Source organism: Paenibacillus lacisoli (assembly GCF_030580655.1).
Classification (GTDB): Bacteria; Bacillota; Bacilli; order Paenibacillales; family Paenibacillaceae; genus Paenibacillus; species Paenibacillus lacisoli.
This window is the reverse complement of sequence record NZ_JAUQTB010000006.1, coordinates 1-56,331: the sequence shown is the minus strand read 5'-3', so window position 1 is coordinate 56,331 and position 56,331 is coordinate 1. Positions and strand designations below refer to the sequence as shown.

56 protein-coding genes, 8 tRNA genes, 1 pseudogene and 1 riboswitch (1 of these 66 only partly in view) are annotated in these 56,331 nt (G+C 52.0%); of the genes and pseudogenes, 25 read left to right on the top strand and 40 right to left on the bottom strand.

The annotated features are described in order from the left end of the window. The 7 genes from Q5741_RS12205 to Q5741_RS12175 all read left to right on the top strand — a co-directional run. Positions 1-97: the 3' end of an AIM24 family protein gene (locus tag Q5741_RS12205; RefSeq protein WP_305024370.1), read on the top strand. Its footprint begins 608 nt before the window's first position; only the last 97 of its 705 coding nucleotides appear in the window; the start codon falls outside the window, past its left edge; it ends in the stop codon at positions 95-97. Between the two features lie 88 nt (positions 98-185). After that, positions 186-229: riboswitch (PreQ1 riboswitch) on the top strand. Positions 230-339: 110 nt separating this feature from the next. Further along, a complete protein-coding gene (queC, locus tag Q5741_RS12200) occupies positions 340-1,008 on the top strand; it encodes a 7-cyano-7-deazaguanine synthase QueC (protein ID WP_305024369.1) in 669 nt (222 codons plus the stop codon). Beyond that, positions 1,001-1,486 carry a 6-carboxytetrahydropterin synthase QueD gene (gene queD, locus Q5741_RS12195; protein ID WP_305024368.1) on the top strand — a complete coding sequence of 162 codons (486 nt, stop codon included), beginning with the start codon at positions 1,001-1,003 and terminating at the stop codon, positions 1,484-1,486. The genes queC and queD overlap by 8 nt, the downstream gene beginning before the upstream one ends. Then, positions 1,486-2,214 (top strand): 7-carboxy-7-deazaguanine synthase QueE, encoded by a 729-nt coding sequence (gene queE, locus Q5741_RS12190; RefSeq protein WP_305024367.1) that lies wholly within the window; start codon positions 1,486-1,488, stop codon positions 2,212-2,214. Before queD ends, queE begins: the two co-directional genes overlap by 1 nt. 31 nt (positions 2,215-2,245) lie before the next feature. Further along, entirely contained in the window at positions 2,246-2,743 is a 498-nt protein-coding gene (gene queF, locus Q5741_RS12185) for a preQ(1) synthase (protein ID WP_305024366.1), read from the top strand. 167 nt (positions 2,744-2,910) lie between these two features. Continuing rightward, on the top strand, positions 2,911-3,213 hold the full coding sequence (locus Q5741_RS12180; RefSeq protein WP_305024365.1) for an ArsR/SmtB family transcription factor: 303 nt from the start codon (positions 2,911-2,913) through the stop codon (positions 3,211-3,213). 78 nt (positions 3,214-3,291) lie between these two features. After that, complete coding sequence (locus tag Q5741_RS12175; RefSeq protein WP_305024364.1) at positions 3,292-4,524, top strand: MFS transporter; 1,233 nt, start codon at positions 3,292-3,294, stop codon at positions 4,522-4,524. Between the two features lie 63 nt (positions 4,525-4,587). On the opposite strand, the gene Q5741_RS12170 is transcribed toward Q5741_RS12175, so the two are convergent. Next, entirely contained in the window at positions 4,588-5,442 is an 855-nt protein-coding gene (locus Q5741_RS12170) for an EcsC family protein (RefSeq protein ID WP_305024363.1), read from the bottom strand. A 345-nt stretch (positions 5,443-5,787) separates the two neighbouring features. Between Q5741_RS12170 and Q5741_RS12165 the strand changes: the two genes are divergently transcribed. From Q5741_RS12165 to Q5741_RS12155, 3 genes are read left to right on the top strand one after another with little or no spacing between them, the layout of a single operon-like run. After that, a complete protein-coding gene (locus Q5741_RS12165) occupies positions 5,788-7,530 on the top strand; it encodes an ABC transporter ATP-binding protein (protein WP_305024362.1) in 1,743 nt (580 codons plus the stop codon). Beyond that, positions 7,523-9,355 (top strand): ABC transporter ATP-binding protein, encoded by a 1,833-nt coding sequence (locus Q5741_RS12160; RefSeq protein WP_305024361.1) that lies wholly within the window; start codon positions 7,523-7,525, stop codon positions 9,353-9,355. Before Q5741_RS12165 ends, Q5741_RS12160 begins: the two co-directional genes overlap by 8 nt. A gap of 51 nt (positions 9,356-9,406) precedes the next feature. Then, entirely contained in the window at positions 9,407-9,892 is a 486-nt protein-coding gene (locus Q5741_RS12155) for a hypothetical protein (protein ID WP_305024360.1), read from the top strand. Between the two features lie 60 nt (positions 9,893-9,952). Here Q5741_RS12155 and mmsB read toward each other — a convergent pair whose 3' ends face one another. The 11 genes from mmsB to Q5741_RS12100 form a co-directional block, all read right to left on the bottom strand. Further along, on the bottom strand, positions 9,953-11,116 hold the full coding sequence (gene mmsB, locus Q5741_RS12150; protein ID WP_305024359.1) for a multiple monosaccharide ABC transporter permease: 1,164 nt from the start codon (positions 11,114-11,116) through the stop codon (positions 9,953-9,955). Between the two features lie 2 nt (positions 11,117-11,118). Beyond that, positions 11,119-12,651, bottom strand: a complete 1,533-nt coding sequence (gene mmsA / locus Q5741_RS12145; RefSeq protein WP_305024358.1) for a multiple monosaccharide ABC transporter ATP-binding protein — start codon at positions 12,649-12,651, stop codon at positions 11,119-11,121. Between the two features lie 51 nt (positions 12,652-12,702). Next, a complete protein-coding gene (gene chvE / locus Q5741_RS12140; protein WP_305024357.1) occupies positions 12,703-13,788 on the bottom strand; it encodes a multiple monosaccharide ABC transporter substrate-binding protein in 1,086 nt (361 codons plus the stop codon). A 229-nt stretch (positions 13,789-14,017) separates the two neighbouring features. Beyond that, entirely contained in the window at positions 14,018-15,142 is a 1,125-nt protein-coding gene (locus Q5741_RS12135) for a copper amine oxidase N-terminal domain-containing protein (protein ID WP_305024356.1), read from the bottom strand. A gap of 78 nt (positions 15,143-15,220) precedes the next feature. Continuing rightward, entirely contained in the window at positions 15,221-16,444 is a 1,224-nt protein-coding gene (locus Q5741_RS12130; protein WP_305024355.1) for a response regulator transcription factor, read from the bottom strand. Then, a complete protein-coding gene (locus Q5741_RS12125; protein WP_305024354.1) occupies positions 16,441-18,375 on the bottom strand; it encodes a cache domain-containing sensor histidine kinase in 1,935 nt (644 codons plus the stop codon). Before Q5741_RS12125 ends, Q5741_RS12130 begins: the two co-directional genes overlap by 4 nt. Further along, positions 18,365-19,372, bottom strand: a complete 1,008-nt coding sequence (locus Q5741_RS12120; RefSeq protein WP_305024353.1) for a substrate-binding domain-containing protein — start codon at positions 19,370-19,372, stop codon at positions 18,365-18,367. Before Q5741_RS12120 ends, Q5741_RS12125 begins: the two co-directional genes overlap by 11 nt. Before the next feature lie 372 nt (positions 19,373-19,744). Then, positions 19,745-20,656 carry a sugar phosphate isomerase/epimerase gene (locus tag Q5741_RS12115; RefSeq protein ID WP_305024352.1) on the bottom strand — a complete coding sequence of 304 codons (912 nt, stop codon included), beginning with the start codon at positions 20,654-20,656 and terminating at the stop codon, positions 19,745-19,747. Between the two features lie 6 nt (positions 20,657-20,662). After that, positions 20,663-21,223, bottom strand: a complete 561-nt coding sequence (locus Q5741_RS12110) for a GNAT family N-acetyltransferase (RefSeq protein ID WP_305024351.1) — start codon at positions 21,221-21,223, stop codon at positions 20,663-20,665. A gap of 4 nt (positions 21,224-21,227) precedes the next feature. Further along, the gene (locus Q5741_RS12105; protein WP_305024350.1) at positions 21,228-21,875 is read right to left on the bottom strand and encodes an HD domain-containing protein; all 648 of its coding nucleotides are present in this window, start codon (positions 21,873-21,875) and stop codon (positions 21,228-21,230) included. Positions 21,876-22,034: 159 nt separating this feature from the next. Then, complete coding sequence (locus Q5741_RS12100; protein WP_305024349.1) at positions 22,035-22,523, bottom strand: hypothetical protein; 489 nt, start codon at positions 22,521-22,523, stop codon at positions 22,035-22,037. A gap of 249 nt (positions 22,524-22,772) precedes the next feature. Between Q5741_RS12100 and Q5741_RS12095 the strand changes: the two genes are divergently transcribed. Further along, the gene (locus Q5741_RS12095; RefSeq protein ID WP_305024348.1) at positions 22,773-23,717 is read left to right on the top strand and encodes a class 1 isoprenoid biosynthesis enzyme; all 945 of its coding nucleotides are present in this window, start codon (positions 22,773-22,775) and stop codon (positions 23,715-23,717) included. A gap of 86 nt (positions 23,718-23,803) precedes the next feature. Then, complete coding sequence (locus tag Q5741_RS12090; RefSeq protein WP_305024537.1) at positions 23,804-24,043, top strand: NHLP leader peptide family RiPP precursor; 240 nt, start codon at positions 23,804-23,806, stop codon at positions 24,041-24,043. Positions 24,044-24,126: 83 nt separating this feature from the next. On the opposite strand, the gene Q5741_RS12085 is transcribed toward Q5741_RS12090, so the two are convergent. Then, positions 24,127-26,016, bottom strand: coding sequence for an ATP-binding protein (locus tag Q5741_RS12085; protein ID WP_407074356.1), 1,890 nt, complete (start codon positions 26,014-26,016; stop codon positions 24,127-24,129). Between the two features lie 120 nt (positions 26,017-26,136). Beyond that, the gene (locus tag Q5741_RS12080; protein ID WP_305024346.1) at positions 26,137-26,424 is read right to left on the bottom strand and encodes a hypothetical protein; all 288 of its coding nucleotides are present in this window, start codon (positions 26,422-26,424) and stop codon (positions 26,137-26,139) included. Positions 26,425-26,625: 201 nt separating this feature from the next. Here Q5741_RS12080 and Q5741_RS12075 point away from each other — a divergent pair, with 201 nt between their 5' ends. After that, positions 26,626-26,937, top strand: coding sequence for a hypothetical protein (locus Q5741_RS12075; RefSeq protein WP_305024345.1), 312 nt, complete (start codon positions 26,626-26,628; stop codon positions 26,935-26,937). 184 nt (positions 26,938-27,121) lie between these two features. Here the strand turns inward: Q5741_RS12075 and Q5741_RS12070 are convergent, their stop codons facing one another. Next, entirely contained in the window at positions 27,122-27,910 is a 789-nt protein-coding gene (locus Q5741_RS12070; RefSeq protein ID WP_407074352.1) for a general stress protein, read from the bottom strand. A gap of 204 nt (positions 27,911-28,114) precedes the next feature. On the opposite strand from Q5741_RS12070, the gene Q5741_RS12065 reads away from it, so the two are divergent. From Q5741_RS12065 to Q5741_RS12050, 4 genes are all read left to right on the top strand, one after another. After that, positions 28,115-28,399 carry a hypothetical protein gene (locus tag Q5741_RS12065; protein ID WP_305024344.1) on the top strand — a complete coding sequence of 95 codons (285 nt, stop codon included), beginning with the start codon at positions 28,115-28,117 and terminating at the stop codon, positions 28,397-28,399. Next, positions 28,399-28,614, top strand: coding sequence for a hypothetical protein (locus Q5741_RS12060; RefSeq protein WP_305024343.1), 216 nt, complete (start codon positions 28,399-28,401; stop codon positions 28,612-28,614). The genes Q5741_RS12065 and Q5741_RS12060 overlap by 1 nt, the downstream gene beginning before the upstream one ends. Before the next feature lie 194 nt (positions 28,615-28,808). Continuing rightward, positions 28,809-29,588 carry a fructoselysine 6-kinase gene (gene frlD / locus Q5741_RS12055; RefSeq protein ID WP_305024342.1) on the top strand — a complete coding sequence of 260 codons (780 nt, stop codon included), beginning with the start codon at positions 28,809-28,811 and terminating at the stop codon, positions 29,586-29,588. A gap of 274 nt (positions 29,589-29,862) precedes the next feature. Then, positions 29,863-30,591, top strand: a complete 729-nt coding sequence (locus tag Q5741_RS12050; RefSeq protein ID WP_305024341.1) for a UTRA domain-containing protein — start codon at positions 29,863-29,865, stop codon at positions 30,589-30,591. 86 nt (positions 30,592-30,677) lie between these two features. Here the strand turns inward: Q5741_RS12050 and Q5741_RS12045 are convergent. Next, positions 30,678-31,004 (bottom strand): annotated as a pseudogene (locus Q5741_RS12045) (GNAT family N-acetyltransferase); the annotation flags it as partial. A gap of 265 nt (positions 31,005-31,269) precedes the next feature. On the opposite strand from Q5741_RS12045, the gene Q5741_RS12040 reads away from it, so the two are divergent. Continuing rightward, a complete protein-coding gene (locus Q5741_RS12040; RefSeq protein WP_305024340.1) occupies positions 31,270-32,346 on the top strand; it encodes a bifunctional 3-deoxy-7-phosphoheptulonate synthase/chorismate mutase in 1,077 nt (358 codons plus the stop codon). Positions 32,347-32,405: 59 nt separating this feature from the next. Here Q5741_RS12040 and Q5741_RS12035 read toward each other — a convergent pair whose 3' ends face one another. Further along, complete coding sequence (locus tag Q5741_RS12035) at positions 32,406-33,641, bottom strand: MFS transporter (RefSeq protein WP_305024339.1); 1,236 nt, start codon at positions 33,639-33,641, stop codon at positions 32,406-32,408. Between the two features lie 141 nt (positions 33,642-33,782). On the opposite strand from Q5741_RS12035, the gene Q5741_RS12030 reads away from it, so the two are divergent. Together Q5741_RS12030 and Q5741_RS12025 are read left to right on the top strand one after the other, a co-directional pair. Next, the gene (locus Q5741_RS12030) at positions 33,783-34,040 is read left to right on the top strand and encodes a YqkE family protein (protein WP_305024338.1); all 258 of its coding nucleotides are present in this window, start codon (positions 33,783-33,785) and stop codon (positions 34,038-34,040) included. A 60-nt stretch (positions 34,041-34,100) separates the two neighbouring features. Beyond that, a complete protein-coding gene (locus Q5741_RS12025) occupies positions 34,101-34,745 on the top strand; it encodes a peptidylprolyl isomerase (RefSeq protein ID WP_407074355.1) in 645 nt (214 codons plus the stop codon). A gap of 54 nt (positions 34,746-34,799) precedes the next feature. On the opposite strand, the gene Q5741_RS12020 is transcribed toward Q5741_RS12025, so the two are convergent. Next, entirely contained in the window at positions 34,800-35,477 is a 678-nt protein-coding gene (locus Q5741_RS12020) for an MgtC/SapB family protein (protein ID WP_305024336.1), read from the bottom strand. Between the two features lie 141 nt (positions 35,478-35,618). Next, positions 35,619-37,022 (bottom strand): molybdopterin-binding domain-containing protein, encoded by a 1,404-nt coding sequence (locus Q5741_RS12015; protein ID WP_305024335.1) that lies wholly within the window; start codon positions 37,020-37,022, stop codon positions 35,619-35,621. A gap of 225 nt (positions 37,023-37,247) precedes the next feature. On the opposite strand from Q5741_RS12015, the gene Q5741_RS12010 reads away from it, so the two are divergent. Then, a complete protein-coding gene (locus Q5741_RS12010; protein WP_305024334.1) occupies positions 37,248-38,039 on the top strand; it encodes an SDR family oxidoreductase in 792 nt (263 codons plus the stop codon). A gap of 68 nt (positions 38,040-38,107) precedes the next feature. Here Q5741_RS12010 and Q5741_RS12005 read toward each other — a convergent pair whose 3' ends face one another. Together Q5741_RS12005 and Q5741_RS12000 are read right to left on the bottom strand one after the other, a co-directional pair. Then, complete coding sequence (locus Q5741_RS12005; RefSeq protein ID WP_305024333.1) at positions 38,108-38,908, bottom strand: YwaF family protein; 801 nt, start codon at positions 38,906-38,908, stop codon at positions 38,108-38,110. 67 nt (positions 38,909-38,975) lie between these two features. Next, a complete protein-coding gene (locus Q5741_RS12000; RefSeq protein WP_305024332.1) occupies positions 38,976-39,641 on the bottom strand; it encodes a M50 family metallopeptidase in 666 nt (221 codons plus the stop codon). Positions 39,642-39,759: 118 nt separating this feature from the next. On the opposite strand from Q5741_RS12000, the gene Q5741_RS11995 reads away from it, so the two are divergent. Continuing rightward, positions 39,760-39,972: a hypothetical protein gene (locus Q5741_RS11995; RefSeq protein ID WP_305024331.1), complete on the top strand. Its 213-nt coding sequence runs from the start codon at positions 39,760-39,762 to the stop codon at positions 39,970-39,972. 151 nt (positions 39,973-40,123) lie between these two features. On the opposite strand, the gene Q5741_RS11990 is transcribed toward Q5741_RS11995, so the two are convergent. The 4 genes from Q5741_RS11990 to Q5741_RS11975 form a co-directional block, all read right to left on the bottom strand. Then, on the bottom strand, positions 40,124-41,398 hold the full coding sequence (locus tag Q5741_RS11990; RefSeq protein ID WP_305024330.1) for a methyl-accepting chemotaxis protein: 1,275 nt from the start codon (positions 41,396-41,398) through the stop codon (positions 40,124-40,126). A gap of 84 nt (positions 41,399-41,482) precedes the next feature. Next, the gene (locus tag Q5741_RS11985) at positions 41,483-42,835 is read right to left on the bottom strand and encodes a hemolysin family protein (protein WP_305024329.1); all 1,353 of its coding nucleotides are present in this window, start codon (positions 42,833-42,835) and stop codon (positions 41,483-41,485) included. Positions 42,836-42,970: 135 nt separating this feature from the next. Continuing rightward, positions 42,971-43,630, bottom strand: a complete 660-nt coding sequence (locus Q5741_RS11980; protein WP_305024328.1) for an SGNH/GDSL hydrolase family protein — start codon at positions 43,628-43,630, stop codon at positions 42,971-42,973. Between the two features lie 65 nt (positions 43,631-43,695). Continuing rightward, on the bottom strand, positions 43,696-44,613 hold the full coding sequence (locus Q5741_RS11975) for a PD-(D/E)XK nuclease family protein (RefSeq protein WP_305024327.1): 918 nt from the start codon (positions 44,611-44,613) through the stop codon (positions 43,696-43,698). A gap of 197 nt (positions 44,614-44,810) precedes the next feature. Here Q5741_RS11975 and Q5741_RS11970 point away from each other — a divergent pair, with 197 nt between their 5' ends. Continuing rightward, entirely contained in the window at positions 44,811-45,389 is a 579-nt protein-coding gene (locus Q5741_RS11970) for a M15 family metallopeptidase (protein WP_305024326.1), read from the top strand. A 28-nt stretch (positions 45,390-45,417) separates the two neighbouring features. Here Q5741_RS11970 and Q5741_RS11965 read toward each other — a convergent pair whose 3' ends face one another. Continuing rightward, complete coding sequence (locus Q5741_RS11965) at positions 45,418-47,061, bottom strand: PucR family transcriptional regulator (protein ID WP_305024325.1); 1,644 nt, start codon at positions 47,059-47,061, stop codon at positions 45,418-45,420. 250 nt (positions 47,062-47,311) lie between these two features. On the opposite strand from Q5741_RS11965, the gene ald reads away from it, so the two are divergent. Then, entirely contained in the window at positions 47,312-48,442 is a 1,131-nt protein-coding gene (gene ald / locus Q5741_RS11960) for an alanine dehydrogenase (RefSeq protein ID WP_305024324.1), read from the top strand. Between the two features lie 84 nt (positions 48,443-48,526). Here the strand turns inward: ald and Q5741_RS11955 are convergent, their stop codons facing one another. The 6 genes from Q5741_RS11955 to Q5741_RS11930 all read right to left on the bottom strand — a co-directional run bounded on the left by Q5741_RS11955 (position 48,527) and on the right by Q5741_RS11930 (position 54,510). Further along, positions 48,527-49,231: an ABC transporter ATP-binding protein gene (locus tag Q5741_RS11955; protein ID WP_305024323.1), complete on the bottom strand. Its 705-nt coding sequence runs from the start codon at positions 49,229-49,231 to the stop codon at positions 48,527-48,529. After that, the gene (locus Q5741_RS11950; RefSeq protein ID WP_305024322.1) at positions 49,228-50,007 is read right to left on the bottom strand and encodes an ABC transporter ATP-binding protein; all 780 of its coding nucleotides are present in this window, start codon (positions 50,005-50,007) and stop codon (positions 49,228-49,230) included. The genes Q5741_RS11955 and Q5741_RS11950 overlap by 4 nt, the downstream gene beginning before the upstream one ends. Before the next feature lie 50 nt (positions 50,008-50,057). Further along, complete coding sequence (locus Q5741_RS11945; protein WP_305024321.1) at positions 50,058-51,335, bottom strand: branched-chain amino acid ABC transporter permease; 1,278 nt, start codon at positions 51,333-51,335, stop codon at positions 50,058-50,060. 7 nt (positions 51,336-51,342) lie between these two features. After that, a complete protein-coding gene (locus tag Q5741_RS11940; RefSeq protein ID WP_305024320.1) occupies positions 51,343-52,329 on the bottom strand; it encodes a branched-chain amino acid ABC transporter permease in 987 nt (328 codons plus the stop codon). Positions 52,330-52,492: 163 nt separating this feature from the next. Continuing rightward, the gene (locus Q5741_RS11935) at positions 52,493-53,662 is read right to left on the bottom strand and encodes a branched-chain amino acid ABC transporter substrate-binding protein (RefSeq protein WP_305024536.1); all 1,170 of its coding nucleotides are present in this window, start codon (positions 53,660-53,662) and stop codon (positions 52,493-52,495) included. Between the two features lie 341 nt (positions 53,663-54,003). After that, positions 54,004-54,510: a mismatch-specific DNA-glycosylase gene (locus Q5741_RS11930; RefSeq protein WP_305024319.1), complete on the bottom strand. Its 507-nt coding sequence runs from the start codon at positions 54,508-54,510 to the stop codon at positions 54,004-54,006. A 216-nt stretch (positions 54,511-54,726) separates the two neighbouring features. Between Q5741_RS11930 and Q5741_RS11925 the strand changes: the two genes are divergently transcribed. After that, positions 54,727-55,515: an SDR family NAD(P)-dependent oxidoreductase gene (locus Q5741_RS11925; protein ID WP_305024318.1), complete on the top strand. Its 789-nt coding sequence runs from the start codon at positions 54,727-54,729 to the stop codon at positions 55,513-55,515. Positions 55,516-55,561: 46 nt separating this feature from the next. Here Q5741_RS11925 and Q5741_RS11920 read toward each other — a convergent pair. The 8 genes from Q5741_RS11920 to Q5741_RS11885 form a co-directional block, all read right to left on the bottom strand. Next, positions 55,562-55,632: transfer RNA gene (locus Q5741_RS11920), tRNA-Gly, on the bottom strand. Between the two features lie 5 nt (positions 55,633-55,637). Further along, positions 55,638-55,714, bottom strand: a tRNA-Pro gene (locus Q5741_RS11915). Between the two features lie 28 nt (positions 55,715-55,742). Further along, a tRNA-Arg gene (locus Q5741_RS11910) sits at positions 55,743-55,819 on the bottom strand. Positions 55,820-55,822: 3 nt separating this feature from the next. Then, positions 55,823-55,897, bottom strand: a tRNA-Gly gene (locus Q5741_RS11905). Between the two features lie 11 nt (positions 55,898-55,908). Further along, positions 55,909-55,993 (bottom strand) — tRNA-Leu (locus tag Q5741_RS11900). 9 nt (positions 55,994-56,002) lie between these two features. After that, positions 56,003-56,078 (bottom strand) — tRNA-Lys (locus Q5741_RS11895). A gap of 7 nt (positions 56,079-56,085) precedes the next feature. After that, positions 56,086-56,160, bottom strand: a tRNA-Gln gene (locus tag Q5741_RS11890). 8 nt (positions 56,161-56,168) lie between these two features. After that, positions 56,169-56,241 (bottom strand) — tRNA-His (locus Q5741_RS11885). Between the last annotated feature and the right edge of the window lie 90 nt (positions 56,242-56,331).

The following is a 56,331-nucleotide window of genomic DNA, read 5'->3' as shown; positions in this document are numbered from 1 at the left end:
TCAGAATCAACAGCTGGAGGACGAGATCAATGATGACGGACTGATGAAGCGCATTCTGCGTGAGGTGATCCCTTTTGGCAGTGTATTTATCAAGTAAGTTCATCAGATGCCCACAACTTTCTTAATGTGATACAGCAGATTCGTGGTATAATGTTTCAGAATTGAAGAGAAGCCATGCCCTGGGCATGGGAGAGGTTCGCGAACTCCCTCTATAAAAAACTAAGGCTGCTTTACCCTTACCGGGTGAGGTCTGTTTTTTGTTGGTCAGTTCAAGAACTCTCTAATCTTCGGCATCAGGGCACTGCCCTGTACATTCCAGGAAGATAGAGAGGTTTTTTTATGTTTAATAATGAAAAAGCGGTGGTCGTATTCAGCGGCGGCCAGGACAGCACGACCTGCCTATTCTGGGCAAAGGAACGTTTTGCTGAGGTTGAAGCCGTTACTTTTAACTATGGCCAGCGTCATAAGCTGGAGATTGACTGTGCTGCCGATATCGCACGCGAACTGGACGTTCCGCACACGGTACTTGATATGAGCCTGCTGAACCAGCTGGCGCCGAATGCGCTGACACGCAGTGATATTGACATCACTCAGGAGGAAGGCGGACTGCCAAGCACTTTCGTGGACGGGCGTAATTTGCTGTTCCTCAGCTTCGCTGCCGTACTGGCCAAGCAAAAAGGCGCAAAGCATATCATTACCGGTGTCTGTGAGACAGACTTCAGCGGCTACCCGGACTGCCGGGACAGCTTTATTAAATCGCTGAATGTGACCCTGAACCTTTCGATGGACTATCCGTTCGTCATTCACACTCCCCTCATGTGGCTTAATAAGGCCGAGACGTGGGAGCTGGCGGATGAATTGAACGCTTTTGAATATGTACGCAGCAAAACGCTGACCTGCTATAACGGCATCATGGGCGATGGCTGCGGTGAATGCCCGGCATGCAAGCTGCGCAAGGCGGGTCTCGATCAGTATATTGCGAAACGTGACGGTGTAAGTCATGTTTGAACCAGGGACCTTTCGCATCGTAGAGAAGCTGCAGGCTTTCGGTGACGATATCCAGCAGGAGCAGCTTCGTTATCACCGTAAGCGGGTGCTGGTCAGCAAAGAATTTACATTTGACGCGGCCCACCATCTGCACTGCTATGAAGGCAAATGCAAGAACTTGCATGGCCATACGTATAAGGTCATCTTTGGCATCAGTGGCATGCCGGGTGAGACCGGACTGACCGTAGATTTTGGCGATATCAAGGACATCTGGAAGAAGCATATCGAGACGTATCTCGATCACCAGTATCTTAACGAATCTTTGCCTGCTATGAATACGACGGCTGAGAACATGGTCGTCTGGCTCTATGAGCAGATGGAAACGGCGCTTCAGTCTGAGCCGTATGCCAGCCGGGTGGAGGGCGGACGGACCGAATTCGTGCGGCTCTATGAGACGCCAACCAGCTATGCGGAAGCCAGACGGGAGTGGATGGTGTAATGGCGACTATTCCTGTAATGGAGATATTTGGACCTACCGTACAGGGCGAAGGCATGGTTATTGGACAAAAGACGATGTTCGTCCGCACGGCGGGCTGTGATTATCGCTGCTCCTGGTGCGACTCGGCGTTTACGTGGGACGGCAGCGGCAAGGATCTCATCACACCGCTGACCGCAGAACAGATCTGGGAACGTCTGCAGGAAGTCGGCGGCACCCGTTTCTCCCATGTGACCCTCTCCGGCGGCAATCCGGCGCTGCTGGGTTCACTAGGCGAGCTTACAAGGCTTCTGGCCGGCAAAGGGATCCGCATGGCCGTCGAGACGCAAGGGTCCCGCTGGCAGGACTGGCTGCTCGAGATTGACGAAGTGACCGTCTCGCCGAAGCCGCCAAGCTCCGGCATGCATACGGACTGGGGCAAGCTGGATGAGCTCATCAGCCGCCTGTCTCAGCGCACGGATGGCAAATCCGTCAGCCTGAAAATCGTTATTTTTGATGAGAAAGACCTGGCATATGCCATCCATGCACATGCCCGCTACCCGCACATCCCCCTCTATCTGCAGACGGGGAACCCGGATGTGCATACCGGCGAGACGGATAGTCATGCGCTGTCACTGATCCGGCGCTACGAATGGTTGATTGACCAGGTGATGGACAAGGACGAACTGAACGATGTGCGTGTGCTTCCGCAGCTTCATACGCTGGTGTGGGGCAACAAGCGCGGCGTGTAACTATATTTGAATTGAATCTGGAGGAAACAACATGGCAGGAAGACCACGTGAAGAAATGCAGGATATTACCCTTCTGGGCAACCAGGGGACCCAATACACCTTTGAATATGATCCAGGCATTCTGGAGAGCTTTGACAACAAGCACCCGTACCGGGATTACTTTGTCAAATTTAACTGCCCGGAATTCACCAGCCTGTGCCCGATTACAGGTCAGCCGGATTTTGCTACCATCTATATCAGCTATGTTCCGGACATCAAGATGGTGGAAAGCAAATCCTTGAAGCTCTACCTGTTCAGCTTCCGTAATCATGGTGATTTCCATGAAGACTGCGTTAACATTATTATGAATGACCTGATCAAGCTGATGGACCCGCGCTATATTGAGGTCTGGGGTAAATTTACGCCGCGCGGCGGCATCTCCATCGACCCGTATACCAACTACGGCAAACCGGGCACCAAATATGAGCAGATGGCTGAGCATCGCATGATGAATCATGATATGTATCCGGAGACCGTTGACAACCGGTAGGTTGGAAAATAATGAAACGCCTGACTCGCTAGGAGCAGGCGTTTTTTGGTGTGAAGATATTTATTGAGGGGAAGGTATCCCCCTTGAAAATTACGATTACGAACAGTTCCTTATTCTCTTTAAAATGTGCAGTTGTCAAATTCCGCAACTTGTTGTAGATTAGTTCTATGACTATTGAACAACAACTTCAAAGTACTGCTCAGGACGAGCAGCTGGTAAAAATCTTTAGGGCATTGGCCGACATGACCCGAATCGATATTGTACGGACTCTGTATCAGCATAACCGAGAGATGGCCTGTGGGGAGGTCGGGGAAATCTGTGCTGTCTCCAAATCTAATGCATCGTATCATTTCCGGACTCTTCGGGAAGCCGGTTTGACAACTACACGAAAAGAAGCCCAAACTAAATATGTAAAGCTTAACCACGATACCTTTAATAGGCTGATGCCGGGGTTCTTGGACACGCTGTGAACAGCAGCGCCAGGAACCTTTCTTTTTATCAGATAGTTCAATAGTTATTTAACTAAACAACAAAGGTGGAACTGCTTCATGACTGCTGCTGTAAACGTACATAAAACTGGATCTGTCATTACGATGTTATTCCTCATCATGTTCCTGATCGGAACAGATACTTTCATTGTTTCGCCGCTGCTGCCTGCCATACAATCTGAATTTCATATGCATGCAGACCGTTCCGGTTGGCTTGTCGGTGCTTACGCCCTTGGATATTCCGTTTTTGCCCTCATTGCAGGTCCCCTGTCCGACCGGCTTGACCGGCGAAATGTCATGCTCATCGGATTGACGGGCTTCGCTGCTGCTACCTTCCTCTGCGGGTTTACCTGGAGCTTTGGGTCCATGGTGCTCTTCCGTTTAATTGCAGGCATGTGTGCAGCAATGGTAACCCCTCAGGTCTGGGCTGCCGTCCCCATGCTGGTACCCCCGGCACAGCTTCTGCGGACCATGGGCTTCGTAACAGCAGGCCTAGCCGGTTCCCAGGCTCTCGGGGTTCCGCTTGGAGCCTGGCTCGCGGACATCGGTTCGTGGCAGCTGCCGTTCTGGACCCTTGGCATCGCCGGACTCGTCATGGCCGCAGGGATTGCCATTCAAGTTCCACCCCTTCCTTCTGTACGCACGAGCACTACGGGCAGCACACCGTCACGCCATTCCTTCCTATCCGGTTACCGCCAGCTGCTGTCTCTGCCGGCCGCTCGGTATTCCTTTACCGCCTATTTCCTCTTTCAGCTAGGCAATTTCGGCGCCTTCAGCTATATCGGAACATGGCTGCACGATCGATATCAGGCAAGCGTCGGTGAAGCAGGAACCATTATAATGGCGCTTGGTGTCGGCAATCTTATGGGCAGTGTGTTTGGCTCCAGGTGGACCCAGCGTATTGGAATCCGTACTTCGCTTTACAGCGGGATCCTGGTCATAGCCTTTTTGTATGTCGTTCTTTCACAATCTCCGGGCCTCATCACCGCGCGCGTACTTGGGTTCCTTATGTTCACCGCAGCCGGTGCCGTTTTTCCAATCATGATGACCATCCTCCAGAGTTACGTTCCGTCTGCGCGGGGACTGTCGGCTGCACTTAGCAACTCTATTATGTATCTGGGGACGACCGCAGGTTCTGCAATGGCAGGATGGCTCTATGTTCACAGCGGCGGCTTCCTTAGTGTAACAACAGCTGCAGCAGGTTTGTTCGTACTTTCTGTCCTGTTCTGGATGGTTGGCAGCCGTCCTATGCAAAGGCATTCTGATACTTCTCCTTCACAGGGTCTCCTCTAATTCATGTACATAACTAAAAGCGGCTGCAGTCCTCCATTCGGCTGCAGCCGCTTCTGTCCTACCTTATTCCACCGTACCCGGCAAACTCGGCACATCTGCCAAGCGGCTTAAAATCCGGCGCTTCTTATACAGCATCCTCCCTGCTTCCGCCACATCCTCAATCGTTCCCTTGTTCATGAAGGAGCCAATGAACATGCCTGCGATCGGCACCATCTGGAACAGCTTCTTCCAGCCGAAATTGTCACGGTATGAATTCACGACCTCCCGCCATCCCTGCAGCTGCGAGATCACCTGCGCCTGACTGTGCGCTTGATCGAAGACTGCGAGCTCCTCGAGTACCGCCTTTTTACCGACGATATCTGCAGAGGCGAACTGCATACATTTGATAATGAAGACACGCTCCTGCTTGTCCTCCGGGTCATAACCGTAGCAGATGGCCATCTCCTGCAGCACCTTCAGCGACATGCCGAGCACCATAGGAATATCTACAGCCAGTGTGAAAATACCGCCAAACCCCGTAGTCGCCCCTTGTGCAGCTGCAAATTTGGCGCGTTTTCCTGCAAGCTCTTCTGCCGTGTGGTCCATGACAGCGAGCGGCAGACTGGCTGCCTCGTTAATCGTCATCTCGGAACGCCCTGCTCCATGCTCACGCAAATTCACCCAGGTCTGTTCCAGCTCACTCAATACACTTCGCTTCTGAACCAGGTATTTGCCGCCATTTTGAATGAATCCTCCGACCTCGTTCAGTGCTGCTCCAATCTTGTCCTGAATCCATTTTGGGGTCAGCCGGTCCAGCAGCATGAATGGCAGGCGTCCGATTTTCTCCCAGAAAAAAATATCCTTCTGGCTCTTCTCCCATTTCGTTATCGTATTCAACTGACTTTGCAGTTCCTCCCGTGTCTCCCAGGCTGATGTCATGCAGGAGTCCTCCTTGTTTTTGATTCCTGTTTATTCCTTTACTAAAAAGGAAACGTTTCTACATTATACGTCACCGGCATCCTATTGGATGCGCACCTGAATTGGCGTCCTTATGAAATATGATACAATATAAAGGTCAAAAAACGGGCCCAAGCTGGGTATAATAGTTAGACGGATACCATTTATTTGGCCGTTCGGAAACTTCGGAACCATAATGGATCGGGATAAAAGGGTCAGCGCCAACCGGCGTCTGCCCTTTTCTTGCCTGGACCCCTGTCCAGATGATCTACAACGAGAAAGCACCATTCGTTCAGGCATATTACAACAAGGGGAGTGATCCAAAATATGAACAAAACAGGGCTGCTGTCCGGCTACCTCAAGTCGCACTGGCCTGTCTATCTTGCCGCCATTCTGCTGATTATTGTATCCAATATCGACCAGGCCGCTCTCCCCAGGGTACTGGGCCAGTTCACTGATGAGCTGCAGCGCGGAACACTCGACCGGGACAAAGTCGTCCGTTACAGCCTCATCCTGCTCCTGATTGCGGTGTCTTATAACCTGCTGTGGGCCCTTGGACAGTTCATTGTCATGAAGCTCGGACGACGATTCGAATATGTTACCCGTGACCGGCTGTTCGGCAAATTCGCTGAACTCAGCGAACGGTATTTCTCTCAACAGGGGAACGGCAAACTGCTCAGCTATGTCATGAACGATGTTACATATGTACGTGAAGCGATTTCCAATGGCATCAACCAGACGACCAATGCGGTCTTTCTCCTGCTCTCCTGCATCGTCATGATGATCTGGAGCGGCATCCCTTTTCGTCTTATTGCAATCAGCGTAGGGCCTCTGCTGGTCATTCCTTTTCTCGTCGTTTACTTCGGTCCACGAATCCGCAGCCGGGCCCGCAACGTACAGGAGGCTCTTGCCACTATGACGGAATCTGCAGAAGAGCAGCTGGGCGGCATCCGGGTATCCAAAACGTTCGCTATTGAACCGATTGCCCGCGAACGATTCGGCGCGGCCGTCGACGGTATAACTGCCAACCAGCTCCGTCTGGTCCGCATGTCTTCGCTCTTCCAGGCGCTGCTGCCGATGATGGGAGCGATTTCGCTTGCCGTATCACTGCTCGTCGGCGGCTACATGACGATGCAGGGCAGTATCACACTTGGCAGCTTTGTTGCATTAACGCTCTATCTTCGCATCATTATGGGGCCGCTGCAGCAGATCGGCAACGTGATTAACATGATGCAGCGCTCCAGCGCTTCGCTGGACCGTGTCAATCTGCTGCTTGCCGAAACGCCGGATGTCCGGGACAGCGAGGATGCGAAGCCGGTGGAACAGGTCCGGGACATTACAATCCGCCATCTGACCTTCGCCTATCCCGGCAGCCGCAAGCCTGCCCTGCGCGATGTCAATCTGGACATCCGGGCAGGCCGCACGATCGGGATTGTCGGCAAGACCGGCAGCGGCAAGAGTACACTCGTCAAGCTGCTGCTGCGAATCTATGAACCGCCAGAAGGCACCGTGCTGGTCAATGGCATGGATATCGACGATGTGACACTGGAAAGCCTGCGCACCCAGCTGGCTTATGTGCCGCAGGACGGTTTCCTCTTCAGTACAACCATTCGTGATAATATTGCCTTCAGCCGCCGGGATGCCTCGCTCGAAGAGGTAGAAGAAAGCGCCCGACAGGCGATGATCTACGATAACATTATGCGCTTCCCGGAACAGTTCGAGACCCGTCTCGGTGAACGGGGAGTTACGCTGTCTGGCGGGCAGCGCCAGCGGACCAGTCTGGCCCGCGGACTGATGAAGGAAGCGCCCGTACTCATCCTGGATGACAGCATGAGCGCCGTTGACGCGGTGACCGAGACAGGGATCGTGGACAGCCTGCGCAGGGAGCGCAGAAATAAGACGACCCTGATTATCTCCCACCGCATCAGTGCCGTGAAGCACGCCGATGAAATCATCGTGCTGGATGAAGGCCGTGTGGCCCAGCGGGGAACACACCGGGAACTGCTCGCTGCAGGCGGACTGTACGCTTCCCTGCAGCAGCTACAGGAGGAGGGATTGCAGCATGTCTAGTCTTACCCACTCATCCGCATCGGCGGGCGGACCGAAGAACACGCCGCCGGCCCAGCCCGGTGAAGGCAGCAAGCTGAACGCTTTCCGCTCGATTTTGACTTATGCCAGACCGCACCGGCTGACCTTCCTCGGTATCTTCTTCTGTGCGCTGCTGGCCATCTCGGCAGATCTGCTGCAGCCTTATCTCGTCAGTATTGTCATTGACAAGCATCTGGCGGTTGGCAGCAAAGATATGAGCTTCCTTGTCCAGATCGGAATCATTTACTCTGTGCTAGCGATCGTTAGCTTCGCGTTTACGTATCTTCAGAATAACCTGCTGCAATTTGCCGGCCAGCACATTGTCGCCCGTATCCGCAAGGATCTGTTCGGGCATATCTCGAAGCTGTCGATGTCCTTCTTCGACCGCTTCCATATCGGCAGTCTAGTGACGAACGTGTCGAGCGATACAGAGACGATCAGCCAGTTCTTCACACAGGTGCTGCTAAGCCTGATCCGGGACGGGATGATGCTGATCCTGATTCTGTTTTTCATGTTCCAGCTTGACCCGATGCTCGCCTGGTATGCGGTCCTGATCCTGCCGGTCGTCGCTGTGGTCGCCATTACGTTCCGGACCTATCTGCGCAAAACCTATCAGGAAGCCCGTTCACGTCTCTCCCGCCTGATCGCCTTTACAGCCGAGAATCTGTCCGGTATGTTCCTGATCCAGGCTTTTCATCAGGAGAAAGAGCAGGAGCGACGTTTTGCCGAGCAGAACGAGAATTATTTTACAGCCAATGTCCGGCAGATCCGTTCGAACGTTATTTTCAACCGGACCTTCGATATTCTGGGCAACCTTGCGCTGGTGCTGATCGTCTGGCTGGGTGGACGCGCCGCCCTGAACATGGAGCTGCAGGTTGGTGTCCTGTACGCATTCATCAGTTATATCCGGCAGTTCTTCCAGCCGATTAACCAGATTACGTCCCAGTGGAACACTTTTCAGTCAACGACCGTCTCTATGGAACGTCTGTGGCGGATTCTGAACACGCAGCCGGAGGTCAAGGACCCCGATCCAGATCAAGCCAAGCCGCTCAAAACGGAGGAGGTCCAGGGACGAATTGATTTCGAGAACATTACATTTGGCTACGATCCATCCCGTCCGGTCATTCCACATATGGATCTGCATATCCGGCCAGGTGAGATGGTAGGAATTGTGGGTACAACGGGAGCTGGCAAAAGCACCATGATTGCACTGCTGAACCGCTTCTACGATGTGTCCAAAGGAAAGGTGCTGATTGACGGTATCGATATCCGGGAAATCCCGCAGGAACAGCTGCACCGTATCGTTGGTCTGATCCAGCAGGAGCCGTTTCTGTTCTCCGGCAGTATTATTGATAATGTTCGTTTATTCCGGGAGGATGTGTCCCGTGAGCAGGTGATGGAGGCCTGCCGTTTTGTCGGAGCACACCCGATGATTGAACGGCTGTCCGACGGTTATGACACCAAGCTGTCCGAACGCGGCAGCGGTCTCTCAGCCGGGGAGCGGCAGCTGATCTCTTTTGCCCGTATTATGGTATTCCAGCCGCGGATTCTCATCCTCGATGAGGCGACGGCCAACCTGGATTCCCATACGGAACAGCTGGTCCAGGAAGCGCTGCAGTCCGTTTCACGCGGACGCACCACCCTGGTCATTGCACACCGCCTCTCCACCGTCATGCATGCGGACCGTATTCTCGTCATGAAGGACGGGGAGATTGTAGAGGAAGGCAGCCACCACCAGCTGATGGCGGTAGGCGGTTATTACCAGGAGCTTTATCATCATGCCCTGCAGGCCGGCGCGAAGGAATAATTCCGGACGTCCTGCAGCAAACGACAGGCAAAGAAAGGCGGGGCCTTTCAGATGAAAATCCAATACCGCTGGAGCAAACTTCTGATGAACACTGGCAGCTGCGTGCTGTTCATCCTGACCGCCATCGGTCTGGTCGCGTACGGAATATCAGCAATATCTGGATCCTGGCTGCTGGGCATCCCGTCGATCTATCTCGGGGTGACCGTTCTCCTTTTTATCAGCCGACTATCGATCCATTATTTCAAAAGGCTGTTTCACAGTAATCGTACGCTCCTGGCTTATGATGATAATGGATTATACGGAGCCGGAAGATTTGTGCCCTGGTCCTCCATACTGCGTGTACAGGAGCAGGGAACGCAGATCGGGCGCTGGTTTAGTCTTGAATCTACAAGCTGGATATTCTATCTCAAAGACGGTTCGGAATGGAAGGTTACGACGGATGAGCTTCTGTCCCCACAGGAATGGAAGCAGGCACGGAGCGTTGTACGCAACGGTGTCCATGAACGCGGCTGGAAGAGCATACGCAAGCGAGTATAAAAAAGATCCGTATCCCTCCAGGGATACGGATCTTTTACTTTATCCATCTACTCAAATACATTATACCGAACGTTTATTTTTGTTATAAATATCGAATGCTACCGCGAGCAGGAGTACCAGACCTTTGATGCCCTGCTGCCAGTCGATGCCCAGACCAATCAGCGACATCCCGTTATTCAGCACACCCATTACGAGACCACCGATGATCGCTCCAAATACCGTACCAATCCCGCCGGAAGCGGAAGCTCCCCCGATGAAGCAGGCGGCAATGGCATCCAGCTCGAAGTTCGTCCCTGCTCTTGGAGTAGCCGCGTTCAGGCGTGCAGCGAAGATCAGGCCCGAAATGGCAGCCAATACGCCCATGTTCACGAATACCCAGAACGTCACTTTCTTCGTTTTGACCCCGGACAGTCCCGCGGCCTTCTCGTTACCGCCCAAGGCATAAATATGACGGCCCATGACGGTTTTGTTCATCACAAAGGAATAAATAACGATCAGTACAAACAGCAGAATCAGAATGTTCGGGATTCCCGAGTAGCTGGCCAGCATAAAGGTAAATACGTTAATGACTGCAACCAGCAGAATCAGCTTCAGGAGAAACATTCCCTGCGAAATGACCTTGAAATTGTATTTCAGCTGGGCCCGGCGGTCACGGAGCTCATTGATGATGTAAACCACAGACAGGATGATTCCCGCCACAACAGCAACCATATTCGTACCGAAGCTGCCGAAGTCCGGAATGAAGCCGGAGCTGATCTTCTGGAAGCCGGATGGAAACGGCGAGATGGACTGCCCTTCCAGTACAATCATCGTCAGGCCGCGGAATAAAAGCATACCAGCCAGCGTGACGATGAAAGCAGGAATCCGAACATAGGCCACCCAGAAGCCCTGCCAGGCACCAATCAGGCCGCCGACCACCAGGGAAGCCACAACAGCAGCCCAAGTCGGCCATCCCCAGTCCACCATCATAATCGCTGCCGCTGCACCGACAAAAGCAGCGATCGAGCCGACCGACAGATCGATATGGCCGGTGATGATGATCAGCACCATCCCGATCGCAAGCACCAGAATGTAGCTGTTCTGCAGGATCAGGTTTGTAATGTTAATCGGCTTCAGCAGCAGGCCGCCGGTCAAGATTTCGAACAGCAGCATGATGACCACCAGCGCAATGATCATGCCGTACTGCCGGATATTATTTTTGAACAGTTTTGATAATGTATCCATATTTAGGCCCCTCCCGACTTGGTCATATATCTCATCAGCGTTTCCTGTGTAGCCTGATCGCGGCTCACTTCACCTGTGATCCGGCCGGCATTCATCACATAGATCCGATCACACAGCCCGATCACTTCGGGCAGCTCGGAGGAGATGACCAGCACCCCTTTGCCTTGTGCAGCCAGCTCATGAATTATAGAATAAATCTCAAATTTCGCTCCGACATCGATGCCGCGGGTCGGCTCATCCAGAATCAGAATATCCGGTTCGGCATAAATCCACTTGCTCAGCACGACCTTCTGCTGGTTACCACCGCTCAGGTTTCCGGTTTTCTGCAGAATGCTCGGTGCCTTGATGTTCATCCGCTTCCGCATATCCTCCGCGACCAGTACCTCTTCCCGTTCGTTGACCACTGTACCGCGTGCAAGCTTGCCAAGCCCGGTCAGGGAGATGTTGCGCTTGATGTCATCCATGAGGATCAGTCCATATTCCTTGCGGTCCTCGGTGACATAGGCGAATCCGTTATCAATCGCTTCCGTAATCGTATTGTTCCGGATCTCCTTGCCGTCCTTGATCAGCTGACCACTGATATTCCGGCCATAGCTTTTGCCAAAAATACTCATCGCCAGCTCCGTACGCCCGGCTCCCATCAATCCGGCAATTCCCACAATCTCGCCATGCCGGATATACATGTTGATATTATCAAGCGCCTTGCGGTCGGCATGATGCTCGTGATAGACCGTCCAGTTCTTGACCTCCAGTGCCGTACCGCCGATTTTGGCATGACGTTCCGGATAACGGCTCGTCATATCCCGGCCGACCATCCCGTTAATGATCCGGTCTTCGGTCACCTGGTCCCGTTTCATATCGAGCGTTTCAATAGTCTGACCGTCCCGCAGGATCGTTACGGAATCTGATACCTTGGATACCTCATTGAGCTTATGGGAGATCAGAATGCAGGAGATACCCTGCCGTTTGAACTCCAGCATCAGCTGGAGCAGGTTTTCACTGTCATCCTCATTCAGCGCCGCTGTAGGCTCATCGAGAATCAACAGCTTTACCCGCTTGGAGAGTGCCTTGGCAATCTCGACCAGCTGCTGCTTTCCGACCCCGATGTTGGTCACCAGCGTGTTGGGATTTTCGCTCAGCCCCACCTTGTGCAGCAGCTCCTGGGTGCCGACATAGGTCTCATTCCAATCGATGACTCCGCCCTTGGCGCGTTCGTTCCCAAGATAAATGTTCTCGGCAATGGACAAGTACGGTATCAGCGCAAGCTCCTGGTGGATAATGACGATGCCGAGTTCCTCACTCTGTTTAATATCTTTAAACTGGCACTCCTTGCCTTCAAATAAAATCTGACCGTCATAGCTGCCATGCGGGTACACGCCGCTCAGCACCTTCATCAGCGTGGATTTCCCGGCACCATTCTCTCCGCACAGCGAGTGAATTTCGCCTTTGCGCACCTTCAGATTCACATTCTCCAGCGCCTTCACGCCGGGAAATGTCTTCGTAATCCCTCTCATTTCCAGAATAAATTCCGACATGGCTTCGCTCCTTTCCGCGATCCTGCGCAAATCTGCGCAATCCTCGTCAGCCTATTTCAGACCGATCTCTTCCTTCGTGTAATACTCCTGTCCGACAATTTCCTGCTCCACATTGGAAGCGTCTACAGAAACAGGGTCCAGCAGGTAAGCAGGAACGACCATTAGTCCGTTGTTATAAGATTTTGTATCATTGACTTCTGCAGGCTCATTCTTCAAAATACTTTCCGCCATCTTCACCGTCTGGGCCGCCAGCTTGCGTGTATCCTTGAACACGGTCTGGGTCTGCTCACCGGCAACGATCGACTTGATGGAGGCCAGCTCCGCATCCTGTCCGGTAATGACTGGCAGCGGTTTATCCTTCGTGCCATAGCCAATCCCTTTCAGGGAAGAGATAATCCCGATACTGATGCCGTCATACGGAGACAGCACCGCATCCAGATGCTCACTGGAATAGTTGGCGCTCAGCAGGTTATCCATCCGGGACTGGGCCAGTGACCCATCCCAGCGCAGGGTGGCGATTTGGGCCATTGTGGTCTGCTTGCTTCGTACGACCAGCTTGCCGGAATCGATATACGGCTTCAGCACGGACATGGCGCCGTCGTAGAAAAAGTAAGCATTGTTATCATCCGGTGAACCCCCGAACAGCTCCATGTTGAACGGGCCTTTGCCTTCCTTCAGCCCCAGCTTCTTCTCAATATAAGAGGCTTGGAGGACGCCAACCTTGAAGTTATCAAAAGTAGCATAGTAACTCAGGTAAGGTGTATTGCGGATCAGCCGGTCATAAGAGATCACCTTAATTCCGCGGGCATGTGCTTTGGCGATCACATCCGTCAGGGTGTTGCCGTCAATGGAAGCAATGACGATGACATCTACACCTTTGGTTATCATGTTCTCAATCTGGGAGATTTGATTCTCCACTACATCTTCCGCAAATTGCAAATCGACCTTGTACCCCTTCTCCTGGAATAACCGAGCCATGTTTTCTCCATCAGCAACCCACCGCTCTGAAGATTTGGTTGGCATGGCCAGACCGATGTAGCCTTTATCCGCGCTGCCTGTTTTGGTCTCGGCCAGATTGCAGGCCGTCAGGGCGAACAACATGGCAAGCGCCAGGACAAGTATGAATGCTCTTCTCATGCGCTTTCCCCTTCCGCAATATTTTTGTGCAGGAGCACGACAGCATGCTGCAGCCGCCGCAATCCGTTAGCTTATCTTCACGTCATCAGAATAACACCGCTTACATTTCCAGTCTTTGCAGGAAAGCAACCTTTTTTATAAAATTTTAACTTTCGTTGAAACGCATTATTTATTGCACAAAAAAACGGACTGCTGCGCACTAACGCAGAGCCCGTTTGGATAAGATGAATTATTTTACAGCCTGGAACTTTGACATATCCCACTGATATTTAATACCTGTATTCTTGTCCTGGAACCACAACACATGACCTTCCCGCTTCAGATACTTCAGCTCATCGCCATGATAAGGAACATCATTCACTTCGGCATATTCCTGTCCTTCTGCATCCAAAAACTGCTTGTAGAGCTCAATCTTCCTCCCGGTCTTCCTGTCAATCAGGGTCAGAATCCCCTTGGTATTCGGTCTGATCAGGAGGACGTCGTCATCCATGCCTTCGATCAGATACCTGTCATCCACGCCGCCCAGTTTCGTCAGATTCATAGTTTCCGTAACCCTGCCTGTACCGTCTTCGATGACCCGGAGGGTTTTCCCGTCGGTCAGCAGCAGATGATTGCCGTACATTTTGACGTTATCCCCATAACGCTGATAGTAATGCACACCAGCTTGGCGAATGGCAACGCCGTTCTTGATCACTAACGTAAACCACTGATTGTTGATATGCGGCTCCCCGAAGACATCCGTAATCGTCAAATAAGTCAGCCCGCCAGGAGTCTTTTTGAAATCAAAGGAAACATATTCATAGACCTCTGCACCCAGATTGGCCAGCAGCCGTGTATTCCCCTTGCTGTCCGTGGTATACAGCTTACCGCTTGGCTTGTCTATAGTGTATGTAAGGCCTTCATATTGGGCTGAAGCACTGCTGTAACTGTGCATCCCTGCCGCTACCAGCAGTTTATGATTAGCATCCCAGCTTACCATCCTGCCTTCCAGAGACTGTACCAGGAAACGCGCAGGAACATACAACTCCCCGTTAAATTTAAAAGGCGTTCCACCCAGCTTTACGAGCTTGCCGTCAAGCATGCCCTGACCGCTGCCCATGCGCACGGCGACCTTCTTGTTAAAGCCGCGGAATTCTGCCCTCTCCTGTTTCTTGTCCCAAGAGACCTGGAGTCCGAAGCTCTCCCATTGACTCGCCGGGATATATGTAACCCCACCCTTGATCAGAGCCGGACTTTGAGCCTGCCCTCCTCCATCATAAATGATTCTAAATTCAGCGTTTGTTGCCGCACCTGCTGCCGTCGGGAGCAGCAGTGAAGCAGCCAGCACTGCTCCTGTAAGCCAATTGATTTTCATAGGTCTGCATCCTTTCTCTGTATTATTTGCTCGTCCTATAGACGCCGTTAATCACCGGAAAGTTACACAATATGAGAATCAATCCTCAATTTGGAAGGCGGCCCCCTTGCGATACTGATTGGGGGAGACTCCCACGACCTTCTTGAACGCTGTGCTGAAATAATGCTGGCTCTCATACCCCACCTGCTCGGCAATCTCATGAATGCTGCAGCTCGTTGAATTCAGAAGCTGGATAGCCCGGCGGATCCGCGTCTGGGTTACAAAGGTGACAAAGGAAGATCCCAGCTCCTTCTTCAGCACCCGGCTCAAATAAACCGGTGACACCTGCAGCTCTGCAGCAAAAGCCTCCAGGGTCAATTCAGGACTGCTATAGTACTCCAGCAGCAGCTGTCTTGCGCGCCGGGCGAGCGGTGACAGCTGCGACTCCCGGTAGACGTGCTCCCGGCAGGAACGGTAGACCGCAGCGGCAGCAGGCAGCTCTCCCTGAATCGGCTCCAGATATACCTGCACCGTGACCTTGAGATACTGCTGGACATTGCGTTCAATCTCGGCGGCTGCCGCTTCCGGAACAGCGTCCCACAGCACGATGCATACCATGTCCTGCGGATCGCGAAACATGACATGCCGGTAAGGTTGGAGCAGCTCTTCCGCGATATTCTCAATCGCGAACAGAAAGAGCTGCCGGTCTCCCTCCGAGGTCAGAGGCTGAGGCATGGACATCTCCGGCCAGCGGATGACCCCAAACTGCTGTGGGCAGGAGACAGGCAGCTTCAGGAATTCCAGCTGCTCTCCAATCTCTGCGGGGGTCAGCTGCCCCTCAATCCAGTCCTTGCAGAAACGGTCCCGCAGCAGCGGAATATTTCGGTTCAGCTGCACAGACGCCTTCTCCAGGTACTCCTTCTGGAGCTGCATGTTGTCCAGTTCATCCTTCACATGAGACAGCACCTGGCGCAGATGGTCCGCGTTGACCGGCTTCAGAATGTAATCTTCCACCCCCAGCCGGATCGCCTCCTGCGCATAGGCAAATTCATCATGTCCCGTGATGATCACGAACCGGCAGTCCGGGAGCTCAATTCGCAGCCTTTTCATCAGACCAATCCCATCCAGAAACGGCATATTCATATCGACCAGCAGCACATCCATGCCGTCGCGGACGGCAAGCTCCAGCGCTTCCTCCCCATCCTCGGCCTCGTGAATCACCTCCATGCCCAGTTCGGTCCAGTCTACGGCATCTCGGATGCCTTCACGGATAATAGGCTCATCATCAGCAATCATTACCCTGTAGGGTGCCCTGTTTGTCATGATTCCGTCTCCTCTCCCCGCTCCTCTGCCATCTCTTTCAGCAGCGGATGTGTAATCGTTACTTGCGTCCCTTCCCCTTCACGGCTCTTCAATTCAATACCGTAATCATCCCCAAAGGCCAGCCGGATGCGCGCCTGGACATTCAACATGCCGTAACTGCGGCCGTTTTTGTCGATTCCATTCGCCTGCATTTCTATGGCCTGCAGTGGTTCCCGCAGCTTCTCACGCAGCTCCTTCAGCCGTTCCTCCGTCATACCGGCACCGTTATCCCGAACGGTCAGATACAGCCGGTCTTCGGTCTGCCGGACAGAGATCTGGATATGGCCGGGGCCCCGCCTTGCCTTGATGCCATGATAAATTGCGTTCTCCACCACGGGCTGGAGCAGCAGCTTCAGGACAGGCAGCTCCCCCGTACCCGGTTCCTGCTCCAAAGAGAAGACCAATCGGTCTCTGTACCTCGTCTTCTGAATCTGAATATAGCTCTGAATATGCTGAATTTCATCGGCTAGCGGAATGATGTTCTCGCCCTTGCTCAGACCGATCCGGAACAACCGTGACAGCGCCTCCACCATGTCAGATACGTCATCTGCTCCTTTCCTGCGGGCCATCCAATGAATCGTATCCAGTGTGTTATAGAGAAAATGGGGCTTAATATGGGCCTGCAGACTACGCAGCTCGGCTTCACGCTTCTGCTTCTCCCGCAGCTCATTCAGCCGGATCAGCCGGCGGATCTGAATCAGCATCCGGTTGAAGCTGCGCCCCAGCATGCCCACTTCATCGTTCCGTCTGCCGCTGTAGCGGACCGTCAGATCTCCCGATTCTGCTGTCCGCATGAAGGACATCAGCTGGCGGATGGGTCCGGTGATGGACTGTGAGAGGAGCACAGACGCCGTCACCCCGATGAGTCCCACCATAAACAGGAAGCAGATCACGTAAAATTGAATCTGCCGGACCTCAAACGCAGACTCCCGAGTCTGAAAAACACCAACGGTCTGCCAGCCGGTGAAGCTGGATTTGCGGTATACCAGCTGCAGCTCTTTGCCGTCAACCTCACGGACCGCCGTACCGGATTCTGTCTGACCGAACCAGACCGGCGGCAGGCTGGATAGATAAGAACGCTCGGGGTTATAGATGGCATTGCCTTGATCATCTGTGACCATGAGATAACCGGTCTTCCCCAGCTTCACATCACGAGCCGCCTGGGCGATCGTGCGGAGCTTCAGATCAATCAGTACGACACCAAGCACCTTCCGGCTGTCCGGGTCCGTGATCGAACGTACAACGGATATCACTTCCTCATCCGCATAATTTACATGTGTCGTGATATTACGGCCGGAAGGATGGCCCATAATCGTAAATACCCCTTCCCGGGCTGCTGCTCTGCGATACCAGCTCTCCTTCGTCAGATTCTCATTCGTCCGCGCGTACATTTCATTACTGATGTAATCCCCGTTAGGATTAACCACTATAATCCCTGCAATCTCGGGATACAGGGTCGTAAACTCCTGCAGAAACTGCTTGATCCCATACAGCTGGTCATCCGCAGAAGAAGCTGAACCCGGCGGATACGCTGCTGCCTCACCGCGGCTGTCCCTGGAAGGTCCTCCGTCTGCATGGGTGCGCCCGGCAAGGAATTCGCGTATATTGTGGTCGAAACCAATCAGATAGGTCGTATTCTGGAGATTCTCCATATCGTTATCAAGGCTCTGGTTTACCTTCCCGATCAGCTGCAGTGTATTGGCGACGACCTGCTGGTCAACGACACGCTCCACTGTCCAGTTCACGAGCGATCCCAGAATGATGGAGGGCAGGATACCAATCAGCAGGAATAGAATCACCAGTTGATAACGCAGCTCCAGGCTGCCGGGACGGAGCCACTGGAGATGGCGCAGCCAGTCCGGCTTGCGGACCCGCTCGTACTTATTTTGCATAATAATCCGCCACATTTTCCCTGGTTACCACCGATATTCCAGTATCCACCCTCACCGGAAGAGGAGATACTTCGCCTGCACTCGTTGGAGCGGGGACGGTCAAACCATGATGTAGATGAAAGAGATACTGCAGCGACCAGTAGCCCATATTCCATGTGCCCTGCGCCATCGTTGCCGAGATCGTTCCATCACCGATCATATCGAGCGTTCCCTTGTTTGTATCAAAGCTGATAATCTTGAGCGGATTGCTGCGCGGTACTGCCTTGGCGGCTTCGCCGACGCCGGTTCCGCCGGTTGCCTCCGTCACGAAAATGCCGGCCAGATCCGGATAGGCCTTCAGCAGCTTCTCCACTTCATGCCGCGACACCCTCGCATCCCCTTTACCGTCTGCCACCTTAACTACCTTCATAGCCGGGTACCGTTCATGGACCGTATCTTCAAACCCCTTGGTTCGCTCATCATGATTCTGCATTCCGGGCAGCGTAATAATCGCCACCTGGCCTTCCCTGCTGGTGAGCTGTGCCATCTTCTCCGCAGCTGTTACACCAGCGTTGTAATTATTCGTACCGAGGAAGGAATAAGCCCGGCTGCCCGGTGCATCCGCATCAAAGAGTACAACCGGAATACCGGCAGCCACCGCCTTATCAATCATCGGCGTCAGGGCTGCCGGGTCAATCGCCGATAGGGCAATACCGGCCGGTTTCTTCGCAATAATCTGCTCCAGCACGGTCATCTGTTCCTGTACGTCATACTGGGTTGCGCCGCGGTATTCCACCGAGACCCCTAACTTTTCAGCCCCATCCTCAAAGCCTTTCAGACAGCTCTTCCAGTATTCCAGGCCGGATTGGAAGGTAACCATGACATAGTTCTCGGCAATATCCCCCTGCAGTCCGCGGCTGTCCCATGCGTTCACTTCCGATTGCTGGGAATAGTAGCGGAAGACATAAATCATAAAAATACTGATGATGACGATATAAATAAGCAGCATCTTTTTCATGGAGTCCCGTTTCCCCTCTTCAGATCAGATCTTTATATGTAACCGGATTCATATTTGGACTGAATATAGTTTATACAAAAACAAGAACTTGTGAAACACCTGATGGTAAAAGCCGTTATGCCCTTGACCTGCAACCTTCTTAGCGGAATACCGTCTAGTGGACATACAAGGAGGGAGAGGCATGTAACTACTCGTCCCCTGATGCTGGTGCTTCTCGTCTGTACGGCTGTTAGCGTCTGCTCGAGCACACAAGAAATTCCGCACCTCATTCAATTTATCTATTCATCTCCTTTTGGTCCTTATTGCCCTTTGTAGCCCGAAATGCTATTAGGAAGAAAAACGAGCTGACAGCAGCCAAAAAAGACCACTGCATCAGCGGTCCTCCGTCATCACTCGTTCCCATATTTCCTGAATCCAGGTATAGCATATTTCCAGTTCGTCATCCGTAATCCGGTCGGAGCGGTGCTCATACAACACACGCACAGCCGGATTGACCTTGAAGATCATACGCAGATACTCCTCAACCGGGGCCCAGCCCTCTTCAGGGGACAGCTGCGGAAGTGCCGGATGGTGTCTGTACTCCTGACTCTCCTGTATCCGCACATTCGCCAAATGAACTACCTCTGCGTAAGAGGCATAATTCCTTATAAAGCTGATAGCATCAAAATTCGGATCTACTCGTGCCTGCAAATAAATCCGCGATATATCGAGGCAAATCCGAATCCTCGGATAATGATCCAGCAGCTCCCTCACCCAGTCTGAAGCATACACATACCGGTTAACAGCATCAAACTCCAGTACAGGTATAAAATGATATTGTTCGCTCTGCCGGGATAACCAGTTGAAGAGAAATTCACTGCGCTCCTTAAAGTCAGTTAAGGACATCTCCCCCTCCCTGATGTATTCCCGTTCATCACTAAAGCTCCAGATCCCCCAATTCACCCGCTCATCAAGGATAACCGGCTTGGGATAATGGAACAGGACATAGTCTGGAGCGAGCCTTTGCATATACTCCAGTTCCCGCCGGACGAGTGCGTAGGCCTCTTCACGCACATGAAGATCAGCAGCAAGGAATAGTGCATCTCTCATATCAGACATTCCGGCTCGCAGCGGAAAATGGACCCCAACATGAATGCCCCGCTGCTCCTTTTCCATGATCAGCCGTTCCACATCTTCTTCCCCTGCGAGCAGACAGGCCTCAATTCCATGAAAATCCGGCCGGAAATCCCTTCGGTACTTCTCTTCATCAAAAAAGCCATATTGTCCGATCATCCATCTGGCCACTCGGTATCACTCCCGGTCTTTCAGATACAGCTCCTCCCATTCAGGCAGAAGGATGCCCATATTAATACGATCTACCCTCTCACCGTCACGGTGCACAGCAGCCCGTGATCTTCCTTCATGCTTGAAGCCCGCTTTCTCGTACGCACGGATGCCTTTATCGTTGTATTCAATGACATCCAGTCCGACCCGGTACAGATTCATCTCCTGAAAAGCATAACGCAGCATCAGCCTTACCGCCTCTGTCCCGTATCCCTTGCCCCGGTTGCAAGCTTCGCCGATCCCAATGGCCAGCATTCCGCAGCGATTATTCCATTCAATGCTGTGAATAGCCACAAAGCCGATCAGCTCATCTGCATCCAGTGTTCGGAGTCGGAAGTAAACCTCCTTGCTCCCCACACTCATTCCTTCTTCTTCCAGCTGCTTAAGAGAAAGGGGCACAGCCAGGTCCGTATCTACATTGCGCAAATACTCTGAATCCTCCTGCCACCGGGCCATCACCTCAGCGTCTTCTTCACGGGGAACACTCATCTTCAGATTACTGCCAACAAAGAGATTCGTTAAAGCCATCCCATCAACTCCTTAAGTTCTCGCCATTCCACTCCGCATAAAATTGTGTCAAAAACTGTTCCATAAACTGATGACGCTGCTCGGCCAAGTCCCGGCCAAAGTCCGTATTCATCTTGTCCTTCAGCAGCAGCAGCTTTTCATAAAAATGATAAATGGTCGATTTGCTGCCGGCACGGTAATCCAGCTCCGAGAAGTCCTGATCCGGTACATGCAGCGGACGTGCCTTTGCTCCGCCGTATGCAAACGCTCTTGCGATGCCTACTGCACCAATCGCATCCAGCCGATCCGCATCCTGAACGATCTGTCCTTCAATTGTATCCATTGGCGGATTTTTGCCACCGTTGAAAGACATCGTAGAGATAATAGTCATCATATGCTCCATTGCCTGTTCTTCAACTTGGTGGGTGTTCAGCCAACCCCTTACCTTTGCCAAGCCTTCCTCCTTGGAGGGATTCAGCTTCTCATCGGCTACATCATGCAGCAGTGCCGCCAGCTCAACAATAAAGGCATCCGCATCAGGATAACGGGACGCCAACAGCATGGCTGTGTTCCTTACACGGACAATGTGCCACCAGTCATGCCCTGTAGTATCCCTGCCCAGCTCCTCCTGGACGAATAACTCTGCCTGTTGAATGATCTCATATGTATTCATTGCGTTCCCCCTCTGTATATGCTGCTTCTGTTATTGCCTGCGCCTGCACTTTCAGCATAGCCCGATATCTGCTGCTCTGCAATGACCCGGATTGAGATGGCAGCCTATTTGCATCCAAAAAAAGGCAGGACCATTCAATATGGTCCTGCCTCCCCGTTATTACTGCCCCGCGGAACCCGTTGAGGCCTTCCCCGGCTGATTGTGCCATACTCCAGGATGGGCTGGAGCTTTGCGGTTCACGAACCTCCGCAGATCCTCTGTCATCTTGTCCTTGATCTCGTTAATCAGCGCCTGCTCACTGATCCCCTTCGCTTTGGCGATTTCCGCCAGGGACTTGCCGGAATGCAGTTCACTCCGCAGCTGATCCGGTGTCATTTTAAGATACGCTGAAATCTGGTCCAGACTGAAGAATGCCCGCCCTCGGCGACGGCGTTGGTCTGAACGGGTTCCTCTGGTTTCATCCCCATCACGGCGCTGAAGTTCAGTAGACTCCTTCTCCAAAGCTGGATTGGACAAGTGAGGTGCAAGTACCACAGCCGCAGACTCTTCATACGATGCCGAAGCCGCGGCTTGAACCGTTCCGCATGCAAGTGACAGAGACATCATACCTAAGCCAAGCGCCGCAGGGATTATTTTACTTTTTTTCATTCATAGACAGCTCCTTACTCATGATTGTATGCCGGTATTTTCATCGCTCCTTAGGTTTAGCCAGTTTTGGTCGATTTATGCATCTCTCTTGCAACGATTCGACAGCCTTTAACAACTGGTTGTCGTAAACTATATTTATATTTAATGCTCATCCCAGCCAGCCCATATACCTTTCAGCCCTCTGGTTCTCCCTCTTCCTAAGAGCAGGCATGGCATGAGCCCATCTTATTAGAATGGTGAGTGATGCACATGAAATGGTTTACACCCTATCAGACAGAACTGGCAGGGATTTATGCGGAAGCCGGGCAGCGAATCTCCCTCTTTCCGTCCCCATTGAATGACCTGGGAATCAGGTATCTGGATCGGTTCAATCCGCTGCTGGAGGACAGCATTAACAATTATATTTGTTACCTGCTCCCGTTATGGATGCAAGATGCCTCCTCTTCGGATTCCATTCCCCCCGATACCTACCGCCAATTGTCCATCGGCAACGTATTTCTCATGCTTCATTATTTCATTCTGGATGATCTGATGGACACCCGTCCCGAAGCTTGGCGGGAGCAAATTGGGCTGGGAACCATGATGTATGACGAATGTCTCGCCATCTATCGTGCCAGGTTCCCTGACAACCCGCTGGTGTGGGAATATCTGCGCGAATACACACGGGATTGGGCTGAAGCCATCGTCAGGGAGACGCAGGCAGATCCCTTTATGTCAGAGCCTTTTAATGTGGCCTGCAAGGCAGCGCCAATTAAGATCGCGTCTACCTCCGTCCTTTTGCTGCGTGGACAGCGGGAAGAAATTGCTTCCTTCTCTTCCTATGTAGATGCTGTGCTGCTCGCCCTGCAGATGGCGGATGACTGGTCAGACTGGGAAGAAGACCTCGTCCACAACAGCTATAACTGCCTGCTCTCATTCATCAGGCATGAGTACGGAATGGCTCACCAGGAGCAGCTGACCCGGCAGCAGGTGGAAGAAGCGATCTATACAACCTGTATCCTCAACCGATATGTGGAGCGCGGCAGGGATTTGATTCGTACGGTACCTGTTCCCTTGACCTTTGCACCCCATCTTGCTGATTTCGGTGAAGCTATTTTCCAGGGTCTCCAGCAGGACGCTGATCTGATTCTGGAAGAGAGGCAGCGGCTGCTGCGGGCAGGCGGACTTCAATATTTTATAGAAAAGAATGTATAAATTGGATAGATAATACGGGTTGTCCATGCTATATTTGATACGTAACGTATCCTAATAAAACAAGGGTAAGGTGATCGTGGATGGCTATGACTGCAGAAGGAGTATTACAAACGCAATTGATCCAAAAGGCTTGGGAAGATCCGACATTCCGGCAAAAACTGATTGAAGATCCCAAATCGGCAATCAAGGAAGTGCTGGGTGTCATCATTCCCGACCATATCAAACTGCGTACCGTTGAGGAGTCCCCGGACGAATTTTATCTGGTCATTCCCCCGAGTCCTGCCAGCATGATCGTCACTACCGAGAAATCCAAATTAATGTGGTAAGCACTTGATTCGGTAATTCAAGCCCCAAGGAGTGGGACAAGGCCCCTTTCTCTGCAGCCCGGCAGCACAAAAAAGCCGGATTTTCATCCGGCTGCAGGGAAACGGACAACGGCCTCGGTTCCCACTCCTTTTGCACTTGTGTAGCTGATCCGTCCCTTCATCGCTTCGATAATGCGGAAGGTAACCATCATTCCCAGGCCCGTACCCTTGGTTTTGTTAGAGAAATAAGGCTCGCCGAGATGAGACAGTTCACTGGCGCTCATGCCCTCCCCGTTATCCTGGATATGGATTACAATCTGCTCATTCTCCGCATAGGCCCAGATCCGGATTTCCCCTTCACGCTCCGGTCCAAACGCTTCAATGCTGTTCTTGATCATATTAATGAATGCCTGCTTGAACTTCGATGAATTGCCCTGTACCCGCAGTCCGTCCGGAATATTAAGGTAGATACGTCCACCCTCCAGACTGGCCATAGGGTTCAGGATTCCCTCAATATGCCGGAATTCATCGATGATGTTCAGAATAGACACCTGCTCGAACTCCGGCTTGGCAAAGGTCAGAAAATCGGTAATAATCTCGGACGCCCTATCCAGCTCCTCCAGTGCATATTTCAGATACCCTTTACCGTTATCGCTGTTCTGCTCATTCATCAGCTGCAGGAAACCGCGCGTCACCTGAAGCGGATTACGTACTTCATGGGCAACCGATGCAGCGAGATCGCTGATAATCTCCATTTTCTCTGAACGCTGAAGCTCGTTGTTGAACATCTCCAGTTCCTTGGAGTATTTCACAACCTGCTCATGCTTGTGTGCAAGCCGCCGTCCGAGAATAACAATCAAAGAAATCACGAACCCCACCATTCCCCATTTCCACAGTACAAAATGATAATGATCCTGAACGTAGAAGATCAGAAGCTCAATCATGCAGGCAAGTGCGAACAGGATAAATCCGAAAGTAAGAATCAGACCTTCTTTATTACCTTTGACCGCACTCCGAATGGTTCCTGAGACAATAATCAGCAGCATGAGTACAATCAGGATGCCGAGCGCTTTGACGCTGTACAGATAATAGGCATGATAATAGCGGTTCCCAGACAATGTATTAACAATCATGAACAGAATACCTGCCAGGGAATAGATCACCAGCATGTGACGGTACCATGTCAGGAGACGGAAAATCCCGATAATTTTCTCGAAAAATATCGTGAGCGACGGAAGCAGCACGAATAGGGAAACATCAAAAAGCGTGAGATAAATCTGGCCGTAATCTTTGTAGAATGTGAACAGAAATGGTGAATACGTCACAATCAGAATACCGATCGTTAAAATAACCAGGCTGAGAGACAACCAGATCGATAGGTTATCCCGGTTCAGAAAGATGGAGCAGAACAGCATAACGACAGCCGTAAGTATGAACGTACTCCCCATAATAATATCAGAGAGGTCCTGCCCCATGTATTGACTCAAGAGCGCCCCGTAGGTTCCGGCCTGAACAGAGCCTGTAATGCCAACCTCGCTGACATTGCTTTGCAGCCAGATCAGCAGTTCTGAGCCCTCCTCTTCCGGCTGCAGCGGCAGCAGAACCCGGTTCTGATCATAGTTATACGTCCGGTAAGACTCATAGACACTGCTCTTATCCTTGTAGATAATAATGCGTTTAGCCGTAATGTTGTTAAACAGCAGCGCCGGAGATGCCTCCCGCAGAACCGGGATCTTTACCCGGACCCAGGCGGAATCGACGTCCGCCGGCTTCGTCTTGTAGAACTCCTCGTGACTGCCGTCCACAGCCATCCAGGAGGTGCCGGGCATCCTCCCCAGCAAGCCGTCATCCTGTGGTACTCCCCACTTCATCTCCCAGGATGTTACCTGATGCTCCTGGGGGCCTGTGTCTGCTGAAGCCGGAAACGGGAACAGAACAAAGATACACATCAAGAACAGAATGAACGTTTTGACAGCCTTAGGCAGTCCGCTCATGTTTAGCACCCCGGAATAAGTGAAAATAGGTATTGGTTTCATACCGTTCTATATTCTAGACGCAAAGCGCTGTACCCTTCCAAATCGCATATGTTAGCTTTATACATGCACAGAAACACTTTATTTACGCAGTCTTTCATCCATAAACTGATTCTCAATCATTTCACGTTCCTTATGTTCAAGTTCTTCCCGGAAAGGGATCCATTCCGCACTCTCTTCATCTTCATAAATGGTCCATATATCCGAGAACAGATAGTCACGTATTTCTACCGGCTTGCCGTCGAGGATTCCCCCGATCCAGAACAGACCGTCCGGCCTGCGGACAGCTGTTCGTGAATGTCCGGCGGTGGAAGCCTTCTGGCCGATACGAATCGTCTGGAGCATGCCTCCAAGTGTCAGCCATTCCATGGCTTCAGCTCACTCCTTTTGTTGATGTGTACAAGCTGTCTTTTCATCCTTTTCCATTTTATAGTGCTCGGCGCTCTCCTACAATCCTTAATAATGCATTTATTGTACACCTTGGGCAAACAATACAATCGTTTAGCATGCTCCCGGTTTGGGTAAGGTCGAAGTAAGAGATGATTTTCATTGTATAAGGAGATGATCTGTATGGCTATTCAACCTAATCAAAATGAACTGCAAGCCTTCCCTTCCGATACAGCTTCCACCCCAGTGACAGACAGCACGCTGAACAATCCGGCGATCGACTTTGAGCCTTCCCTGGAGAATGCTGAGATCAATTGGGAAAATCTGACCGAAGGGCCCGATACACCATTTGAGGATGTCCCCGATGCAGATGCTATTGCGGTCAACTCGCCGGTAGACCCGTCAGCGCCTGCTGAACTTCTGCATGGAACAGATCTCCTCAATGGCTCGGATGGGGATGACGAATCCGTAGATAGTGATGACATTCTGGATTGATGAAGCTCCTTCCTCATCCACATGATTAACATGGCAGGGATTAAGGCAGGTCCTTTCGGGATCTGTCTTTTTTCATTACGCTCCAGCATCACCAAAAGCATGAGAAAAGAGCTGCTCTCTCTGCCCACAGGCAGGAAGAACAGCTCTTATTCAGCAGCCAGCGCTGCGGCCGCTGTTTCCCGGGTTATCGGCGGGTCTCATGGTCACTGCGTACACCGTACAGCCCCTCACCAGTCTGATTCGGATCCTTGGTATCCGGTGTGATTTCCTCATCCGTACGATCAGAAGGGTAGCGGATCGGAGCGATATTCGCTTCGCCGCTGCGGCTGGCGGAAGACTCCCTGTCCTGCGGCAGACGGCCGTCCAGTGCACGGGTGTCCAGCGTACGATCCTCGTTCAGCGGAGCATCCGCCGGAAGCCCCTGCTCTGCAGGCATCGCCGTTCCGTAATTCTGACCCTCTTCCACCAGATTATCCCGGTAGAACTGGGTATTCATCGCACCGTTGGTGCGGAACAGGTTCTGAACCTGGGTGCTGAGACCTTCATCTGCATCTACCAAGACCAGAATTTTGCCTTCACTCACATTCGTATCATACACCGAAGCCTCATCCTCAGGGATGCCAAGACCTACCAGTCCGCCTACCAAACCGCCGGCTCCGGCACCAACGGCTGCACCTGTCAGTACAGCTGCAATCGGACCGGCTGCCAGAATAGGCCCAATTCCCGGTATGGCCAATGCGCCAATTCCTGCGAGCAAGCCTGCGACTCCGCCGACTACACCGCCGGTTGCAGCTCCGGAGGCAACGCCTTCCGGGGCTTTCGTCCCTGTCTCTTCACTGAGATCAGCGACCTCTTGGCGATCCTTGGCAATGACAGAAATATCTTCAGTATGGAAGCCGTTCGTCTTCAAATCCTCAATGGCCCGGCTTGCCGCTTGTTCTGTATCAAAAACACCTACAATTTTCCGGTTCATATCCATCAGCCTCCTCTATTTAGTGAATCCTTATGTTGATATGACTTACTCGTTGTTTACCCGGGAACCCGAGAGCTCAAACGGTCACCCGGCTTCTCCTAAGACGTAACCTCCTGCCGTATTGAAAGGGATTGACATTTCTCATAACGGGTAAAAAGGAAGTAGAAAACGATTCACAGACTCATGGCAAAGGAGAGATGCAGCATGATGAAGGATCCAATGAGCGAAGCAGATAAAGCCTTTGAACGATATCAGAAAATGGGGATCAGTGAACCGGACGTCCAGATTCCTGATCATGATATGGAGAATGTCAGTACGGTGACCACTCAGGGAGTAAGTGAGGATGTCTCTGAAGAACGCTATATTGCCGAACGTCCGGTAAAATCAGCCCTGTCCGAGACGGTAAACAGCAGCGGAATCGGGGAGAACGCTGTGCCTGGGCCAGGCTCGCCGGAACCTGAGGAGCGGAAGAAAGGGAGGGATGATTAATGGGAACCCGTCCGACAGAACCCAATCCGAAGAACAGCGCGAAGTACGGTCATGGTGACGAGGAAGTGCAGGATCTTGTGACCGAGCGGGATACAGATCCGGAGTTTGGTCTTTTTAAAGAAGAATCATTTCCTCAGGCGCTGAAAGACAAAGACCAGAAGGCTGCGATGGAGCACGCCATTCCCAGGGAAAATCAACTGCATAAACCCTCATAATCTCCATAGGCCAGCATAAAGCCGGAAACCGTCACAAGGCGGTTTCCGGCTTTTATCTGCTTGCCATATCCATAACAAAAATGACCAACTGTTCAGCACAACTTTTTTATTGTACAATGCGGGAAGAATGCCGAATTATGTCGGCTCTCACTATCATATCTTTACCGAAATACCAAGTTTCCGAGGTGACACCCATGGTTATAGCATCAGTTGGTGATAATTGTATGGATCTCTATGAGAACGGCAGCCGGTTTCCCGGCGGGAATGCTGTTAACGTGGCCGTCTGGCTGTCCCGTCTGGGCAGCAGGGTCTCTTATACCGGTTGGATCGGCAGTGACGAAGAAGGTCAGGAACTTCTTAGACGTCTGTCAGGGAGCGGTATCGACCTTTCCCATATGTATACCGTAGAAGGCCGTACAGCTACCACTCAAGTGAACCTTATTCAAGGGGAACGGACAATGGGTGAATATCATCAAGGCGTCATGAGCCGGTTTAAACTAACGGAGGAGGACCTGTCTTTTTTATCCTCCCACCGGTGCATCCACTCTGTCGTCTGGGGACATTGTCATACTCACTTCCCCTATTGGAAGGAACGCGGACTGGATACCTCGTTTGACTTTTCTGACCGTTTTACTGACCCCTTGGTCAAGGAACTGGCTCCAGTTCTTGATTACGCCTTCTTTTCTTACAGCAAGGATGACAGTTACATTCGGAACTTTATGACTGAGATGTGCAATCATGGGACCCGAAATGTAATCGTCACTCTCGGGGCTAACGGCAGCATGGTGTACAATGGAAGACGCTTTATCAAACGGTCTGCGATTCAGACCGTCGTCGTGGACACCCTGGGGGCAGGTGACTCCTTTATCGCTGGCTACCTGCACGTCATGATGGCTGGAGGGTCTATCCGGATGGGGCTGGAGAAAGGCAGCCGCTGTGCAGCTGCAACGATCGGAAAATTAGGTGCCTGGTAGGGATGATGACGATCCCGGGTACCCGTGTGTCCTTTATTCAAACGCTCAAAATTCAATTTGGACCCAGAATACTGCAATACAAATAAATACGTGATAAAATAGCTCATATTTATTTGCAGTTTGCAACTCGATCAAGCCGCTCGCGTTTTGTGCAACTGCTTGCTTTTGAAGCTATGATGATAGTTCAAGTAACGGAATTGCTAAAATGCTGGTGTGAGCAAGTGCAGACTTCATGATGTATACTCATTACTTAATCGCACGAAGGAGGAACTTTATGTCCCCTAAATCTGCTCTCAAGCAGCCGTTATATGGCCAAATTCGCCAGAAAATTATTAATGATATCCATAACGGAACTTATGCCACCAATCAGAAAATTCCTACGGAGGCCGAGCTGTGCAAGCAGTATCAGGTAAGCCGGATCACGATTCGCAAAGCCGTAGAAGACCTCGTCAAGGACGGAAGACTGACGCCGATCCCCGGCAAAGGAACGTTCGTGACCGCCCCCAAGGTACATAACGAACTCGTGTCGGTCAGCGGCTTCGCTGAATTCAGCAGTCATCTCGGTGCCAAAAGCGATTCCCGAATCATCCGCAGCGCAGTCATCTCGGCTCCGCCTTCGATAGCAGAGCGCTTGGGCATTGAAGAAGGTGCCCCGGTATTCGAGCTGGAGCGTGTCATGTCGGTCAACGAACGGCCGCTGTTCCATGATGTGGCTCATTATTCGCTTGACCGTTTCCCCGGACTGGAGCTCAAAATTCAACCAGAAACGTCTACTTATTCCGTTCTCAAGCAGGACTACCATACTTTGATCACGAGCAATGACAAGCTGATTGACGTCGTTAGCGCAGATACCGTCATCGCATCCCATCTGGAATGTGACCCTGGCGCCATTCTGTTCCGCATTCAGAAGACCGCCTATGGCGAAGACAAAAGGCCTGTGCATCTCTCCACATTTATGTGCGAGACAAGCAAGGTCAGCCTGACGGTGCACAGTGATTCCTGATCGGTCCGGCAATTACAATAGATGCATTTGAATCATGAACAGCAATAAGCCCAACCGGTTACGGTTGGGCTTATTAGGCCATTGAACTACAGCGGCAGCAGATTTACATCCTTCTGGCTGTCCAGCTGCGCCACCATCTCGTTCCATGCCGCAGGCTTATTCGGCAGTACGGTATAATAGCGGCGCAGAAAAGCCGTGACAAGGGAGGAATCCAGCTGCTTCAGATTCTCATCTCCGGGCAGAAAGCACAGATTCAGGCCTTCGACAGCTTCTCCATCATTATTCCAGGACAGATGAACATACTCCAGATCCAGGCGTTTATATCCCATATGAGACAGTACTTCACGCCGCACATAAGGATCCATTGGCTTTACACCGCCAAACGGATGATCCAGAGAACGGTACGGGTCATAATGAGGACAAGAGCGGGCCGTGCGGACAGCTGCAGCATCATGATCATACAGACTAGAGTCCGCTAACGCGTCAAAGCTTTACTTGATAATTATAACTGCTCACCTTACAATATAGGTAAGCTAGTCGGTCGTATACATACAGCTTAAGTGCACCCTGCCAGGGTCATCAGCGCGGCATTCGTCTACCCAGGCGGATGCCTTTTGGCTGTTGCTGATCGAGCATGCATGACTCATGCCATAAACATATCGGGAAGGACTGAAGAACATGACGGAGAATCAATTGGATCAGCTGCGCGGTCAGCTGGATCAGGTCAATCTGCAGCTGCTTCACTTGCTGTCAGAACGTGCCCAAATCGTAGAAGAAATCGGCAAAATCAAGGAGCAGCAGGGTGTACCGAAGTTTGACCCGGTTCGCGAACAAGAGATGCTGAACAAGCTCGTTGCGAACAACCCGGGACCTTTTAACGATGCAACGATCCTGCAGCTGTTCAAGGACATTTTCAAAGCTTCGCTCAGCCTGCAGGAAGAAGAACACAAGAAGCACCTGCTTGTCAGCCGCAAGAACAGTCCGGAAGATACGGTAGTCCAGGTGAAAAATACGTTCATCGGGGGCGGCTCATCCGTAATGGTTGCAGGCCCCTGCTCGGTCGAGAGCTACGAGCAGACCCGTGAGGTGGCGGCAGCGATGAAGAAGGCCGGGGTTCCCGTCCTGCGCGGCGGCGCCTTCAAGCCGCGGACGTCACCGTATGACTTTCAAGGACTCGGCGTAGAAGGTCTCAAAATTCTGAAGCAGGTTGGCGATGAATTCGGACTTGCGACGATCAGTGAGATTGTAACTCCGGCCGATATCGAAACAGCAGCCCAATACATCGATATTATCCAGATCGGTGCCCGTAATATGCAGAATTTTGAACTGCTCAAAGCGGCTGGAGATCTGCGCATGCCGATCGTGCTGAAACGCGGTCTGGCCGCTACGCTGGAAGAGTTCCTTCATGCTGCCGAGTATATCGTATCCCGCGGCAACAATCAGGTTATCCTGATCGAGCGCGGAATCCGGACCTATGAGAAATGGACCCGCAACACGCTCGACATTTCTGCGGTGCCGATTCTGAAGCAGGAGAGCCATTTGCCGGTGCTGGTGGACGTGACTCATTCCACGGGCCGCAAGGACATTCTTGCCCCGTGCGCAAGAGCAGCACTGGCTGCAGGTGCGGATGGAATTATGGTCGAGGTGCATCCGAATCCGGCTGTCGCCCTTTCCGATGCACAGCAGCAGCTGAACATCCCGCAGTTCTTCGACTTCCTCGACAACGTGAAGGGCTCGGGCTTATTCAACGGTTAATCATATGACGAAAGCCATGGTGCCGAATGAACGGTCTCCATGGCTTTTTTTGGTATGCTTCAAGAACGTGCCTGTGTCCGCTGCTCCACCAATTTCCTGGATGCAGCCGGCTTGAACATCAGATTCATCCCTTTCACCTTGAACAGCAGGGCCACGGCCAGCAGCAGGATTCCGTTGATCACGAATACCCAGCGGATGGCTATCACGTCACCCAGAATCCCTCCGATGATCGGTCCAGCCATCGTCGCGATCTGGGATGAAGATTGATTCAGGCTGAAGGCGCGGCCGCGAAACTCCGGCTCAGTCATCTGAACGATCAAGGCGTTAATGGCCGGATAGACCCCTGCAAAAAATAACCCGTAACCAAAACGCAGTATTCCGAACCCGACGTAACCGGTTACGAAGAACTGCAGAATATTTCCGATTCCTCCGCCAATAAGGCCGATCATCAGCACTTTGCCATAACCTTTAGCGGCTCCAAATTTCCCCCAGCGCGGAGCCATCAGAATCGTCGCAATTCCGACCGCGGAGAAAATAATCCCTGAGGTCAACGATGCATCATTTTTATCCACGCCCATTCCAATGACATACACCGTCAGCAGCGGCTCCAGCAGCATGACCGAAAAAGTGCTCACAGCCATGAGCAGCAGCAGGGTCACAAACGGCCGGTTGGCAAAAGCATGCTTTACATCATCCATGACATGGGAACGCGGCGCTGAACGGTTAAAATTATGCTCCTTCGCCCCGTAAGTGGCAACGAGCGCAGCAATTAGGACGATCGCCGCAGAGAACAGAAAGGCGTTACGGCTCCCGTAATAATGAGAGATCAGTCCCCCAAGAAGCGGGCCTAGAATACTTCCCGTTGCACCTGAGGTGGACATAATCCCCATAGCATAACCGGACTTCTCCTCCGGTGTATTCGTGCCAACCAGGGCAATCGCAGCAGGAACGAACCCTGCCAGCAGCCCCTGAAGCACCCGGATGCCCACGAACAGATAAGGGTCATATACAAAATAATTAAGCAAATACAGCACTGCCAGGCTGAAGCCCGACCGGATCAGCATCGGCTTGCGGCCGTACTTATCCGCTAAAGATCCCCAATAAGGTGAAATCAGGGCACTGGTCAGGAAGGTAATCCCGAATGCAATTCCGGACCATGTGGTCAGATTCTTATCAACGCCAAGCTCTGTATTCAGGAAAATAGGTAGAAAAGGAATCGAAATGGAATACGCCGAGCTGCAAAAAAATACGCCAATCCAGAGCACAACCAAATTCCGTTTCCACGAGTAATCCATTATGCATCACGCCCTCTCTGCTGCCTTCCATTTTACTCCAGTAACCGGTAATGTCCACCTTTAAACCTCATATAAGTAAACATGACAACTGGTACAGGAGACATGAAACTGCTATAATTTACGAAAAACGGAGATGATGATATGGCGAAGAGAAAGCAGCCGACGCCCCCTTCCCGTACGGTGGAGGACAAGCCTGCCACTTTAAAGGACCTTCTCAGCCGTGATGTTCTCGACAAGCTCAAGGCCCAGGCAGACGAGGCCCGGGCACAGCAGGAACAGAAGCTGGAGGAAGAGCGCAGCCGCAAAGAAGAAGCACGCCGCGCCGAGCAGAAACGGCTGGACAATGACTTTGAACACCTGCTGAACAACAGCCAAATGGATTGGCACAAATTCAAATAACGCCAGGCCCTTCCCAGGGCCTGTTCTTGTGATTAATTAGGAGGAAAGATCATCATGAAGTTGAACAAAATCGCTCCCCGCAGCAGCTACCGGCTCCTGCTCAGTCTGACCCTGGTTCTGCTGCTGCTCGCTGGATGCGGGACCAAGCCGGTACCCAAGGAGGTTACCAGCGCCAAGGGCGATCATCCTAATCCGGTTGTCACGATTGAGATGGACAGCGGCAAGACCATTAAGCTGGAGCTGTATCCGGATATAGCTCCCAATACCGTGAACAACTTCATTTCTCTGGTTAACAAAGGCTTCTACGACGGCACAATCTTCCATCGTGTCATTCCTGGCTTTATGATCCAGGGCGGCGATCCGAAGGGTGACGGCACCGGGGGTCCGGATTACAGCATCCCGGGTGATTTCTCCCAGAACGGCTTCGAGAATAACCTCAAACATACCCGCGGCGTGCTGTCGATGGCCCGCAGCGCGGATCCGAATTCCGCCGGCTCACAATTTTTTATCATGGTTGCGGATGCTCCGAGCCTTGACGGTTCCTATGCGGCTTTTGGCAAGGTGACCGAGGGAATGGACACGGTAGATGAGATCGTAAATCTGCCCCGCAATGAGAATGACCGTCCGAATACGCCTCCGGTGATGAAAAAGGTGACCGTTGATACGTTCGGTGTCAACTATCCGGAGCCGCAGAAGACCAAATAGTCAAAGCAGCAGAACAGCAAAGGCCGTACGCATTAGCGCGTACGGCCTTTGCTGTTATTTGGCCTCAACCGATTCAACAGCCCCCAGCTGTTGAATGAATGGAAGGAGCTCCTCCACCCCTTCCGCACCTCCGGCCAGTTTTACTCCGGCATTAACCGTGATCAGATCACGGTCTTCCTTACTGCGTTCCGTGCGGAATCCGCTCACACGGACTCTGTTCTCCTTCAGCATCTGCAGAACGCTTTCGATCGCCCCCGGCTCATTCCGCACCTGCATTTCGAGCCTGTGGGTCGACGGGATGGTCTTCCGGTAAATGCGGCTGTGCATCAGGGACTGAGCCAGAACCAGCATAATGGTACAGCCCACGCCGACAGCATACAATCCGGCGCCAATGCCCAGACCAATTCCGGCCGTCGTCCAGATTCCCGCAGCGGTCGTCAGCCCCTTAATCATATTCCGCTGGGTGAAGATCATGCCTGCACCCAGAAAACCGACCCCGCTGACCACCTGTGCAGCTACACGCGAAGGATCAAGCGATACATTTTGCCAGTTTCCGAGATCTTCGAAGCCATATTTCGAGACGACCATCATCAGAGAGGCGCCAATCGCTACTACGAAATGGGTTCGGACGCCCGCCTCTTTCATCCGGCTCTTACGCTCATAACCGATCACAGCCCCGCATACACCAGCCAGAAGCACTCTAAGCTGAAATTCCCATTGTATCCATTCCATTCCCTGCATCACCTCCGTTACGAAGCCGTTGTGCAAGTATTGCTGTCTTGGTTTAACGGTTATTTAACCGCATCGGACGGGACTTTAAAACATCGTCAACTTTTACATAACCTATTCTTGCATTCTCAATTAACACATCATTTATTCCTCGACGGGTTCCTTAACCGGAACTACCCGGTCTCCGGGCGTGTGATGGGCACGCCTGTCCTTGAACAGCCACAGTTCCGGCGTATCGGTTATCCCTTCCAGCTGGATACCCAGCGGACCCGCAGGCAGTCCGGGAATACGTAACAGAAGCCGATTGCCATCCGTACGCACAGCGGCAGCCTCTATTTTCTGCGGACTGCCCTGATCGAAACCTGTTATGAGCAGGTTCAAGCTGGCCGGTTCCTTCACCGGGGCAATCCGCTTGCTGAAGGACAGCACCAGTTCTTCCTCCCCTATCCGGCGGGCGGTGAGCAGGAACGGAGGTTCATCATACATGTAACCGCCGATATGATATTCGTAGGCGGTCCATCCGTTGAACCCCTGTACCTGAACTGACCTGGCAAATTTCTGCAGCCAGGTTCCGCTCTTCACCATGCGGCGGCTGGAGCCGATATCAGCCTGAATGGCGATAGGCAGATCCGGGCTTATCCGCTGGATCGGAGCCGCCAGCTTCCGGTAATGCTTCACATAATCCGGGCGCAGCCACCGGCGCTGCCAATCCGGCCAATGGGTCTGCAGCACATGCATATCCGGCTGCACCTTGGCGATCATGGAAGCAGCATCCATACCCTGCCACTCCCGCAGGCGAGCTTGCGCATGACGGCCTGTTACCGCAAGTGACCAGGTGGCTGCCAGAAGATCCGGCCGCATGGATCGTGCGCCTTCCGGTCCGTTAATAATACGGTGCACCAGCTCATTGACCGCATCCACCCTCATCTCCACCCATTCCTGATACAGCTCCGGCACCTTGCGGTAATAGTTATCGGCCTGTCTGTCACGGAATTCGGGCAGCGGCGCACCGCAGCGCTTACGGAAAGCTTCTGCCGCGTGGCGGCTGAGGTCACCGTATGTTCCTGTACGCAATCCCTTCCATTCCGGAAAATACGGCTCCGCCACCTCAATTCCGTCGAAGGGGTAACGTGCGACGAGTTCGCCGGTACGGCGGCTTTTCCACGCCACATACTCTTCGGCAAAATGAGACAGCCGCTGAAACCCGTCCTTCGTCTCCTTCAGCAGCTCCATCTTCCAGCTCTCCCATCCCGGCGGCAGCTGCGCTGTGCCAAAAGAGCCATTACCCAGCACCATCGCCCATACCGCTATTCCTCTTCGCTGACAGGCTTCAATCAGAGGGCCGTTAATTTTACGTTCGTCCACGACAAAATACCTCACCGTCCGGTACCCGGCCAGCTCCAGCTCCTCAGCTATACTGTCTGCAGATCGGTCAGCATAATAAGGAAACAACGGATCAATCTGAATGCTTGCTCCTCCCAAAGCCCACGGCTTCACTCGGGATATGCGCTCACGGCATCTGCGCTGCGGCTCCAGTTTAATTTTCACAGATTTCCCCTCCCTTCACGTTCTTGCTCGTTCCAATTTTCAGAACGCTCTTGATTCTTTTTTACCCTTTTTGTCATGTTTGAATGGTTTGCCTTCACCTTTTTGATGTCAGTCTGTCTATGACCTTTGATTTCAAGTCCTGTCCAGCTTCCCTCCATCTGATTCATTGCCTGAGGTGCGGGTATTCTTATACAGACTATATCCATTTATCGGGAGGTATGCAGAATGGCAGATTTAAGACTTCAGGGTAAAGTAGCTGTTGTAACGGGCGGGGGCTCAGGCATCGGACAAGCTTCGGCGATCAGGTTCGCACAGGAGGGAGCCCGGGTAGCCCTGCTGGACCGCACCGTCGAGCACGCCGAGGAGACCCGGCAGCAGATTGAGCAGAACGGCGGCGAGTGCCTCATCATAGAATGCGATGTGTCCAAGCCGGACAAGATTGAAGAAGCCTTCCGCCAAGTTGCTGAGCAGTGGGGACAGCTTGATGTTGTGTTCGCGAATGCAGGGGTGAACGGAACCATGTCGCCCATCGAGACGATGGAGATCGAGAACTGGAATTCCACCATGGACATTAATCTGCGCGGAACTTTTGCTACTGTTAAGTATGCCATCCCTCATCTGAAGGAAAAGGGCGGCAGCATTGTGATCACCAGTTCCATTAACGGCAACCGTACCTTCTCGGGCATCGGTTTCTCTGCTTATGCCTCCACTAAGGCAGCACAGGTTGCTTTTATGAAAATGGCTGCATTGGAGCTCGCTCAATACAAGATTCGGGTGAACGCCATCTGTCCGGGTGCGATTGATACAAAAATCAATGAGAAAACCGGCAAAACGGATGATCTGGAAGAAGTGAAAATTCCGGTTGAATTCCCTGAAGGCGATCATCCGCTCAAAGGAAAACCGGGCACCTCTGATCAGGTAGCCAACCTCGTTCTCTTCCTCGCTTCTGATGAAGCCTCCCATGTAACGGGGACGGAAGTATATGTGGACGGTGCCGAATCCCTGCTGCGGGGATAAGCATCTCCCTTTTTATAGTAAAACCCCCTGTCCCAACGGACAGGGGGTTTTAGATTGATACACTGTAATTACCCCGGCGGATCCGGAATCAGCTCCGGGGCTGGCGAATTTAGGCTCTGTTCGGAGGCTTCGGCCGGTTCTGTCTCTTTTTTCACCTCGCGCTTCCTGACAAAAAACAATCCATACATCAGGCTGAACAGGCCGAACGCCAGCACTTCCTCTGCTGCAATGTAGTACGGATAGGGACCAAACCAATCCAGTACGGACGGTGTCGACGGCTTACCCATCAGGAACATATAGTTGGCACCGATCAGGGCATCCACCATTCCTACTGCCAAAGCCAGGAGGTTCAAAAACACCATTGCAATACCAACCGACCGCCAGGTTGGCCTGAACCCCTCCACCCATGTCATATAGAGCGGCGTCAAAATAATAGCACCATGCGCAGCGAAGAACTGCAGAAATCGGTAATGCGGAAACGCATAACTGAGGTTCGGTGTAAGTACAGCCTGCAGCGCCCCCATAAAGCCGGCGAAAAGCACAATCTGATAGAGCAGTCGGCTGCGGGTCAGCAAAAGCACAGCCGCCAGCACCAGCGAGACGCTGCAGAGCTCCAGCGGGAGTGTCGTCCTCGCATCCCAGACACCGCCGTGTACGTACCAGACATCAAGCGTTACCTCGCTGACGACCAGCAGGACCAGCAGTCCATAACGAACAGTCAGTCTGGCCCTGTGATGGTGGGCCAGCTGCTTTCGGCCCAGGTAAAGCAGCATAGCAGTCAGGAGAACTATAGCTGCTGCTGTCCAGTGTGATGCCGAGAAAGCCGTAAACACAGCAGGATCGAACGGATCCAGCCAGGAAGGTGACATGGTACAGCCTCCCTTCATTTCCCTTTTTCATCCATTATAGTAATAACGAGTGTAAAAGGGAATGCGGTTATCGCCTTCGTCTGCGTAGGAACATTCCAAGTGCCCAGCGGGCACACAACAGAGCAAAGATAAGAAAGACCGCTGCCCAGAAGATGGCAGGGATTCCTGTCATCCTCGCCAGATTGGCTGCATCCCCCGCACTGCCTGGTGCGGACAGGGAGCGTGTAAGGAGGTATACCGGACCTACAACGGACTCTTCCAGAGTCAGAAAAGCCAGCAGCCCATAATAGAAAACCCGAAGCCAGGCCGGACCATATTGAATCAGTGCGGTAAGGATAATAAAGCCGATCAGCCAGAATAAGCCGTAACCTTCACGTACATAGAACATCAGCAGCAATGCCGCAATACCCAGCAGCAGCCACAGCCCACGCTCATATCTTTTCCGGCTCATCCAGTAGAAGAGCAGCAGTGCGCAGAGCGAGGCCAGCATGTAACCTGCCAATCCGGTCAGGACACTGCTCCAGGTTGAATACATCGTCGAGTAGGTCACTCCGCTGTGGTCAGCGTTCAGCACAATCCGCTGCACATGTCCTGATGTCAGCAGGGTCACCAGCGCATGCCCCGCTTCATGGATCATCGTATCGACCGTACGGAACAGATAGCTAAATGGAATGAAGCGGGTCAGTACAGCTGATCCGACCAGAAATAGAATGGTTTTCAGCCACTTGTTCATTCATGTCCCCCTTTAACGTTGCCCTAATCCTGATAAGGATTTATCATGATATTGATGCACCATTGATTTTTGAATATTTGTCATCCATCATACACTATCTTCAAAGGAGACTGAAATCATGCCGACCACCCGGGTTCTTTTGACCGATTCCGACTTCCAGGAGGCTCTAGATCGGGAACTATCCATTCGTGTATTTGAGGATGATCATCTGGTCAGCAGCGGCGGGACGATTATCCGCTTTGACGATCAGATAGTTGCTATCCAGTCCAGCGTTAGCGATCTGCAGTATCATTCCCGCAGCACCTGCGAGTTCTTCGAGATCCGCTCCTGATTCCCGATCATCCATTGCTTGTTGAAGGTCCGGCTCTACAGCCGGGCTTTTTTGCAACTTGAACATGTACATTTAAAAAGGATGCTCCAGGCCGGTGAGCCTGAAGCATCCTTAGTTATCGATATGAGGCTTTGAATACGTATAGCTGGGATCAGGACACTTTGAAAAACTTCGTCTTCACCAGCAGCTTCTCTGTCAGCGTCTTCAACTCTTCCGATGAGGAAGTAATCTCCTGCATAATCGCGGTCTCTTCATGGGCTGCCGTGTTGATCTGCTTGGCCTGTTCTGCGAAGAGACCGGCCATATCCTGAATTTGATTCATATGGCGGTAAGTCAGCTCAACACGGTCGGTCTGCTTGGAGACCGTGGATTCCATCAACCGGATTCCATCGATAAAATGAGCAACCGTCGCCGTGAGATGCTGCAGCGTCTGCTCCACAGAGCGTGTCCGGCTAGCTTCTTCGGACACGAGACTGCTCTGGTCCTGAACCAGCTGAACGGTAGAACGGATCTGCTGCTGAACGCGGTCGATCAGCTCGCTGATCTGCTGTACAGACTCGGCGCTTTGCCCGGCTAGGGTGCGGATCTGCTGGGCTACGACCGCGAAGCCGCTGCCCTCCTCACCGGCTCGCGCAGCCTCTATAGATGCATTCAGTGCCAGCAGGTGCGTCTGTTCAGCAATGTCTTTCACCGTGAAGGTGATTTTCTCAATATGAGATGCTTCCTTCTCCAGACTGCGAATCATGTTCTGGGAACGCTCATGAGATTGTGTAAGGTCTTCCATGCCGTCCAGAAGCGAGCTGAAGATCGACTGGGTATCCGACACGGACTCTTCCATGCTCCCGGTCAGGCGGCGCATCTCTTCAGACTTGTTACGCATGGACTGAAAGTCATGCAGCATATGATCTGCTGTCTCCAGGGATTCTTCAGATGCCAGCCGCTGCCGGTCCGCCCCCTCAACAATCCCGTCGACTACGTTCGTCATCGCTTCAATCTGGGAGGTAGCATGCGTAATCGCCTGACTCAGTGTATCTGCATTCTGGGAAGTAGTATTTGTACTATAAGAAATATCGTCAATCATATCCTTGATGTTATCCACCATGCTGCGGAAGGAATCGTACAGTATCTTGATCTCGTCCTCCGAACTTCGCTCCGGCACCGTAATACCGAGATGACCGGAAGAAGCCTCCTGAGCAATACTGGCCAGCTTCACAATAGGCTTGGTTAAGAGCCGCGAGGTCAGCCATCCCAAAATACCGCTCCATAACACCCCAAGCAGCAAAATTATGCTGACATAGAGCCAATCTGACATATGCGGGGCAAGCCATGGCTTAAGTGTAAAAATAAAAAACGCGCTGGTCCCGTACGTTATCGCAGATATAAGGACAAATCCTGCTACCATTTTCATGCCTAAATTCAATTTCACACCGTCACCCCAACCCCCAAATTTAAGGACAGTCTACCAGAAAAATGGGTCTGTATTTGTGACCAATTTAACAGACAAGCCACATTACTGATTCTTATCGGCTGGGTCGCCCGTTTTTTTTAGGCGTTCACCTTCATTAACGCGCACCGCTTCGATCCGCCCCAGGCGGTGGCCCTGCTTCTCCAGTGCTGTTAGGGTCCATTCGTCCACCTGCATGCGCTCTCCTTCACGAAGATCAAATTTGCGGGACAGCATCCAGCCCCCTAAAGTGAACACCTCACTGTTCTCCATATCAGTTCCCAAGAGACGATTGACATCATGAATCAGAACCTGGGAGCTAAACAGATACCGGTTGTCGCTTTCCTTGCTAATCAAAGGTGTTGCTTCCGACTTCGGATCCGAATAGGACGGAATGTCCCCGACAATTTCTTCCATAATATCCTCCAGTGTCACCATCCCCGATGTTCCGCCATATTCATCGAGCAGGACTGCTACCGGGATACGCCGCTTCTGCATTTGCGCCAGCAGGTCCCGGGCTTGAATAGTCTCAATCACCTGCAAAATGGGCTGGATATAAGGCGCGATCGGCTGTTCCGGCCCCTGCTGCCTGCGGGCAATCTGGTGCAGCGTCTCTTTCACATGGAGCAGACCGACGATCTGATCCCGGTCCCCTTCCATCGCAACAGGCAGGAAGTCGTAGGCTTTGGCGTCAATCTCTGTGAGAAAATCAGCGGCCGTCGCGTCATGGGCAATGGCGACAATGCCGGTCCGCGGTACCATGATCTCCCGGGCCGCACGGTCATCAAAGTCAAACACATTATTCAGATAACGGTATTCTGTCGGTGTAATTTCACCGCTCCGGTAGCCTTCTGACAAAGCAATCCGCAGTTCGGCTTCACTTAGTGCAGCATCCTCTTCAGAGACCGGCTTGATCCCGAACACGCCTGTAATCAGGCGGGAAGAACGGCTGAGAATCCAGTTGAACGGATATGTAATTTTATAGAATACCGTCAAAGGGCGCGCGAAGAATAAAGCCATCGGTTCCGCCACCTGAATGGCGAAGGTCTTCGGAACCAGTTCACCGATCACAACCTCCAGGTACGTCAGAATGAGGAATGCGATCAGGAAAGACAAGATGCTTTCGATCGAACCCGGGAGATGGAACAGGGAGAATACAGGATGCAGAAGCTCCTCAACGGTCGATTCCCCGAGCCAGCCCAAGGCCATGGACGTTAAAGTCGTCCCCAGTTGGCAGGCAGACAGAAATTCATCCAACCGGGAAATAATGTTCTTCACCGCAGCTGCGTTTTTGTTGCCTTCGGCCACCAGCTGGTTAATCCGCGAGACACGGACACGGATAATGGAATATTCAGAAGCAACAAAAAATGCAGTACAGGCAATTAAAAGAATAACCAGAATAATATTTACAGTTTCCACGGCTGACTCTTATCCCGCTTTAACGGAATAAGACGCACCTCCTCGGTTTATGACATGATATATATAATCTGTCATTACCCATTTTCGATGCGTCCTACTAGATCGTGTTTATTTCATTGCTACCATACGAATGAGCTACGAGCGGATGGCCAGCGGGCTGCCCTGTACCACCTCCAGCCAGCGCCCGGCAATAAGCTCGTGTCCTGCAGCCGTCGGATGGACTCCATCCCACAGCCAATAAGCCGCTTCAGCCCGTTCCTCCGCCTGATTCAGGGCATCCTGCAGCGGGACGAAGACAGCCCCGAATTCTGCAGCCAGCGCCTTGGTCGCTTCCTGATATTGGCCGACCCGCTCCTGCCACTGCTCCCATTTCTCCTCGGTTGCGCCCGTGCGCAGAATGAACGGCTCACACAGCACCAGGCCCGTTTCCGGCAGTACTTCACGTGTCTCCTGCAAAAGATGGCGGTAGGCCCGTTCAAAACGGTCGGTCACACCGCTCGGCTCTCCATTCATACTGCGCCACGCGTCATTCACTCCAACCAGGATGCTGAGCAGATCCGGACGATGGCTGATGCAGTCCTCGTTCCAGCGCGCATACAGGTCTGAAGCCCGGTCCCCGCTGACTCCGCGATTCAGGAATACCGGCTGCTGATCGGCCAGCTCCTGCCCCAGTCGTGCTGCTATGATATAGGCATAACCATGACCGAGAAAATGATTAGGATCATCGTTGCGGGAACGTCCCCCGTCGGTGATGGAATCCCCCTGGAATAAAATTGTTGTACCCTTTGCTGACATGGTCTCACTCCCTCTTCAAGAATCGAGATTATTTTATCATGATTGCAAATAGGTTGGATACGTTTTCACACTTCCCTGTATGCACAAATCTCCCGGTAATTGCACTCTCCGCATACTCTTCTTGAAGGCATTGGTGTAAAAAAGGATATCTCCTTCGGACGGTTATAGTAATTATCTGCGAGGCAGACCTTCATCTCTTCAATCTCATAACGGACACGGTTCTCAACCGCTTCAATGTCCTCGCGGGTCACGGTATAATCCTGATGCTCCCCGCTCACGAGATACTCTACCCGAAGTTCGATCTGTTCGAGCGGAACATTATATTTATCCTGCACATAGGCGGCATACAGATACAGTTGATCTGTAAAGTCGTCCTCCCGTCCCGTTTTCCAATCCACGATAACCAGGTTCCCGCCGCTCCGCCGGTACAGCAAGTCCATCTTGATATAGACCTTAGTGTCGTACAGCGTCATCGTATCCCATTTCTCGATCTCCAAAATGCTGCAGTCCCTGCTGGTGACATCCTTCCAAGACTGTGATGTATACAGATGTTCCACACAAGCCTGCTGACGTTCCCGAATCAGGGCAATGCGGTCATCCAGACGTTCGTCTTCATAGTAAATTTCGGACAGCATCACGCGTTCACGGGGATGCTCCTGCCAAGCCTCCCGCTGCATGGACTGTTGGTACGCCTCATTCAGCTGCTTCTTCATGGCAGCGGCGAGAAATTCGAGCCGCGGTACACTCTGATGCTCGTCCCACTGCCGGATGGATGACTCACACATCCGATGTGCCAGATCACCGAATACCAGGTAGAGATTGCTCATCTGCTTTAACCGATAGATATGCACCTGCTCCGGCGTCCCCTTGTCAGCGCTCCAGCCGTTATGAGCCCCGTAATAATGATAATAATATTTACGCAGGCATTCATTGAACATGTTGGCTCTGGACTGCGAATAGGACCACTGCGGATACATTGCCATGTCGCATCCCTGCCTTTCAAGCTTAATTTTCCGAATTCTATTTTACCATATGGCCGAAAATGAATGATCAGATATTCCCAGTTTATATCCATTATTACTTCTTAAGGCCTGCCTGCAAGGAGGGCTTTTGTTTTGTGTGCCATTCACGGTACAATATCAGTTGATGCACTTATCCATACCAACAACAGGAGTGACTTATGCAACGCAAAATGTATCGCAAACGCACCAGCCGGCTGCCCTGGTTACTGATATTTGCCGGATTGGCTTTTATATGGATCTGGACCGACGGCCTATCCTGGCTTGAAGATCACACACAGAAAAAAAGAATAGACACGACTCCCGTTAGCGGGCTTGATCCAGCCGTCCTCCGTGCCAAAAATGAACTGGTACAGCAGGTACGCGCCAAAGGCATTCATATGATGATTACTGAAGGTTTCCGCAGCCCGGCCGAGCAGGATAAGCTCTACAATCAGGGACGGACCACGGCTGGCAAAGTGGTTACCCAAGCCCGCGGCGGCGAATCTTACCACAACTACGGCCTTGCAATCGATTTTGCCATCCGGACACCGGACGGCGGAGTTGTCTGGGATATGAAGTATGACGGCAACGGCAATGGCATCCCCGACTGGTCAGAGATCGTCACGGCCGCCAAAGCCCTCGGTTTTACATGGGGTGGAGATTGGGCGGATTTCCCCGACTATCCTCATCTACAGATGGATTTTGGCCTCAGCATCCGGGATTTGCAGCGCGGTAGAAGGCCGCCTCACATGGAATAGGCCGCTAACCGTGCTATTTTTCATATTCTCAGGGCTGCATCTGCAGCATTCGGTAGGCCAGCAGCGCCATCTCCAGACACTGCCGGGTTTCGGACTCGAGCAGATTGCCTCCGATCAGTTCTCCGATTTTATCCAGCCGGTTATATAGCGTCTGCCTGTGAATGAACAGCCGCTCCGCCGTTTCCCGCTTCGAACCGAAACATTGGTAATACATCTCAAGGGTCTGCACCAGCTGCAGCTGGTGTTCCCTGTCATAGTTGATCAATACCCCCAGATGATCCTCCACAAACGTTGTCAGCATGGACTTCGCAGGTACAGCCTTCAGCAGCTGGTATATACCCAGCCGGTCATAGAACAGCTGTCCTTTCATTGCCGGCACACTGCGCGTTACCTCTATAACCTGATAACCCTCTTCAAAGCTGGCCCCCGACAAGATCATCCGGTTCCGGTAACGGCCAAAGCCTGCATGAATGCGTATCCCTTTTCCCTGCTCCTCCGCGTACCTTTTCAATTGACTTACAATGCTGTACAGGGCCTCAGTCACTCTTCCCATGGATTGCTGATGGACAGCTTCCTTGGCACACAATATATAAATCTGGTTTCCTTTGGGCATCACCAGATTGTGCAGACCATTCTTCTTGAGCAGCGAGCGGAGCAGAATCAATATATCCTGATGGACGGCTTCGCGGCTCTCCTGGACTAGCCCGCCTGTCAGAGCTTCAATCTCCAAGACACCTCCGGCAAACCGGTATTCCCCCTTCATCAGCACTCTTAATCCCATCCGGCTCTGTGCCTGTTCCTCGCTGGCCAGGCTGCCGCTCAGCAGATCCTGTATGAGCTCGTTCTGGCTGCGCTGCAGCTTCTCCTCTAGAAACTGGGTGCGAAGCACCAGGGTCGCTGCCGCCTTCGCTGTATAGTCCAGCAGCAGCGGCATCGCTTCGGTTGGTGTCTGATGGAGAACCATGCCTACCGCTGAGAAAATCTGGCCGAAACAGACGACTGGCTGGAACAGCACCGAGCTCCCATCCTCCATTCCAAAGAGCAGCAGCTCATCACCGGCTGCCGCAGGCTTGTTCTCCACCTCCTGCTGGTATAGCGTGACAATCGCTTCACTTTGCCGGGAAGACATGGCAGGCACATAACGGTTCGTCTCCAGAGAAGAGATATAAACCACGGGTCTGGAGACCGTCTCATGAAGCTGACGCAGCAGAGCTGTCACATCACTGCTGCGCTGTGTCTGCTGCTGCAGCCTCCGTGAAAAGTTCTCCAGATCCCTGAGCAGCTGATGCTGACGATTAATCAGAAGCGAGTGAATATCCTGCGTAATCTCCACAAAGCGGACAGGCTGTTCAAAAATAATCAAGGGGAAATCATGCTGGTCGGCGAGCTCCATCACTTCCTGGGGGACCTGGTCAATGCTGGTGCCGAATTCCACACACAGACCCGCTGCATCCTGCATCATCAACTGCTCCATATACTCCAGGCGTTCGGCCGTGTCCCTCTTCAGCCACAGGCCTGTGGAGAGAATCAAATCATTCGGATTGACGAAGGGCTGAACGCGGGTAATCTCCAGCACATGCACCCAGCCAACCCTGCGTTCAATTCCTCCTGCTCCTGCCGCCAAACGTGCACGCTGGAAGATTGGACGCTTCAGCATGTCCCGAATCGTCAACGTTTGATGTACTGCGATAAGGATCACCCTTTCCTGAATCTAGCTACATCTACGTTATATTTGGTAACACGTATTCTCGATTGTAAATATAGATTACAGCCCTGTTCACCATAATGTCGACTATCAAATTAATAATCTTATACATTTTGTATGATGCAAGTCCTTCTTATCGTCAGTACACTGGAATCAAAGTTAACATAACCACTCAGCTCCTACTAGCTTGACCCATTCCCTGAAGAGGTGATTCCCAATGATGATCGGTATCCCCAAAGAAATCAAAAATAACGAAAACCGTGTCGCTGCAACACCTACAGGCGTCGCACAGCTGATTCAGCATGGACATTCCGTACTGGTGGAACATCACGCCGGTGCAGAGAGCGGCTTCCCGGATGAAGCTTATGCTGCAGTTGGAGCCTCCATCGTTGGTCAGGCATCTGAGGTGTGGGGGCAGGCCGATATGATTATGAAAGTAAAAGAACCGCTCCCTGCCGAGTATGGTTTTTTCCGCAAAGGACTGATTCTGTTCACCTACCTGCACCTGGCGGCCGAGTCTGCTCTGGCTCAAGCCCTGGTGGAGAGCGGGGTTACAGCGATTGCCTACGAGACGATTGAAGTCAACGGGACCCTGCCGCTGCTGACACCAATGAGTGAGGTAGCCGGCCGGATGGCCGTACAGATTGGGGCTCAGCTGCTGGAGAGACCGAAGGGCGGCAAAGGTATTCTGCTCGCAGGTGTACCTGGTGTACAACGCGGGAAGGTGGCTATTATCGGCGGCGGTGTTGTTGGCACCAATGCAGCCAAGCTGGCTGTCGGCCTTGGGGCAAGCGTGACCCTGCTGGACCTGAGCTTAAGCCGCCTGCGGCAGCTGGACGACATCTTCGGAAGCCAAATCACTACCCTCGTCTCCAATCCGCATAACCTAGCACAAGCGGTAGTAGATGCCGATTTGCTGATCGGAGCTGTATTGATCCCAGGTGCAAAAGCACCGAAGCTTGTGACCGGAACCATGGTCCAGGCTATGAAGCCAGGTTCTGTTATCGTTGATGTCGCCATCGATCAGGGCGGGATCGTCGAGACTATTGACCATATTACGACTCACGATAACCCAACCTATATTCGGCATGGTGTGGTACATTATGCTGTAGCAAATATGCCGGGCGCCGTACCGCAGACTTCCACAATCGCCTTGACCAATGCAACGATGCCATTCGTACTTCAATTAGCGGACCTGGGCGCCGCGCAGGCTATCCTCGGCAGCCGGGCTCTTCAGAGTGGAGTGAACGTCATGAACGGTCATGTTACGTTCCAAGCTGTCGCCAAGGACTTGGGTTATACCTACGTGCCTGTAGAAGAGGTGCTCCGTTCAGCAGTTGCCCGCTAGACCCCCGAAATTCACAAAACCTCTCGCCCGTGATATGAACGGAGGAGAGGTTTTGTGGTATGCATATTTTCATATGGGCTTTCTTCAGGCCAGATAAGCCTCCTGGATCTGATCGTTGGCCAGCAGCCGCGCTGCATCATCCTGCAGAATGATCTCTCCCGTCTGAATGACATAACCGCGGTGTGCTACCTGGAGCGCCTGATATGCATTCTGTTCAACCAGCAGGATGGTCATGCCATCCTCGTTCAGCTCATGGATAATGTCAAAAATTTGGTCCACTAGTACGGGTGCCAATCCCATCGACGGTTCATCCAGCAGTAGAATTTCCGGATTCATCATCAGTGCCCGCGCGATCGCCAGCATCTGCTGTTCACCTCCGCTCATCGTGCCACCCGCCTGGTGGTACCGTTCCTTGAGCCTTGGGAAATATGCGAATGCCTGCTCAATGCGCGTTTTGATCAGCTTCTTATCCTTTACGGAGAATGCGCCCATCTCCAGATTCTCCTTCACCGTCAGCTTCGGGAAAATTTTTCGTCCTTCCGGCACATGGGCAATACCTGACCCCGCGATCCGGTGCGGCTGCCAGGAGGAGATCTCCTTGCCTGCGAACCAGACCTCTCCCGTCATCTTCGCCTGTCCGCAAATGGCCTTCAATGTGGTCGATTTCCCCGCGCCGTTCGAACCGATCAGCGTTACGATCTCACCCGGATTCACGGTCAGAGTAATGCCGTGCAAAGCATGAATAGCTCCATAGTACGCATGGACTTTCTTCAATTCGAGCATGCTCATGGGTGCACACCTTCCTCTACAGCACTTTTCCCAAGATAAGCTTCAATAACCTTCGGGTTGGTGCGAATATCCGCGGGTCCCCCTTCGGCAATCTTCTCTCCGTGATCCAGAACGAGAATGTGATCTGACAACTCCATCACCAGCCGCATATCATGCTCAATCAGAATGATAGAGATTCCCTGCTCGGTCTGAATACGGCGAATCAGTCCGGTCAGCTCTGCTGTCTCACGCGGATTCATGCCTGCTGCAGGCTCATCAAGGAGCAGAACTGTGGGACGGGCGGCCAGAGCCCGCGCAATCTCCAGGCGGCGCTGCGCGCCGTAGGACAGGCTCCCAGCCTCATCGTTGAACCACTGTTCCAGTCCAACATAGTGCAGCAGACGGTAAGCTTCTTCCCGGGCCTCTTCCTCCTCTCTGCGAACCCGCGGCAGATTCAGCAGGGTGCCCATGATGCCCGAATGAAGCCGGGTGTGCATGCCGACCATTACATTTTCCAGGACCGTCATACTGCCAAACAACCGGATATTCTGAAAAGTACGTGCGATGCCGCGGCTCGTGATCTGATCCGGCTTCACCTTCACGATAGACGTTCCATCCAGTTCAATCTCGCCTCCATCCGGCACATAGATCCCTGTGATCATGTTGAAGAACGTCGTTTTCCCTGCGCCATTAGGTCCGATGACCGCCGATATTTTACCATCCGGAAAATCAAACGTCACTCCATTCACAGCTACGAGACCGCCAAATGTCTTCTTCAGCTGACTCACGCTCAGCATGAAATCCTCCTCCTCTTCTGTACCTGATCACAGCAGCACCTGTCTTATCGTCACAGTTTTCTATTGACCGTCTTGACTGCAGAAGTGCCGGCAGCAAGCCTTCTGTCCTCCTGCTTCATCCGGATCTTCCGGTTCTTCGAAGCAATTAATCCATTCGGCCGGAACACCGCGACAAGAATCAGAATAGCCCCGAAGATGAGGCGCTGCATTTTGGATGGGGAGAGCGCATTCGGCACGTTGATGACCCCTCTCATTGTCAGCTGATTCAACCAGTTGGTGAATTCGGTGAGGACCTGCAAATTCAGAATGGTAACCAGACTCGCTCCCAAGATAACACCTGGTACGCTGCCCATCCCACCCAGAACAACCATCACGAGAATCGTTGTAGATTCGATCAGTGTGAAGCTGGTCGGATCAATGAATGTCTGCTTCGCTGCGAACACGACGCCCATCATACCGGAAAAGGATGCCCCCACCGCAAACGCCGTCAGCTTGGTCCGGATGAGCGGGATGCCCATCGATTGAGCGGCAATTTCATTCTCTCGTACTGCTTTCCAGGAACGTCCCAGACGGGAATGCTCCAGCCGCCGAACAGCGAAGATGACGACCGCCAGAATAACCAGTACGATAAAATAAAACTGATGCGGAAATGTAAACTGCAGTCCGAACAAGTCGGGAGGCTGAATAGAGGAGAGCCCCATTGCCCCGTTCGTAATATTCACCGGCTTCTCCAGATTGTTGAAGATAATCCGTATGATTTCTCCAAATCCGAGCGTGACAATTGCCAGATAGTCCCCTTTGACCCGCAGCACCGGAAGACCGAGCAGAATGCCGAAGATTCCGGCGAGAAAGCCTCCGATCAGGATGAATAGCCAGAAATAACCGCCGGACAGCGGGAAAATATCCCCCGAGATCAGGTTATTGGCCTGCCCTGTGGCAAAGATACCATACGTATAGGCACCAACCGCGAAAAAGGCGACAAACCCCATATCCAGCAACCCTGCAAATCCAACGACAATGTTGAGGCCCAGTGCCATAGCCACATAAATTCCGCATTGGGCAGCCACTTCCATATACGATTCATAAGAAGGTCCTCCGGAAGTGGCAAAAGGAATAATGACCGCCAGCAGAACTGCCGCGGCTGCCCATTTCACCGTATTGCTGAACGATGTGTAATACAGCAGCAGCAAGGAGGCGAGCAGGAGCAGAAAAGCAATGACAGACTTATCCGTCAGATACACGGCCGCCGAGGTGACGAGGACGAACAGGATCAGCAGCACCGCCTGTGCTGTTCGATTGCTTTGCAGCATCTGTTGCAGTTTATCCATCCTCCACCTACACTTTCTCTTTCAGAGCCTTGCCGAACAGCCCTTCCGGTTTGAAGATCAGAACCACAATCAGAATCAGGAAAGCAAACACATCCTTATACTCGGCACCAAAGTTGCCATTTGTCAGCAGACCCAGATTGGACGAAGCAAACATTTCGAGCAGCCCGATGACCAGACCGCCGAACATTGCGCCGCGGATGTTGCCGATGCCTCCCAGTACAGCAGCCGTAAATGCTTTTAAACCGAGAATAAAACCGATATATGGATCAATCGTGCCATACTGCTGGGCAAAGAGCACCCCGGTAGCTCCTCCGAGAGCTGAACCGATGAAGAAGGTCAGCATAATGACCTTGTTGACATTGATAGACATTAACGAAGCTGTCTCGCGGTCCTGTGCTACCGCGCGCATAGCAACGCCCCATTTGGTCCGGTTCACGAACAGATCAAGGCCGACCATCAGCAGTACGGTGATGAGCAGGATAATTACGGTGTTCATTTTGAGCGAAGCATCCCCAAACGCTCCACTGATGGAAGATGTGGGAACCGTAATTCGCTCGCTGTACAGGGAGCTGCTGTTTATAATGTAATTGCCGGTCTTCAGCTCGGTGATAAAACGCACCACATCCTGAAGCACAAAGGATACCCCGAATGCGGCAATGAGTGATATCAGTTTGGGCGCCTTACGCAGCGGCCGATAGGCGGCACGTTCGATCCCGACGCCAAGCAGTCCGGTAAACATCATGGCCGCGAGTATAATGATGGGGTACAGCAGCCAGGCAGGCATCGCCCCTCCCCACCCCATCTGCTGGGACAGGAACAGCACCGAGGTTCCGATAAAGGCACCTGTCATAAAAATTTCCCCGTGAGCAAAGTTTATCAATTCCAGAATGCCGTAAACCATGGTGTAACCTAGTGCAACGACAGCATAGATAGCCCCCAGGGCAAGACCATCGATCAGGACCTGGGGAAGTGTCTGCAGGATACTTGATAGCATAGAACTGCTCCTTATTTTGAAGAGTCATATTTTCACGAGCAGCCGTCCGGTTTACTCACCCTAGGGATTTAAAAACAGAGCCAAAAGGAGGCCCCATCAAGGATGCCTTCCTCCTGGCTGATGAACCATACTACCTATAAAACAGTCTGGATTTCTCTTCTGCTCATTTCTTGCTGATCTCCGATTCCAGCTTACCCGGATAGGCTGCCGTTTCGAATTTATAGATGAACACTTTGGCATAGGAGTTGTCACCGATATCATCAAAGCTTACCTTAGTGGCTACACCTTCAAAATCCTTGGTGGCTCTTACAGCATCCCGCACCTTATCTCTTGCCGGCAGCTTGCCGCCGTTGTCCTCAATGCTCTTCTTGATGGCTTCCAGCATGACGGACATAGAATCATAGGCGTAGACGGAATAGCCTTCCTGCTTCTTATTGAACTTCTGTTCATACTTGTCAGCCCATTGTTTGCCGACGTCAGACTTCGTAATATCCCCTGCAACAGAGCTGTAAAGCGAACCTACCACATCATCGCCAGCCACTTCCACCATACCTGATGAATCGAGCGCATCTCCGCCCATGAATGGGGCTGTTATGCCTTTGTCCCTTGCCTGCTTCACCAACAGACCGCCCTCTGCATACAAACCTCCGAAGAAGACAAAATCCGGGTTCTTGCTCTGCACGATGTTTAGCACCCCGTTGAAATCTTTTTCTCCAACTGTAATGCCTTCATAACCCGAGATGGTCGCTCCAAGCTCCTTCGCCGAGTCCCTGAAGGCCTCTGCAAGACCCTGTCCGTAGGCCGTTTTATCCTGAATGACAAATATGTTTTTTGCGCTGAGTGTCTTTACCGCATATTCCGCTGCTGCCGGACCCTGAAAATCATCTCGTGCCACGACGCGGTTGGCTACTTTGAGTTTGCGGTCTGTGAAGTCGGTAGCCGTACTGGCCGGGGAAATCATGGGGATGTTGTACTTCTCGTAAACGACAGAGGAAGGAATGGACACACCTGAATTCAAATGACCGATAACGCCAAGGACAGCCTGATCGGCACCGATCTGTTCGGCATTGGCTACCCCCTTCTTGGGATCACCCTGATCATCATAAGGCACCAGCTCCAGACTGAAGCCCAGCTTCGAGAACTCCTCCTTATGATCTTCCAGCGATAACTGTGCGCCCAGTTTGATGGCCTCTCCTTGGATAGAGCTGCCTCCGGAGAGTGGCGATTGGGTAGCAATCTTAATGACCGTTCCCTTGCTGTCCCCTCCCGATGAGCCAGAACTCGCTGCGTTCGTTCCACTACTGCTATTACTGCTGCAGCCTGCCATGACCATTCCCACAATCAACGTTAGTACCGCCAGACTTTTTCTCTTTGACTTCACTCAAAGACCACCATCGCTTTCTTAATGTTAGTTTTATTAACATAATATGGTACGTAGTCTACAATTAGTATACACAGGAAGCAAAGGGCTGGCAATTCATTTTTTATGTTTTTTGCAGCTGTATTTCGTTATTCACTTATATTTTCTGCATGAAGTCACAAGATAGATCAGATTTTGTAAATTAAACATTGTAATATTTATGTCATTTTAGAGCAGTCATGCGGAAAAGGATAAAATTTATGTCAAAATAGATAACACAAAAATCTCTGCGGCGGTGAAGCACCACAGAGATTTTATTTTTGTATGAAATCATTCAACTGTTTATAGATACTTATAATTTCATCGATGGGCATACGCACCAGACCGCTGGAAGACGGGGCTACAAACTCCTGCATTTCCTTGATAACCGGTTCAGATTGGAATCCCCACGGAGACTGGCTTCGTCCGCTGTATTCCTTGTAAACCCCTTTTCCGACAAAGCAGGCGATCTGCGGTTTATAGGTTTCCAGCTTCTTTCGCAAAATTTGTCTGCCTTGCTTGTACTCCTCACGAGATATATCATCAATTCCCTTGGTTGGACGAGCTACAATATTCGTAAATCCGTATCCCAACCGCAGCAAATCCTGATCTTCGGAAGGGTCATACAATCTGGGCGTTAACCCGGAGCGGTGCAGGATTCTCCAAAAGTTATTCCGGGGATTGGCATAGTGATGGCCAACTTCTCCTGACCTTATGCTGGGATTAAAACCGATGAAAACAACAGACAGTCCGTGATCCAAATGGTCGTTCACCTGGGGCATCCTGGTTCACCTCTCCTGTTTTGAAGCCCGCTGCTTCTCTCTCGTACAATTGTATACACACCACTAACATAACCGATTTCTACCTTTAACAATCATAGCTGCTGTAAGCATCTCTGTTTCAAGGTGAATTGGCCGGGTAATATAATTACCGGTTCATATGGAAATCCAGATATAAACGCCAAGCTTAAGTTATGGCAGAATGGAGTGTGGAGAATCATGACAGAACGAATGCATCACAAAATCGCCCTAGTCACCGGAGCTGGCTCCGGCATCGGAAAAGCAGCAGCCTTACGCCTTGCTGCTGAGGGTGCCAAAGTAGCCGTTGTCGATCTTCATATCGATACGGCCATGGAGACCAAGACAGAGATTGAACAGCAGGCCGGCCAAGCCATTGCGATTCAGGCGAATGTATCCGATCCTGAACAGATACAAGCTGCTTTTCAACAGGTGATCGATCAATGGGGACAGTTGGACGTCGTCTTTGCCAATGCGGGCATTCTAGGTGCTGTAGCCCCTATTGAGGTCTTGCCTGTCGAGGAATGGGATCATACTATAACGAATAACGTCAGAGGTGCTTTTGCGACAGTGCAGGCAGCCATACCTCATCTCAAGGCGAAAGGCGGCAGTATCGTTCTTACCAGTTCAGTCAGCGGCAGCCGTCAATTTGCTCAACCAGGATTTGCCGCGTACAGTACTTCCAAAGCAGCGATCAGAACCTTTACCAAAATGGCCGCACTGGAGCTGGCCCAATATCATATCCGTGTAAACACCGTCTGTCCGGGACAGATTTCGACGAATATTTTTGAGTCCGAAAAGGAGTATACTGAGATCGATCAGATTCACATTGACGCAGAGTACCCTGAAGGGGACATACCCCTTTCCAAGAAACCCGGATCCCCTGAAGAGGTTGCCAGCACTGTTCTATTTCTGGCGTCCGATGAAGCCTCGCATGTTACGGGGACCGAGATTTATATTGATGGAGCGGAAACCCTTCTTGTCGGTTAAAATACAAAAAAGAGCTGCAAATATGCAGCTCTTTCTTTTATTCAGAAGCGGGTGATGGGAATCGAACCCACGCTACCAGCTTGGAAGGCTGGAGTTCTACCATTGAACTACACCCGCATATATGGTCGGGATGACACGATTTGAACATGCGACCCCCTGGTCCCAAACCAGGTGCTCTACCAAGCTGAGCTACATCCCGACAATATTAAATCCATCCAGAATAAGAATGGCGTCCCCTGAGAGATTCGAACTCCCGGCCTTTTGATTCGTAGTCAAACGCTCTATCCAGCTGAGCTAAGGGGACTTATGGAGCGGACGACGGGAATCGAACCCGCGACCCTCGCCTTGGCAAGGCGATGCTCTACCGCTGAGCCACGTCCGCGAAATATAGGATGCGGTCGAGAGGACTCGAACCTCCACGGGGGGTTAGCCCACACGGACCTGAACCGTGCGCGTCTGCCAATTCCGCCACGACCGCATAATATAATGGTGAGCCATGAAGGACTCGAACCTTCGACACCCTGATTAAAAGTCAGGTGCTCTACCAACTGAGCTAATGGCTCATAAAAATGGCTGGGGATATAGGATTCGAACCTATGCATGACGGAGTCAAAGTCCGTTGCCTTACCGCTTGGCTAATCCCCAACATAAAGGGCGATCGATGGGACTTGAACCCACGAGTGCCGGAGCCACAATCCGGTGCGTTAACCCCTTCGCCACGACCGCCATATTTATGAGGTAAAACTGGTGGAGGCTGATGGATTCGAACCACCGAACTCGTAGAGAGCAGATTTACAGTCTGCCGTGTTTAGCCAC

What these genes read in the sequence shown, in the direction of transcription:
- queC (WP_305024369.1), top strand. Translation starts at nt 340, where the DNA reads ATGTTTAATAATGAAAAAGCGGTGGTCGTATTCAGCGGCGGCCAGGAC.
- queD (WP_305024368.1), top strand. Translation starts at nt 1,001, where the DNA reads ATGTTTGAACCAGGGACCTTTCGCATCGTAGAGAAGCTGCAGGCTTTC.
- queE (WP_305024367.1), top strand. Translation starts at nt 1,486, where the DNA reads ATGGCGACTATTCCTGTAATGGAGATATTTGGACCTACCGTACAGGGC.
- queF (WP_305024366.1), top strand. Translation starts at nt 2,246, where the DNA reads ATGGCAGGAAGACCACGTGAAGAAATGCAGGATATTACCCTTCTGGGC.
- Q5741_RS12180 (WP_305024365.1), top strand. Translation starts at nt 2,911, where the DNA reads ATGACTATTGAACAACAACTTCAAAGTACTGCTCAGGACGAGCAGCTG.
- Q5741_RS12175 (WP_305024364.1), top strand. Translation starts at nt 3,292, where the DNA reads ATGACTGCTGCTGTAAACGTACATAAAACTGGATCTGTCATTACGATG.
- Q5741_RS12170 (WP_305024363.1), bottom strand. Translation starts at nt 5,442, where the DNA reads ATGACATCAGCCTGGGAGACACGGGAGGAACTGCAAAGTCAGTTGAAT.
- Q5741_RS12165 (WP_305024362.1), top strand. Translation starts at nt 5,788, where the DNA reads ATGAACAAAACAGGGCTGCTGTCCGGCTACCTCAAGTCGCACTGGCCT.
- Q5741_RS12160 (WP_305024361.1), top strand. Translation starts at nt 7,523, where the DNA reads ATGTCTAGTCTTACCCACTCATCCGCATCGGCGGGCGGACCGAAGAAC.
- Q5741_RS12155 (WP_305024360.1), top strand. Translation starts at nt 9,407, where the DNA reads ATGAAAATCCAATACCGCTGGAGCAAACTTCTGATGAACACTGGCAGC.
- mmsB (WP_305024359.1), bottom strand. Translation starts at nt 11,116, where the DNA reads ATGGATACATTATCAAAACTGTTCAAAAATAATATCCGGCAGTACGGC.
- mmsA (WP_305024358.1), bottom strand. Translation starts at nt 12,651, where the DNA reads ATGTCGGAATTTATTCTGGAAATGAGAGGGATTACGAAGACATTTCCC.
- chvE (WP_305024357.1), bottom strand. Translation starts at nt 13,788, where the DNA reads ATGAGAAGAGCATTCATACTTGTCCTGGCGCTTGCCATGTTGTTCGCC.
- Q5741_RS12135 (WP_305024356.1), bottom strand. Translation starts at nt 15,142, where the DNA reads ATGAAAATCAATTGGCTTACAGGAGCAGTGCTGGCTGCTTCACTGCTG.
- Q5741_RS12130 (WP_305024355.1), bottom strand. Translation starts at nt 16,444, where the DNA reads ATGACAAACAGGGCACCCTACAGGGTAATGATTGCTGATGATGAGCCT.
- Q5741_RS12125 (WP_305024354.1), bottom strand. Translation starts at nt 18,375, where the DNA reads ATGCAAAATAAGTACGAGCGGGTCCGCAAGCCGGACTGGCTGCGCCAT.
- Q5741_RS12120 (WP_305024353.1), bottom strand. Translation starts at nt 19,372, where the DNA reads ATGAAAAAGATGCTGCTTATTTATATCGTCATCATCAGTATTTTTATG.
- Q5741_RS12110 (WP_305024351.1), bottom strand. Translation starts at nt 21,223, where the DNA reads ATGGCTTTAACGAATCTCTTTGTTGGCAGTAATCTGAAGATGAGTGTT.
- Q5741_RS12105 (WP_305024350.1), bottom strand. Translation starts at nt 21,875, where the DNA reads ATGAATACATATGAGATCATTCAACAGGCAGAGTTATTCGTCCAGGAG.
- Q5741_RS12100 (WP_305024349.1), bottom strand. Translation starts at nt 22,523, where the DNA reads ATGAAAAAAAGTAAAATAATCCCTGCGGCGCTTGGCTTAGGTATGATG.
- Q5741_RS12095 (WP_305024348.1), top strand. Translation starts at nt 22,773, where the DNA reads ATGAAATGGTTTACACCCTATCAGACAGAACTGGCAGGGATTTATGCG.
- Q5741_RS12090 (WP_305024537.1), top strand. Translation starts at nt 23,804, where the DNA reads ATGACTGCAGAAGGAGTATTACAAACGCAATTGATCCAAAAGGCTTGG.
- Q5741_RS12085 (WP_407074356.1), bottom strand. Translation starts at nt 26,016, where the DNA reads ATGAGCGGACTGCCTAAGGCTGTCAAAACGTTCATTCTGTTCTTGATG.
- Q5741_RS12080 (WP_305024346.1), bottom strand. Translation starts at nt 26,424, where the DNA reads ATGGAATGGCTGACACTTGGAGGCATGCTCCAGACGATTCGTATCGGC.
- Q5741_RS12075 (WP_305024345.1), top strand. Translation starts at nt 26,626, where the DNA reads ATGGCTATTCAACCTAATCAAAATGAACTGCAAGCCTTCCCTTCCGAT.
- Q5741_RS12070 (WP_407074352.1), bottom strand. Translation starts at nt 27,910, where the DNA reads ATGAACCGGAAAATTGTAGGTGTTTTTGATACAGAACAAGCGGCAAGC.
- Q5741_RS12065 (WP_305024344.1), top strand. Translation starts at nt 28,115, where the DNA reads ATGATGAAGGATCCAATGAGCGAAGCAGATAAAGCCTTTGAACGATAT.
- Q5741_RS12060 (WP_305024343.1), top strand. Translation starts at nt 28,399, where the DNA reads ATGGGAACCCGTCCGACAGAACCCAATCCGAAGAACAGCGCGAAGTAC.
- frlD (WP_305024342.1), top strand. Translation starts at nt 28,809, where the DNA reads ATGGTTATAGCATCAGTTGGTGATAATTGTATGGATCTCTATGAGAAC.
- Q5741_RS12050 (WP_305024341.1), top strand. Translation starts at nt 29,863, where the DNA reads ATGTCCCCTAAATCTGCTCTCAAGCAGCCGTTATATGGCCAAATTCGC.
- Q5741_RS12040 (WP_305024340.1), top strand. Translation starts at nt 31,270, where the DNA reads ATGACGGAGAATCAATTGGATCAGCTGCGCGGTCAGCTGGATCAGGTC.
- Q5741_RS12035 (WP_305024339.1), bottom strand. Translation starts at nt 33,641, where the DNA reads ATGGATTACTCGTGGAAACGGAATTTGGTTGTGCTCTGGATTGGCGTA.
- Q5741_RS12030 (WP_305024338.1), top strand. Translation starts at nt 33,783, where the DNA reads ATGGCGAAGAGAAAGCAGCCGACGCCCCCTTCCCGTACGGTGGAGGAC.
- Q5741_RS12020 (WP_305024336.1), bottom strand. Translation starts at nt 35,477, where the DNA reads ATGGAATGGATACAATGGGAATTTCAGCTTAGAGTGCTTCTGGCTGGT.
- Q5741_RS12010 (WP_305024334.1), top strand. Translation starts at nt 37,248, where the DNA reads ATGGCAGATTTAAGACTTCAGGGTAAAGTAGCTGTTGTAACGGGCGGG.
- Q5741_RS12005 (WP_305024333.1), bottom strand. Translation starts at nt 38,908, where the DNA reads ATGTCACCTTCCTGGCTGGATCCGTTCGATCCTGCTGTGTTTACGGCT.
- Q5741_RS12000 (WP_305024332.1), bottom strand. Translation starts at nt 39,641, where the DNA reads ATGAACAAGTGGCTGAAAACCATTCTATTTCTGGTCGGATCAGCTGTA.
- Q5741_RS11995 (WP_305024331.1), top strand. Translation starts at nt 39,760, where the DNA reads ATGCCGACCACCCGGGTTCTTTTGACCGATTCCGACTTCCAGGAGGCT.
- Q5741_RS11980 (WP_305024328.1), bottom strand. Translation starts at nt 43,630, where the DNA reads ATGTCAGCAAAGGGTACAACAATTTTATTCCAGGGGGATTCCATCACC.
- Q5741_RS11975 (WP_305024327.1), bottom strand. Translation starts at nt 44,613, where the DNA reads ATGGCAATGTATCCGCAGTGGTCCTATTCGCAGTCCAGAGCCAACATG.
- Q5741_RS11970 (WP_305024326.1), top strand. Translation starts at nt 44,811, where the DNA reads ATGCAACGCAAAATGTATCGCAAACGCACCAGCCGGCTGCCCTGGTTA.
- ald (WP_305024324.1), top strand. Translation starts at nt 47,312, where the DNA reads ATGATGATCGGTATCCCCAAAGAAATCAAAAATAACGAAAACCGTGTC.
- Q5741_RS11955 (WP_305024323.1), bottom strand. Translation starts at nt 49,231, where the DNA reads ATGAGCATGCTCGAATTGAAGAAAGTCCATGCGTACTATGGAGCTATT.
- Q5741_RS11950 (WP_305024322.1), bottom strand. Translation starts at nt 50,007, where the DNA reads ATGCTGAGCGTGAGTCAGCTGAAGAAGACATTTGGCGGTCTCGTAGCT.
- Q5741_RS11945 (WP_305024321.1), bottom strand. Translation starts at nt 51,335, where the DNA reads ATGGATAAACTGCAACAGATGCTGCAAAGCAATCGAACAGCACAGGCG.
- Q5741_RS11940 (WP_305024320.1), bottom strand. Translation starts at nt 52,329, where the DNA reads ATGCTATCAAGTATCCTGCAGACACTTCCCCAGGTCCTGATCGATGGT.
- Q5741_RS11935 (WP_305024536.1), bottom strand. Translation starts at nt 53,662, where the DNA reads ATGGTCATGGCAGGCTGCAGCAGTAATAGCAGTAGTGGAACGAACGCA.
- Q5741_RS11930 (WP_305024319.1), bottom strand. Translation starts at nt 54,510, where the DNA reads ATGCCCCAGGTGAACGACCATTTGGATCACGGACTGTCTGTTGTTTTC.
- Q5741_RS11925 (WP_305024318.1), top strand. Translation starts at nt 54,727, where the DNA reads ATGACAGAACGAATGCATCACAAAATCGCCCTAGTCACCGGAGCTGGC.